Annotated in this window: 55 protein-coding genes, 1 tRNA gene and 1 pseudogene (2 of these 57 running past the window's edge); 35 read left to right on the top strand and 22 right to left on the bottom strand. The window is 67.0% G+C overall.

The genetic code is table 11. From position 1 onward, the window contains the following. A protein-coding gene (locus J2852_RS07335; RefSeq protein WP_246499348.1) for a LysR family transcriptional regulator crosses the window boundary here: on the top strand, nt 1–84 show its end. 771 nt of this gene lie to the left of the window's left edge; the window shows 84 of its 855 coding nt (coding positions 772–855); the start codon falls outside the window, past its left edge; the stop codon is at nt 82–84. A 70-nt stretch (nt 85–154) separates the two neighbouring features. Here J2852_RS07335 and purD read toward each other — a convergent pair whose 3' ends face one another. After that, nucleotides 155–1,444: a phosphoribosylamine--glycine ligase gene (gene purD / locus J2852_RS07340; protein ID WP_209873124.1), complete on the bottom strand. Its 1,290-nt coding sequence runs from the start codon at nt 1,442–1,444 to the stop codon at nt 155–157. Nucleotides 1,445–1,501: 57 nt separating this feature from the next. Between purD and xseA the strand changes: the two genes are divergently transcribed. Both xseA and J2852_RS07350 read left to right on the top strand, forming a co-directional pair. Further along, the gene (gene xseA / locus J2852_RS07345; RefSeq protein ID WP_209873127.1) at nt 1,502–3,121 is read left to right on the top strand and encodes an exodeoxyribonuclease VII large subunit; all 1,620 of its coding nucleotides are present in this window, start codon (nt 1,502–1,504) and stop codon (nt 3,119–3,121) included. Nucleotides 3,122–3,372: 251 nt separating this feature from the next. Then, nucleotides 3,373–4,161, top strand: a complete 789-nt coding sequence (locus tag J2852_RS07350) for a class I SAM-dependent methyltransferase (protein ID WP_209873130.1) — start codon at nt 3,373–3,375, stop codon at nt 4,159–4,161. A 25-nt stretch (nt 4,162–4,186) separates the two neighbouring features. Here J2852_RS07350 and J2852_RS07355 read toward each other — a convergent pair whose 3' ends face one another. Next, complete coding sequence (locus J2852_RS07355) at nt 4,187–4,984, bottom strand: YkgJ family cysteine cluster protein (RefSeq protein ID WP_209873132.1); 798 nt, start codon at nt 4,982–4,984, stop codon at nt 4,187–4,189. A gap of 3 nt (nt 4,985–4,987) precedes the next feature. Further along, complete coding sequence (pyrC, locus tag J2852_RS07360) at nt 4,988–6,043, bottom strand: dihydroorotase (RefSeq protein ID WP_209873135.1); 1,056 nt, start codon at nt 6,041–6,043, stop codon at nt 4,988–4,990. A gap of 169 nt (nt 6,044–6,212) precedes the next feature. Between pyrC and hisS the strand changes: the two genes are divergently transcribed. Beyond that, on the top strand, nt 6,213–7,568 hold the full coding sequence (gene hisS / locus J2852_RS07365) for a histidine--tRNA ligase (RefSeq protein ID WP_209873137.1): 1,356 nt from the start codon (nt 6,213–6,215) through the stop codon (nt 7,566–7,568). 70 nt (nt 7,569–7,638) lie between these two features. Here hisS and bla read toward each other — a convergent pair whose 3' ends face one another. After that, nucleotides 7,639–8,541 (bottom strand): class A beta-lactamase, encoded by a 903-nt coding sequence (gene bla, locus J2852_RS07370; RefSeq protein WP_209873139.1) that lies wholly within the window; start codon nt 8,539–8,541, stop codon nt 7,639–7,641. 142 nt (nt 8,542–8,683) lie between these two features. Here bla and J2852_RS07375 point away from each other — a divergent pair, with 142 nt between their 5' ends. Then, nucleotides 8,684–9,553 (top strand): LysR family transcriptional regulator, encoded by an 870-nt coding sequence (locus J2852_RS07375; RefSeq protein WP_209873142.1) that lies wholly within the window; start codon nt 8,684–8,686, stop codon nt 9,551–9,553. 6 nt (nt 9,554–9,559) lie between these two features. Here the strand turns inward: J2852_RS07375 and J2852_RS07380 are convergent, their stop codons facing one another. Continuing rightward, the gene (locus J2852_RS07380; protein WP_209873144.1) at nt 9,560–10,543 is read right to left on the bottom strand and encodes an acyltransferase family protein; all 984 of its coding nucleotides are present in this window, start codon (nt 10,541–10,543) and stop codon (nt 9,560–9,562) included. A 457-nt stretch (nt 10,544–11,000) separates the two neighbouring features. Here J2852_RS07380 and J2852_RS07385 point away from each other — a divergent pair, with 457 nt between their 5' ends. From J2852_RS07385 to J2852_RS07395, 3 genes and pseudogenes are all read left to right on the top strand, one after another. After that, nucleotides 11,001–14,027 carry a transglycosylase domain-containing protein gene (locus tag J2852_RS07385; RefSeq protein WP_209873147.1) on the top strand — a complete coding sequence of 1,009 codons (3,027 nt, stop codon included), beginning with the start codon at nt 11,001–11,003 and terminating at the stop codon, nt 14,025–14,027. Between the two features lie 103 nt (nt 14,028–14,130). Further along, nucleotides 14,131–14,772, top strand: a complete 642-nt coding sequence (locus tag J2852_RS07390; RefSeq protein ID WP_211112129.1) for a glycoside hydrolase family protein — start codon at nt 14,131–14,133, stop codon at nt 14,770–14,772. Nucleotides 14,773–14,993: 221 nt separating this feature from the next. Continuing rightward, nucleotides 14,994–15,317, top strand: a pseudogene (locus J2852_RS07395) (YkvA family protein); the annotation flags it as partial. Nucleotides 15,318–15,438: 121 nt separating this feature from the next. On the opposite strand, the gene J2852_RS07400 reads toward J2852_RS07395, so the two are convergent. The 3 genes from J2852_RS07400 to J2852_RS07410 all read right to left on the bottom strand — a co-directional run bounded on the left by J2852_RS07400 (nt 15,439) and on the right by J2852_RS07410 (nt 17,683). Then, on the bottom strand, nt 15,439–16,278 hold the full coding sequence (locus J2852_RS07400) for a calcium-binding protein (RefSeq protein ID WP_209873153.1): 840 nt from the start codon (nt 16,276–16,278) through the stop codon (nt 15,439–15,441). A 257-nt stretch (nt 16,279–16,535) separates the two neighbouring features. Continuing rightward, nucleotides 16,536–17,450 (bottom strand): hypothetical protein, encoded by a 915-nt coding sequence (locus J2852_RS07405; RefSeq protein ID WP_209873156.1) that lies wholly within the window; start codon nt 17,448–17,450, stop codon nt 16,536–16,538. A gap of 149 nt (nt 17,451–17,599) precedes the next feature. Continuing rightward, nucleotides 17,600–17,683: transfer RNA gene (locus J2852_RS07410), tRNA-Leu, on the bottom strand. A gap of 203 nt (nt 17,684–17,886) precedes the next feature. Here J2852_RS07410 and J2852_RS07415 point away from each other — a divergent pair. After that, the gene (locus tag J2852_RS07415; RefSeq protein ID WP_209873159.1) at nt 17,887–18,054 is read left to right on the top strand and encodes a hypothetical protein; all 168 of its coding nucleotides are present in this window, start codon (nt 17,887–17,889) and stop codon (nt 18,052–18,054) included. Nucleotides 18,055–18,067: 13 nt separating this feature from the next. Here the strand turns inward: J2852_RS07415 and J2852_RS07420 are convergent, their stop codons facing one another. Both J2852_RS07420 and J2852_RS07425 read right to left on the bottom strand, forming a co-directional pair. Then, the gene (locus J2852_RS07420; RefSeq protein WP_209873162.1) at nt 18,068–18,313 is read right to left on the bottom strand and encodes a hypothetical protein; all 246 of its coding nucleotides are present in this window, start codon (nt 18,311–18,313) and stop codon (nt 18,068–18,070) included. 88 nt (nt 18,314–18,401) lie between these two features. Then, nucleotides 18,402–19,223, bottom strand: coding sequence for a competence/damage-inducible protein A (locus J2852_RS07425; RefSeq protein WP_209873165.1), 822 nt, complete (start codon nt 19,221–19,223; stop codon nt 18,402–18,404). Between the two features lie 99 nt (nt 19,224–19,322). Between J2852_RS07425 and sfsA the strand changes: the two genes are divergently transcribed. From sfsA to radC, 3 genes are all read left to right on the top strand, one after another. After that, entirely contained in the window at nt 19,323–20,051 is a 729-nt protein-coding gene (gene sfsA, locus J2852_RS07430) for a DNA/RNA nuclease SfsA (protein ID WP_209873169.1), read from the top strand. Nucleotides 20,052–20,075: 24 nt separating this feature from the next. After that, the gene (gene map, locus J2852_RS07435) at nt 20,076–20,909 is read left to right on the top strand and encodes a type I methionyl aminopeptidase (RefSeq protein ID WP_209873171.1); all 834 of its coding nucleotides are present in this window, start codon (nt 20,076–20,078) and stop codon (nt 20,907–20,909) included. A gap of 97 nt (nt 20,910–21,006) precedes the next feature. Beyond that, entirely contained in the window at nt 21,007–21,783 is a 777-nt protein-coding gene (gene radC / locus J2852_RS07440) for a RadC family protein (protein ID WP_209873174.1), read from the top strand. A gap of 156 nt (nt 21,784–21,939) precedes the next feature. Here radC and J2852_RS07445 read toward each other — a convergent pair whose 3' ends face one another. Then, nucleotides 21,940–22,584: a peroxiredoxin gene (locus J2852_RS07445; RefSeq protein ID WP_209873177.1), complete on the bottom strand. Its 645-nt coding sequence runs from the start codon at nt 22,582–22,584 to the stop codon at nt 21,940–21,942. A 241-nt stretch (nt 22,585–22,825) separates the two neighbouring features. Between J2852_RS07445 and J2852_RS07450 the strand changes: the two genes are divergently transcribed. Next, the gene (locus J2852_RS07450; protein ID WP_209873180.1) at nt 22,826–23,686 is read left to right on the top strand and encodes an MBL fold metallo-hydrolase; all 861 of its coding nucleotides are present in this window, start codon (nt 22,826–22,828) and stop codon (nt 23,684–23,686) included. A gap of 12 nt (nt 23,687–23,698) precedes the next feature. Here J2852_RS07450 and J2852_RS07455 read toward each other — a convergent pair whose 3' ends face one another. Further along, on the bottom strand, nt 23,699–26,947 hold the full coding sequence (locus J2852_RS07455) for a bifunctional diguanylate cyclase/phosphodiesterase (protein WP_209873183.1): 3,249 nt from the start codon (nt 26,945–26,947) through the stop codon (nt 23,699–23,701). A 263-nt stretch (nt 26,948–27,210) separates the two neighbouring features. On the opposite strand from J2852_RS07455, the gene purB reads away from it, so the two are divergent. Beyond that, on the top strand, nt 27,211–28,506 hold the full coding sequence (gene purB / locus J2852_RS07460; protein ID WP_209873186.1) for an adenylosuccinate lyase: 1,296 nt from the start codon (nt 27,211–27,213) through the stop codon (nt 28,504–28,506). A 159-nt stretch (nt 28,507–28,665) separates the two neighbouring features. Beyond that, on the top strand, nt 28,666–29,655 hold the full coding sequence (locus J2852_RS07465) for a heparin lyase I family protein (RefSeq protein WP_209873189.1): 990 nt from the start codon (nt 28,666–28,668) through the stop codon (nt 29,653–29,655). Between the two features lie 90 nt (nt 29,656–29,745). Here the strand turns inward: J2852_RS07465 and J2852_RS07470 are convergent, their stop codons facing one another. After that, nucleotides 29,746–30,066, bottom strand: a complete 321-nt coding sequence (locus J2852_RS07470; RefSeq protein ID WP_209873192.1) for a DUF1476 domain-containing protein — start codon at nt 30,064–30,066, stop codon at nt 29,746–29,748. Between the two features lie 154 nt (nt 30,067–30,220). Here J2852_RS07470 and J2852_RS07475 point away from each other — a divergent pair, with 154 nt between their 5' ends. From J2852_RS07475 to J2852_RS07495, 5 genes are all read left to right on the top strand, one after another. Beyond that, entirely contained in the window at nt 30,221–30,997 is a 777-nt protein-coding gene (locus J2852_RS07475; RefSeq protein ID WP_209873195.1) for an NRDE family protein, read from the top strand. A gap of 535 nt (nt 30,998–31,532) precedes the next feature. Then, nucleotides 31,533–32,297 (top strand): phosphoribosylaminoimidazolesuccinocarboxamide synthase, encoded by a 765-nt coding sequence (gene purC / locus J2852_RS07480; RefSeq protein WP_209873198.1) that lies wholly within the window; start codon nt 31,533–31,535, stop codon nt 32,295–32,297. A 28-nt stretch (nt 32,298–32,325) separates the two neighbouring features. Continuing rightward, nucleotides 32,326–32,568 carry a phosphoribosylformylglycinamidine synthase subunit PurS gene (gene purS, locus J2852_RS07485; RefSeq protein ID WP_038529315.1) on the top strand — a complete coding sequence of 81 codons (243 nt, stop codon included), beginning with the start codon at nt 32,326–32,328 and terminating at the stop codon, nt 32,566–32,568. 106 nt (nt 32,569–32,674) lie between these two features. Beyond that, nucleotides 32,675–33,292 (top strand): DNA-3-methyladenine glycosylase family protein, encoded by a 618-nt coding sequence (locus J2852_RS07490; RefSeq protein WP_209873201.1) that lies wholly within the window; start codon nt 32,675–32,677, stop codon nt 33,290–33,292. Then, nucleotides 33,289–33,975 carry an MOSC domain-containing protein gene (locus J2852_RS07495; RefSeq protein ID WP_209873204.1) on the top strand — a complete coding sequence of 229 codons (687 nt, stop codon included), beginning with the start codon at nt 33,289–33,291 and terminating at the stop codon, nt 33,973–33,975. Before J2852_RS07490 ends, J2852_RS07495 begins: the two co-directional genes overlap by 4 nt. 9 nt (nt 33,976–33,984) lie before the next feature. Here J2852_RS07495 and J2852_RS07500 read toward each other — a convergent pair whose 3' ends face one another. Further along, nucleotides 33,985–35,160 (bottom strand): MFS transporter, encoded by a 1,176-nt coding sequence (locus J2852_RS07500; RefSeq protein WP_209873207.1) that lies wholly within the window; start codon nt 35,158–35,160, stop codon nt 33,985–33,987. A 97-nt stretch (nt 35,161–35,257) separates the two neighbouring features. Between J2852_RS07500 and J2852_RS07505 the strand changes: the two genes are divergently transcribed. The 10 genes from J2852_RS07505 to J2852_RS07550 all read left to right on the top strand — a co-directional run bounded on the left by J2852_RS07505 (nt 35,258) and on the right by J2852_RS07550 (nt 44,275). Further along, nucleotides 35,258–36,142, top strand: coding sequence for a LysR substrate-binding domain-containing protein (locus J2852_RS07505; protein WP_209873210.1), 885 nt, complete (start codon nt 35,258–35,260; stop codon nt 36,140–36,142). A gap of 190 nt (nt 36,143–36,332) precedes the next feature. Further along, on the top strand, nt 36,333–37,562 hold the full coding sequence (locus tag J2852_RS07510) for an ammonium transporter (RefSeq protein WP_209873213.1): 1,230 nt from the start codon (nt 36,333–36,335) through the stop codon (nt 37,560–37,562). A gap of 99 nt (nt 37,563–37,661) precedes the next feature. Beyond that, complete coding sequence (gene purQ / locus J2852_RS07515) at nt 37,662–38,351, top strand: phosphoribosylformylglycinamidine synthase subunit PurQ (RefSeq protein ID WP_209873216.1); 690 nt, start codon at nt 37,662–37,664, stop codon at nt 38,349–38,351. Further along, complete coding sequence (purL, locus tag J2852_RS07520; protein ID WP_209873219.1) at nt 38,348–40,561, top strand: phosphoribosylformylglycinamidine synthase subunit PurL; 2,214 nt, start codon at nt 38,348–38,350, stop codon at nt 40,559–40,561. The genes purQ and purL overlap by 4 nt, the downstream gene beginning before the upstream one ends. Before the next feature lie 204 nt (nt 40,562–40,765). After that, complete coding sequence (locus J2852_RS07525; protein WP_209873222.1) at nt 40,766–41,041, top strand: hypothetical protein; 276 nt, start codon at nt 40,766–40,768, stop codon at nt 41,039–41,041. Nucleotides 41,042–42,334: 1,293 nt separating this feature from the next. Then, the gene (locus J2852_RS07530; RefSeq protein ID WP_209873225.1) at nt 42,335–42,574 is read left to right on the top strand and encodes a BolA/IbaG family iron-sulfur metabolism protein; all 240 of its coding nucleotides are present in this window, start codon (nt 42,335–42,337) and stop codon (nt 42,572–42,574) included. Between the two features lie 57 nt (nt 42,575–42,631). Continuing rightward, nucleotides 42,632–42,973: a Grx4 family monothiol glutaredoxin gene (gene grxD / locus J2852_RS07535; RefSeq protein ID WP_209873227.1), complete on the top strand. Its 342-nt coding sequence runs from the start codon at nt 42,632–42,634 to the stop codon at nt 42,971–42,973. 131 nt (nt 42,974–43,104) lie between these two features. Beyond that, entirely contained in the window at nt 43,105–43,242 is a 138-nt protein-coding gene (locus tag J2852_RS07540; RefSeq protein ID WP_209873229.1) for a hypothetical protein, read from the top strand. A gap of 11 nt (nt 43,243–43,253) precedes the next feature. Further along, nucleotides 43,254–43,763 (top strand): hypothetical protein, encoded by a 510-nt coding sequence (locus J2852_RS07545; RefSeq protein ID WP_209873232.1) that lies wholly within the window; start codon nt 43,254–43,256, stop codon nt 43,761–43,763. After that, nucleotides 43,760–44,275, top strand: coding sequence for a hypothetical protein (locus J2852_RS07550; RefSeq protein ID WP_209873235.1), 516 nt, complete (start codon nt 43,760–43,762; stop codon nt 44,273–44,275). The genes J2852_RS07545 and J2852_RS07550 overlap by 4 nt, the downstream gene beginning before the upstream one ends. 4 nt (nt 44,276–44,279) lie before the next feature. Here the strand turns inward: J2852_RS07550 and J2852_RS07555 are convergent, their stop codons facing one another. Continuing rightward, the gene (locus J2852_RS07555; protein WP_209873237.1) at nt 44,280–44,678 is read right to left on the bottom strand and encodes a response regulator; all 399 of its coding nucleotides are present in this window, start codon (nt 44,676–44,678) and stop codon (nt 44,280–44,282) included. Beyond that, entirely contained in the window at nt 44,671–45,864 is a 1,194-nt protein-coding gene (locus J2852_RS07560) for a sensor histidine kinase (RefSeq protein WP_209873240.1), read from the bottom strand. Before J2852_RS07560 ends, J2852_RS07555 begins: the two co-directional genes overlap by 8 nt. Before the next feature lie 268 nt (nt 45,865–46,132). Between J2852_RS07560 and rarD the strand changes: the two genes are divergently transcribed. After that, entirely contained in the window at nt 46,133–47,062 is a 930-nt protein-coding gene (gene rarD, locus J2852_RS07565; protein WP_209873243.1) for an EamA family transporter RarD, read from the top strand. Here rarD and J2852_RS07570 read toward each other — a convergent pair. Beyond that, nucleotides 47,059–47,721, bottom strand: a complete 663-nt coding sequence (locus J2852_RS07570; protein WP_343206689.1) for a TetR/AcrR family transcriptional regulator — start codon at nt 47,719–47,721, stop codon at nt 47,059–47,061. The two genes, rarD and J2852_RS07570, sit on opposite strands and share 4 nt — an antisense overlap. 148 nt (nt 47,722–47,869) lie before the next feature. Between J2852_RS07570 and J2852_RS07575 the strand changes: the two genes are divergently transcribed. Then, nucleotides 47,870–48,973: an alkene reductase gene (locus J2852_RS07575; RefSeq protein ID WP_209873246.1), complete on the top strand. Its 1,104-nt coding sequence runs from the start codon at nt 47,870–47,872 to the stop codon at nt 48,971–48,973. Nucleotides 48,974–49,125: 152 nt separating this feature from the next. Here the strand turns inward: J2852_RS07575 and rpsD are convergent, their stop codons facing one another. Beyond that, on the bottom strand, nt 49,126–49,740 hold the full coding sequence (gene rpsD / locus J2852_RS07580; RefSeq protein ID WP_209873249.1) for a 30S ribosomal protein S4: 615 nt from the start codon (nt 49,738–49,740) through the stop codon (nt 49,126–49,128). A 236-nt stretch (nt 49,741–49,976) separates the two neighbouring features. Here rpsD and J2852_RS07585 point away from each other — a divergent pair, with 236 nt between their 5' ends. Then, nucleotides 49,977–51,218, top strand: coding sequence for a PQQ-dependent sugar dehydrogenase (locus tag J2852_RS07585; protein ID WP_209873251.1), 1,242 nt, complete (start codon nt 49,977–49,979; stop codon nt 51,216–51,218). 4 nt (nt 51,219–51,222) lie between these two features. On the opposite strand, the gene cowN is transcribed toward J2852_RS07585, so the two are convergent. The 4 genes from cowN to cimA all read right to left on the bottom strand — a co-directional run bounded on the left by cowN (nt 51,223) and on the right by cimA (nt 54,798). Beyond that, nucleotides 51,223–51,519 carry a N(2)-fixation sustaining protein CowN gene (cowN, locus tag J2852_RS07590; RefSeq protein WP_209873254.1) on the bottom strand — a complete coding sequence of 99 codons (297 nt, stop codon included), beginning with the start codon at nt 51,517–51,519 and terminating at the stop codon, nt 51,223–51,225. 126 nt (nt 51,520–51,645) lie between these two features. Further along, nucleotides 51,646–52,353, bottom strand: a complete 708-nt coding sequence (locus J2852_RS07595) for a PAS domain-containing transcriptional regulator (RefSeq protein ID WP_209873258.1) — start codon at nt 52,351–52,353, stop codon at nt 51,646–51,648. 53 nt (nt 52,354–52,406) lie between these two features. After that, complete coding sequence (locus tag J2852_RS07600) at nt 52,407–53,177, bottom strand: RNA methyltransferase (RefSeq protein WP_209873261.1); 771 nt, start codon at nt 53,175–53,177, stop codon at nt 52,407–52,409. A 16-nt stretch (nt 53,178–53,193) separates the two neighbouring features. Next, nucleotides 53,194–54,798 (bottom strand): citramalate synthase, encoded by a 1,605-nt coding sequence (gene cimA, locus J2852_RS07605; RefSeq protein WP_209873361.1) that lies wholly within the window; start codon nt 54,796–54,798, stop codon nt 53,194–53,196. Nucleotides 54,799–55,101: 303 nt separating this feature from the next. On the opposite strand from cimA, the gene J2852_RS07610 reads away from it, so the two are divergent. Then, on the top strand, nt 55,102–55,518 hold the full coding sequence (locus J2852_RS07610; RefSeq protein ID WP_246499366.1) for a response regulator: 417 nt from the start codon (nt 55,102–55,104) through the stop codon (nt 55,516–55,518). Nucleotide 55,519: 1 nt separating this feature from the next. Next, nucleotides 55,520–55,957 carry the start of a CHASE domain-containing protein gene (locus J2852_RS07615; RefSeq protein ID WP_209873266.1) on the top strand. 1,398 nt of this gene lie beyond the right edge of the window, so the window shows 438 of its 1,836 coding nt (coding positions 1–438); its start codon is at nt 55,520–55,522; the stop codon falls past the right edge of the window.

Consider the following 55,957-nt stretch of genomic DNA (forward strand, 5'->3'; position numbering starts at 1 on the left):
CTGCACACCAGGGTCAAGGACGGACGGCCGCGCGACGCCCTCGCGGCACTCTCGGCCGCCTTCCGGAGCGCGGTCCGAGGCTGACGGCCAGAGCAGATCAAAGGCAAAGATCGAATTCCGGTTCAGAAGGAACCGGAATTCGGTCTAGGAACCGTCAGCGCCCCACCGCGCGCCAGCCGATGTCGCGGCGGCAGAAGCCGTCCGGCCAGTCCAGCGCGTCCACCGCCTGATAAGCCCGCTTCTGCGCCTCGGCCACCGTGGGGGCCAGCGCCGTCACGCCCAGCACACGGCCGCCCGTGGACAGCACCCGGCCATCATCCGAACGCTTCGTCCCGGCGTGGAAGACGGTCACGCCCTCCACCGCGTTGGCAGCATCGAAGCCCTTGATCTCCGTGTTCTTGACGTAGTCGCCGGGGTAGCCCTTGGCGGCCATGACGACGCACAGCGCGGTCTCGTCATGCCAGCGCAGGTCGATGCTCTTCAGCACGCCGTCGGCAGCGGCAACTAGGGCCGCCAGCGCGTCGGACTTCAGGCGCATCATCAGCGTCTGGCATTCCGGGTCGCCGAAGCGGACGTTGAACTCCAGGGTCTTCGGCACGGGCTGGCCGTCCGGCCCCTTCACGATCATCAGGCCGGCGAACAGCACGCCCTTGAAGGGGCGGCCCTCGGCGGCCATGCCCTTGACGGTCGGCTCCACGATCTCGCGCATGACGCGCGCCTCAAGGTCCGGCGTCAGGACGGGCGCCGGGGAGTAGGCGCCCATGCCGCCGGTGTTCGGGCCGGTGTCGCCGTCGCCCACCGCCTTGTGGTCCTGGGCCGAGGCCAGCGGCAGCGCCGATTCGCCGTCGCACAGCGCGAAGAAGCTGACCTCCTCGCCGTCCAGGAACTCCTCCACCACCACCTCGGCACCGGCGGCGCCGAAGCGGCCCTCGACCAGCGCCTCATCGATGGCGGCGAAGGCTTCCTCGACCGTGCGGGCGACGGTCACGCCCTTGCCGGCGGCCAGCCCATCGGCCTTCACCACGATGGGCGCGCCGTTCTTGCGGACGAAGTCCTTGGCGGCCTCCACATCCTTGAAGCGGCCATAGGCGGCGGTCGGCACGCCGTACTTGGCCAGGATGTCCTTCATGAAGCCCTTGGAGCCCTCAAGCTCGGCGGCCGCTGCGCTGGGGCCGAAGGCCTTGATGCCGATAGCGGTCAGCTTGTCCACGAGGCCGAGGACCAGCGGCCCCTCCGGCCCGACCACGACGAAGTCGATGGCGTTGTCACTGGCAAAGCGGACCAGCGCGTCCACATCCTCAGCCCCGATGGGCACGCATTCGGCGACGTCGGCGATCCCGGCGTTGCCGGGCGCGCAGTAGAGCTTGTCGCAGAGAGGCGAGGCTTCGATGGCCCAGCACAGCGCGTGTTCGCGCCCACCCGATCCGACCACCAGGACTTTCATGGCACCCCGTCCTTCCAAGCTTGTTGCCGACACCGCGCCTTGTATCATGGTGCCGCCATGACTCAAGACCTTGATCATTCGCCGCTGATCGCGGCCGAGCCCCGCCCCGGTTCCAACCTGCCCGAATATTCGGTCGGCGACCTCGCCCGGCGCCTGAAGCGCACCATCGAGGAGGAGTTCGGATTCGTCCGGGTGCGCGGCGAGATCTCGCAGCCGAAGCGCCACAGTTCCGGCCACTGCTACCTGCGGCTCAAGGACGACACGGCGGTGATCGAGGCGGTGTGCTGGCGCGGCACCGTGTCGAAGCTGGCCGTCCAGCCGGAGGAAGGGCTGGAGGTCATCGTCACCGGCCGCATGACCACCTACCCCGGCCGCTCGCAGTACCAGCTGGTCATCGAGTCGATGGAACTGGCCGGCGAAGGCGCCCTGCTGAAGATGTTGGAGGAACGCAAGCGGCGCCTCGCGGCGGAGGGCCTGTTCGAGCCGTCCCGCAAGAAGCGCATCCCCTTCCTGCCGGAGGTCATCGGGGTGATCACGTCGCCCACCGGCGCGGTCATCCGGGACATCCTGCACCGGCTGAACGACCGCTTTCCCCGCCGGGTGCTGCTGTGGCCGGTCGCCGTGCAGGGCGAGCGCGCGGCGGCCGAGGTGACGGCGGCCATCGAGGGCTTCAACCGCATTCAACCCGGCGGGCCGATGCCCCGTCCCGACCTGCTGATCGTGGCGCGCGGCGGCGGCTCGCTGGAAGACCTGATGGCCTTCAACGAGGAAAACGTGGTCCGAGCGGCGGCGGCCAGCCGCATTCCGCTGATCTCGGCGGTCGGGCACGAGACCGACACGACGCTGATCGACTTCGCCTCCGACCTGCGGGCGCCCACCCCCACAGCGGCGGCCGAGATGGCGGTGCCGGTGCGGGCCGAACTGATGGCCGGGGTGCTGGATTGCCAGCGCCGGCTGGTCGGCTGCGCCAACCGCATTCTGACCGAGCGGCGGACGCGGGTCGAAGGGCTGGCGCGTGGCCTGGGCGACCCGCGCGCCCTGCTGGAGGGGCACGCGCAACGGCTGGACGACCGGGCGGAACGTCTGGTCCTGGCGGCCGGCGCCCTCATCGAGCGCCGCCGAACCAAAGTCGGCGAGCTTGGCGCCACGCTGCGCCACCCGCGCGAAAAGCTGATGCAGGCGGGCCAGCGCCTCGCCTCCGAAGGTCGGGCGCTGGACGGGGCGCTGCGGCATGCGGTGATGGCGGCGCGCGGGCAGTATGAGCGGGTCGCCGGGCGGCTGTCGCTCGGCCCGGTGCGCATCAAGTTCAGTGAGGGCGGCCGGCGGCTGGAGGATCTGAAGCCCCGGCTGGAGCGCAGCTACGGCAAGACCGTGGAGGACCGGGCGGCAAAGCTGGCCTCGGTCGGGCAACTGCTGGAGAGCTATTCCTACAAAGGCGTCTTGGCGCGCGGCTTCGCCCTGGTGGAGGCCGGCGACGGCAAGCCGCTGACCAGCGCCGCCCAGGCTACGCCGGGGCTGCCGGTCACGCTGGTCTTCGCGGACGGCAAGGCCGCCGCGACGGTGGACGGCGCGCCGAAAACCGAACCCGCTGCGGTTGCGGCGCCACAGCCGGAAAAGCCAAAGCCGGAAAAGCCGAAGAAACTGTACCGGGCGCCGACGCAGGGAAGCTTGTTCTAAGCATCCGGGCTCATCAGCCCGAAGGATCATGGCGGTCGTCTCATCCTATTTCCGGTCGTCCATAGTGATCATGGCCGCCGCCACGTCCGCCTTTTGGCCCTCTATGCTAAAGGCTGCACAACCTTGTAGCTTTCAAGGAACAACGAACACACGTCTCCTAAAGACGGGGCCTCGAATTCTTATCGACAACAGCGCGGGTCTTTCCACCGGAACACTCCATCCCCGATTCACCATCAGCGGCGGGCTCTCCCATGAAACCTCTGCACAACACTCGAAAATACCGGCTCTTTCAAGGTCAGCGGGATCTTGTGCGCGCCTATTGTGCGGTTGCGGATTTGGGCTTGGTCGGGGGCTTTAAACTGACTGGATGGGCGCTTTGGCGGCGCATGTTGCGACGCGTCCTGCGACTGCAGGACCAAATGTTCGACCGAAGACACACCATCCAGACGGAAGGAGATGTCGAACTGAATCACTTGAAAGCCCTGCACGGCGACCCGAAACACAGCGCGGGTTACGAGCCGATGCACGTCGCCCAGTTCCCCCACCTGATGGCGACGATTCCCGAAGACCTCAATGATTTCACCTTCATAGACTTCGGTGCCGGCAAAGGCAGAGCGGTCCTTCTGGCCGCCCGCTATCCGTTCAAAAAGGCAATCGGGGTCGAGTTTTCGGAGGATTTGTGCCACCGCATGCGGGACAACATCGCGTCCTACAGCAACGGCCCTCGTCTATGTCCGGACATCGAGGTCGCCTGTGCCGATGCGACCACCTTCGAATTGCCGCCAACCCCTTGCGTTCTGTTTTTCTTCAACCCGTTCAACAAGCCCATATTGATCCAAGTGGCGCGAAACATCCATACATCCTACTCGGCCAACCCGCGCACAATATACATTGTGTTCCTCAATCCAAAGGAAAGCAACGGAGCCGAAGACGTCTTTGGACAATATCCCGAGATGACAAAAGTCAGCACCAAACTCGAAAGACCACCCTTCAGCATCATTTCACCATGGCGCGGCATCGTTTACCGAATGGGCAAATGACACACTTTGCCTGAAGCAAACGAGATCAGATCACGCGCTGCCGCTCCAACCGCCCCCGCTCAGCCCGGATCATCGCCGTGTAGGTCAGGCCTTCGCGGGCGCGGCGGCTGTCCGGCGGTGGAGCCAGCGCCGGAAACGGGTTTTCCCCGGACAGCCAGCGGTCGAAGGCGGTCGGGTCGCCCAGCGCGTGGTGCAGGCCGAGCGTGAGTTCGGTCGGCTCGACGCTGAGGCCGCGCAGGTCCAGCGCCAGTTCCACGGCGACCAGCACGGCCCCGGCGGCGGGCTTGGGCGGCTGAAGCACCGGGACCGGCTTGTCGCCGGGCCGCAATGTGCCCTTGTTGCGGAACTCCCGCTCGCAGGCGGTGCGCAGAAGCGACAGGTGCGAGCGGCAGGGAATCGGCCGCCGTTCGTAGGCGGTGCACAACCCCGTCTTGCGGTCGAGCATCGCGCAGGCAAGACGCGACGCGCGCCGTTCGGCATGGCCGAGGGAGGCGACGCGCGGGGCATCCTGGTCCAGGCGGCGGCGCAATTCCGCCTGACGGTCGGCGGACCAAGCGGTAACCGCGTCGAAGACGGACAGAAGCTCCGCCGGGCTGGCCGCGATGTGCTGGTGACAGCAGAAGGCGCAGCCGGACTTGCAGCCGAGGCGCTGGCCGCCGGCCGTGGCCTGCGCGGCGAGGTCGTCGATCAGCCCTTGCGCGGCCTCGTGGCCGGCGCGGATGGCGGACAGGACGGTGGCGCGGGTCGGCCGCTCACCCAGCGTGTCGAGCGCGGCCGGGTAAGCCCGCGCGATGACGCCATCCAAGGTGAGCGGCCCAGCCAAGGCTCAGGCCGCCCCGACGAAGGTCCAGTTCAGGGTCTCGCCGCTGCGGAAGGGCAGCACGCCGTCGCCGTCCGCGATCAGCACGATGTCCGGCGCCGTGGAGGGGCTGCGCTCCAGAACGACCTTCTCCTCGGCGACCGGCAGGCCGTAGAAGCGCGGGCCGTTCAGGCTGGCGAAGGCCTCCAGCGTGTCCAGCGCGCCGGCCTGCTCGAAGGCCTCGGCGTAGAGTTCCAGGGCGTTGGCGGCGGTGAAGCAGCCGGCGCAGCCGCATGCACTCTCCTTCGCGGTCAGCGGGTGCGGGGCGGTGTCGGTGCCCAGGAAGAACGGTCCCTCGCCGGAAATGGCGGCTTCGAGAAGGGCTTGGCGGTGCGTCTCGCGCTTGGCGATGGGCAGGCAGTAGAGGTGCGGGCGGATGCCGCCCTGGAAGATGTGGCTGCGGTTGATCAGCAGATGGTGCGCGGTGATGGTGGCGCCGACCCGGCCCGACGCGGCGTGGTCGCGGACGAAGGCCACGGCCTCGGCGGTGGTGGCGTGCTCCAGCACGACGCGCAGCGCCTTATGGCGCTCCAGCAGCGGCGCCAGGGTGCGGTCGATGAAGACGGCCTCGCGGTCGAAGATGTCCACGGCCTGGTCGGTGACCTCGCCGTGGATCAGCAGCGGCATGCCGATCTCCGCCATGCGCTCCAGCACCGGCGTGATCTTGGCGATGTCGGTGACGCCGTGGGCGGAGTTGGTGGTGGCGTTGGCCGGGTAGAGCTTGGCCGCCGCGAACACGCCGTCCTCGAAGCCCTGCGCCAGATCGTCCGGGTCGGTGCCGTCGGTCAGATAGGCGGTCATCAGCGGCGTGAAGGACACGCCCGCCGGAACGGCCGCCAGAATGCGCTCCCGATAGGCGACGGCGTCGGCGGTGGTCGCGACCGGCGGCTTCAGGTTCGGCATGACGATGGCGCGGCCGAACTGGCGCGCGGTGAAGGGCAGAACCGCCTTCAGCATCGCACCGTCGCGCAGGTGCACGTGCCAGTCGTCGGGACGGCGAAGGACAAGGCGTTCGGTCGGCATGGCGGCTCACAGGCAGGAGGACAAGACTGATGGAGTTCTAACGGCTTCCGGCGGGCGGCTCAACGACGGTGGTTGGTGCCGGCGGCCGGGACTTCCCAATTGCGGGATGGCGAAGGCGGGGATAGAACCGGGGCATCCTTTGGAACACCGTGAAGCCGGACCCGCGCCGATGAGCCTGATCACCCCCCGCACCCCGCCCGGAACCATGGAACTGCTGCCGCGCCAGCAGGTGGCCTTCCAGCGGCTTCTCGACACCATCCGCCGGGGCTACGAGCGCTTCGGCTTCGTCCCGGTCGAGACGCCGGTGTTCGAGACGGTGGAGACGCTGCTGACCAAGTCCGGCGGCGAAACGGAAAAGCAGGTCTATTTCGTGCAGTCCACCGGCGCCATCCAGCAGGGGAACAAGCCGGAACTGGCGCTGCGCTTCGACCTGACGGTGCCGCTCGCCCGCTATGTGGCGGAGCACGAGCGCGACCTCGCCTTCCCCTTCCGGCGCTACCAGATCCAGCGCGTCTATCGCGGCGAGCGCGCCCAGCGCGGCCGCTTCCGCGAGTTCTACCAGTGCGACATCGACGTGATCGGCAAGGACAGCCTGTCGGCGCACTATGACGCGGAGATCCCGGCGGTCATCTACCACGTCTTCAGCGAACTGGACTTCGGCGGCTTCACCATCAACGTGAACAACCGCAAGGTCCTGCTGGGCCTGCTGGACGGGCTGGGCATCGACGACGCCGAGAAGCGCATGCTGGTGCTGCGCGAGATCGACAAGCTGGACAAGATCGGCCGCGACAAGGTGCGCGACAGCCTGACCGGGAACCTGGGCGTGCCGGCCGAGGTCGCCGACACGATCCTGGGCCTGATCGACGCCAAGGGCTCCAACGACGAGACGCTGGCCGCGCTGAACGCGCTGGGCATCGAGAACGAGACCTTCGCGCTGGGCGTGGCCGAGCTGACCACGGTGGTGGAGGGGCTGAAGGCCTTCCAGGTGCCCGACGGCGTGGTGCGCATCAACCTCGCCATCGCGCGCGGTCTCGACTACTACACCGGTACGGTCTACGAGACCTTCCTGAACGACCATCCGGGCATCGGCAGCGTGTGCTCCGGCGGGCGCTACGACAATCTGGCGAGCCACTACACCAAGTCGAAGCTGCCGGGTGTGGGCATCTCCATCGGCGTCACACGCCTGTTCTATCAGTTGATGGAAGCCGGCCTCATCAAGGACGGCGGCGCCACGGCCGAGGTGCTGGTGACCCAGATGGACCCGGCCCTGTCGGCGGATTACTTCCGTCTGGCGACGGAACTGCGGGCGGCGGGGATCAACACGGAAATCCAACTCGACGGCGGCAAGATCGCCAAGCAGATGAAGTATGCCGACCGCGCCGGCATCCCGCTGGTCGTGCTGATGGGCTCGGATGAAAAGGTGCGCGGCACCGCGACCCTGAAGCACTTGGTGAAGGGCGAGCAGGTCGAAGTCCCGCTGGCCGAGATCGCCGCCAAGGCGAAGGAGCTTCTGGGGCGGGCGTAACGCTCCTTGCCGCACGGTGACGGATGACGGGCGGCGGCCTTTCGGGGTTGCCGCCCATTTCGTTTCGGCTTTACGCCGCCAGCACGCCCCGCAGCGCCCGGCCGATGTCCGCGATGCCCGCGTTGCGGTCGTCGAAGGAGGCCTTCGTCTCCGTCATGTAGACGCTGATGAACACCGGCTTGCGGTTGGTCGGCCAGATCACCGCGACGTCGTTCGTGGTGCCGTGGTTACCCCCGCCCGTCTTGTCGCCAACGCGCCAATCCTTCGGCAGGCCGGCGCGCAGCTTCGCATCCCCGGTCTTGTTGGACACCATCCACGCCGTGAGCTGGTCACGCGACCGCTGGGACAACCGGTCGCCGAGAATCAGCGACCTCAGGCTTCCCGCCATGGCGGCGGGCGTCGTGGTGTCGCGCGGGTCGCCGGGCGTCGCTTCGTTGAGTTCGGTTTCCCACCGGTCGAGCCGGGTCATGGAATCGCCCAGCGACCGCGCGAAGCCGGTGACCTGGGACGGCCCGCCAAGGCTGTGCAGGATCAGGTTGGCCGCGGTGTTATCGCTGAGGGTCATGGTGGCCTCGCAGAGTTCCGCGAGCGTCATCCCGTCGCCGCCGACGCGGTTCTTCGTGACAGGCGAATGGCTCACGATGTCGCCGGCCTGGAACCGGATGCGCCGGCCCAGATTTTCTTGGCCTTCATCGACCCGCGCGAGCACCGCCCCGCAGGCGAGCAGCTTGACGGTGCTGCACATCGGAAAGCGCTCGTCCGCGCGATGATTCCAGCGCCGTCCCGTTTCCGTGTCGAGTATGGCCACACCCATGCGGGCTCCCAGCCGTTTTTCGGCCTTGGCTATTTGGGCGATCATTTCGTCGACGGCACCGTTGGCGGCCAAGGAAAAGCCTGGACGAACCATCACCCCACCGGCCAGCAGGGTACCGATCATTGCCGAAAAGCCGCGCCGCGTCAGCATCGATTGCATATTCCTCTCCAGAGCCATCCCGGTCTGGTTGTTTGGTTTTGGTTTTTACTTCCAAACAACCTTGCGGCGAGGATAGGCGGGGTTTGACCGGCGTGACAAACCACGATATTTCGGAGGTGCCATAAATTGAATTTGGGCATCCATGGTCAGGCCGCATCTCCCGCTCAACGCCCTTCGCGCCTTCGAGGCGTCGGCGCGGCATCTGAGCTTCACCCGCGCGGCCATCGAGCTGTGCGTCACCCAGGCGGCGGTCAGCCACCAGGTCAAGCTTCTGGAGAGCCGGCTGAACGTCACGCTGTTCAAGCGCCTGCCGCGCGGGCTGATGATCACGCCGGAGGGGGAAGCCCTGTTGCCCGTCCTGCGGGAATCCTTCGACCGCATGGCGGACATGCTGGAACGGTTCGAGGGCGGGCATGTCCGCGAGGTGCTGATGATCGGCGCGGTCGGCACCTTCGCCGTCGGCTGGCTGCTGCCGCGCCTGCCCGACTTTCAGAAGAAGCACCCATTCGTCGATGTCCGGCTTTCGACGAACAACAACCGCGTCGATATGGCGGCGGAAGGTCTGGACTACGCCATCCGGTTCGGGAACGGCGCCTGGCACAGCATCGAGGCCGTGCCGCTGTTCGAGGCGCCTCTGTCCGTCCTGTGCATCCCGCAGATTGCGGACGAACTGCGGGAGCCGGCCGATCTGATGAACCAGACGCTGCTGCGCTCCTACCGGGCGGACGAATGGACGCGGTGGTTCGACGCCGCCGGCGTCCCCTGCCCCGCCCCGCTGCTGAAAGGGATCGTGTTCGACTCCTCGGTCGCCATGATGGAGGCGGCCTTGCAGGGAGCGGGGGTCGCACTGGCGCCCCCGCTCATGTTCTCGCGCCTGCTGGCCAACGGAGAGATCCGGCAGCCCTTCCCGGTGTCCATCTCGCTGGGAGGCTATTGGCTGACGAGTCTGAAATCGCGTTATCCAACCTCCGCCATGAAGGCGTTCCAGGACTGGATCACGTCGGCCGCGTAAGCTCCGTCACGTCTTGCCCACCAGCGCCACCCGCGTCAGCGGGCGCAGGGACGCCAGCGCCTCCAGCACCAGCGGACCGGCGATGCCCGCCGCCAGCGAAACCAGAAACAGCGTCAGGTCATCAGCGCCCAGCCGGTGCAGCACGATCCGCGTGCCCGCCGTGAAGAAGGCGTGGTGCAGGTAGATGGAATAGGAACTGCCGCCGATCCGCCGGAACAGCGCGCTGGACGGCATCACCCGCAGCAGAACCAGCGCCCCGCACATGCCGCACAGGAAGGCCACCGGGCTGTGCCAACCGATGGTGTCGTGCCGGAACAGCGCCGTCTGGTGGATGGCGACGGCCAGCACCAGCCCGGCCACCGCCAGACCGGCGATCTCCGGCCGGCGGAACAGGGCCGGGAAGCGCGTCACCGCCACGCCCAGCAGGAAGTGGGGCAGCAGGATCATCGCCTCGTTCACCGAGAAGGGATTTCCGGGAACCGCCAGCGTCATGCCTCCGGCCAGCGCCAGCGCCAATAGGATGGCGAAGGGAATCGGCCGGGAGATGATCCGGAAGGCGTCCAGCAGCCCGACCACCAGGAAGATCAAGAACAGCGCCTGCAGATACCAGAAGTGCGCGTAGGAGAAGAGGTAGATGCGCCACATCGCCTCCGGCGCGTCGGAGCCGTTGGCGCCTGGCGCCAGACTCTGCGCCATGAAGAACAGGGTGGAGATGGTGACGAAGGGAATCAGCAGCCGGCGCAGCTTCTTGCCGAAGAAGGCCCCCAGACGATCCGCCACCGCCGGGCGGTAGGCATAGACCAGCCCCGAAATGAAGGTGAACAGCGGCATGCGCACCAGTTCGAAGCTGCTGGTCGCGTAGCGGTACCAGGAATCATCCCCGACCTGCATGCCTGACCCCGGCACACCGACCACGTGATAGGCGACCAGCAGAAAGCACGCGAGGCCACGAAGTTCGTCGATGTTGTAGGAGGTTCTTTTCGTCCCCATGCGGACCCAAGCCCCCGGCGGGGCTTCTCCTTTCTTGTTGGCCGGGCCTTCCCGCCGGCCGACGGATGGGTCCCGTATAGGACCGGACAATGCGCATAGGGGCGGGTGCCAACAAGCAGGCGAAAGAGATTTCCACTAAATTTTGCTCGAATGCCCCACACCGAACAGACACCTCTCCGATCTTTCGGAGAAAAGGCTCGCCAAAAGCTGCTCCAGGCAGGACAACTGGTCTTGGCAAGGCCGCGCAATCTTAACCACACCACTGTAAGGCGAATCTGTGGCGGCCGCGCCACGGCCTCTCACGATTTATGAGTAAATCTATTTTGCGGCGGAATCGGCCCTCCGAAAGGGGAAGCATTACACAGGTTGTTAACCATCGTACTCCTACATTTCAGCCGCATCGTCCGGCGCAATTCGCCGGCATTTTAACCAACTCGCGAAGATGGCTGGAGCCGACATGACGCGGTTGTGGTGGCGGCGCGCAATCTGGGGTGTGACGTTCGCGGCAACGCTGGCCGGCGTCGGTCTCGTCGCGCAGGAAGAAATGCGCACGTCGCGGTTGCAGGCCAAGCTGCTGTCGGCGTTCGGCCAGGAACTGACCTTCACCCTGCGCGAAGGGCCGAATCCGGCCGCCCGCTACCCCACCCAGGGACCGTACAACGAGCGTCTCGGCTACATTGGCTTGCCCGGCTATCTGAAGTCGCTGACCGACGACATGTACGCGGTCGAGATGCAGGCGCAGCTGTCGCCGAGGCTGGACTCGTTCATGGCGGGTGGGGGCTTCCCCATCTACCACGAAAAGACGCGGGCCGGCCTGACGCTGCTCGACCGCAACGGCACCACCCTGTTCTCCGCCCGCTACCCCGAACGGGTCTTCACCAAGTTCGAAGACGTGCCGCCGCTGGTCGCCAAGACGCTGCTGTTCATCGAAAACCGAGAACTGCTGAACGACGACGAGCCGCGCCGCAACCCCGCCGTGGAATGGGACCGCTTCGCCGCCGCCGTGGCAATGCTGCCGATTCAGTGGATCAAGCCGGGCCAGCGCTCGCCGGGCGGCTCCACCCTCGCCACGCAGATCGAGAAGTACCGCCATTCGCCGGACGGCCAGACCAGCGGCGCCACGGAAAAGCTGCGCCAGATGGCCTCGGCCAGCGTGCGCGCCTATCTGGACGGCGAGGACACCAGCCTCCATCGCCGCCGCATCCTGATCGACTACCTGAACTCCACGCCGCTCACCGCGCGGCCGGGTTTCGGCGAGGTGAATGGCCTCGGCGACGGGCTGTGGGCGTGGTTCGGCACCGACCTGCCGATCGCCGAAAAGGTCCTGTCGGAAGAGGCGACGGACGCCCGCACCCTGCAATTGAAGGCGCTGGCCTACAAGCAGGTGCTGAGCCTTCTTCTGGCCCAGCGGCGCCCCTCCTACTACCTGATCCAGGACCGGCAGGCGCTGGAGCGGCTGGCGGACAGCCACCTGCGCGTGCTGGCCCAGGCCGGCGTCATCGACGAGCGGCTGCGCGACGCCGCCCTGGCCGTCACGCTGAAGTTCCGCGAGGATCCGCCGCAGGCGCAGACCGCCAATTTCGTGGAGCAGAAGGCCCCCAACGCCATCCGCGCGCGGCTGCTGTCCATGCTGGGCGTGCCGAGCCTCTACCAGCTCGACCGCACCGACCTGACCGTGCAGTCCACCCTGGACGCGCCGACGCAACAGCGGGTGGTCGAGGTGCTGGCGAAGCTGAACGACCCGGCCTTCGCCGCCCAGATGGGCCTGACGGGCGAACGTCTGCTGGACGTCAAGAACAACGACCTGTCGAAGATCATCTATTCCGTCACAATCTACGAACGGGGCGAGGACGCCAACTACCTGCGCATCCAGGCCGACAACCTGGACCAGCCGCTGGACATCAACGAGGGCGCCAAGCTCGACCTGGGGTCCACGGCGAAGCTGCGCACGCTGGCCACCTACCTGGAAATCGTCGCGGAGCTGCACACCCGCTACGCCCACCTGCCCAAGGACTTCCTAGCCGACGTGGAGGAGGAGGCGTCCGACAACCTGACGCGCTGGGCGGCCAGCTGGCTGTCGGCCGCGCCCGACCGCGGCTTGTCCACCATGCTGGACGCCGCCATGGAGCGCCGCTATTCGGCCAGCCCCGGCGAGGCCTTCTTCACCGGCGGCGGCCTGCACAGCTTCGTGAACTTTAACAACAAGGACAACGGCAGCATCCTGACCGTCACGGAATCGCTGCGCAACTCCGTCAACCTGCCCTTCATCCGCATGATGCGCGACATCGTGCAGTTCTACATGGCCGAGGGCGGCGACGACACCACGGACATCCTGCACAACCCCGACCATCCGGCCCGCCAGGCCTATCTGGCGCGCTTCGCGGACAAGGAAGGCAGCGACTTCCTGAACCGCTTCTACACGACCTACCGCAAGCGCACGCCGGACGAGATGCTGTCCATGCTGGCGGCCAAGTCGCGGCCCATGCCGCACCGCCTGTCGGTGATCTTCCGCACCGTGCGCCCGCAGGCCGGGGTGAAGGAGTTCGGCGCCTTCCTGCGCGCCCGCCTGCCGGACAGCAAGCTGGACGACGGCGACATCGCGGCGCTCTACGCCAAATACGGGCCGGACAAGTTCCCGCTGAACGACCTGGGCTATCTGGCGCGCGTCCATCCGCTGGAGCTGTGGCTGGTGGCGCATCTGCAAAAGCACCCCACCGCCAAGCGGCAGGAGGTGCTGGACGCCAGCGTGCGCGAGCGCCAGGAAAGCTACAAGTGGCTGTTCAAGAAGGGGCAGGCCGCGCAGAACACCCGCATCCGCATCGGGCTTGAGGAAGAGGCCTTCCAGCGCATCACCGAACAGTGGCGCAAGCTGGGCTACCCGTTCGAGACGCTGATCCCGTCGCTGGCAACCGCCATCGGCAGCTCCGCCGACCGCCCGGCCGCCCTGGCGGAGCTGGTGGGCATCATCCAGAACGACGGCGTGCGCCAGCCGACCGTCCGCGTGCGGAAGCTGCACTTCGCCTCCGGCACGCCTTACGAAGCCATCGTGGGCCTGGGCGAGATGCAGGGCCGCCGCGTCATGAAGGCCGAGGTCGCCGCCACGCTGCGCAAGGCCCTGATGGACGTCGGGCAGAACGGCACCGCCAAGCGGGTCTGGGGCTCCTTCAAGGACGGTGCGGGCCAGATCATTCCGATCGGCGGCAAGACCGGCACCGGCGACCATCGCCTGGACCGCTACGGCCCCGGCGGGCACCTGATCGAATCCCGCGCGGTGGCCCGGACGGCGACCTTCGCCTTCTACATCGGCGACCGCTTCTTCGGGACGATGACCGCCTTCGTGCACGGGCCGGAGGCCGACCACTACCGCTTCACCAGCGCCCTGCCCGCCCAGCTGCTGAAGAGCATTGCCCCGGCGCTCCAGCCGCTGATCGATCCGGGCAACACGAAGACGGCGGACACGGCCAAGCCGCAGACGGGATTGTGATCGCGACGAACAGAGTCGCATCGGCGGATTGACTTTCGGCGGATTGCTCGTATGGAGTGCGCAAGCGCACCCCTGAACACCCGCCGAAACGTCGGAGACCGCGATGACCAAGCCCGTCTGCCAAGCCGCCATCGATCTGGTGAAGCATTTCGAAGGCCTGTACCTGAACGCCTACCTGTGCCCGGCGGGCGTGCCGACCATCGGTTACGGCCACACCGAGGGCGTGAAGATGGGGCAGACCATCACGGCGCAGCAGGCGGAAGACTTTCTTGCCGGGGATCTGGCGGGCGCGGCCGCCGACGTGGACCGTCTCGTCACCGTCGCGTTAAACGACGACCAGCGCGGCGCGCTCTCCTCCTTCGTCTTCAATCTGGGCGCCGGCAATCTCGCGTCCAGCACGCTTCTGCGGAAGCTGAACGCGGGCGACTATGCCGGAGCCGCCGCTGAATTCGGCAAGTGGGTGAACGCCGGGGGCCGCAAGCTGGACGGGCTGGTGAAGCGCCGCGCCGCCGAAGCCGACCTGTTCGACGGCGACACCGCGCCCCTGCCGCAATTGGTGGACGCGCCGGAGGGGCCCGAACAGACCCGCATCCAGCAGATTCAGACCATCGTCGGCGTCAAGGCCGACGGCGTCTATGGACCGGCCACCAAGGCCGCGGTGGCGTCCTGGCAGAGCGCGCACGGCTTGACCGCGGACGGGGTCGTCGGCCCCAAGACGACGGCCGCCATGGAACTGACGGCCTAAAGCGAATTTGCATTCGCTTTAGATTCATATGGCCTCTGTGCCGGCCGGGCTTCGGCCGCACGTGCGGCCGGGACCGCCGTTGCGGTCCAAAGCGGATCGAAATCCGCTTTGACGCGCCGGTCGGCCGGACGCCGCAACATGCCCCTTTCCCCGCCGGCTCCGTTTGGACCATGCTGCATGGCCATCCGCCGGTCGGCGAGGGAAAGGGATACGGCATGCTGTCGAAACTGAAGGGCTGGGCGCGGGGGCTGAAGCGCGATGTGGTGGCGGTCTGGCTTGCCGCCCGCGATCCGCGCACGCCGTGGTACGCCCGCGCCGCCGCCCTCTGCGTGGCGGCCTACGCCCTGTCGCCCATCGACCTGATCCCGGATTTCGTCCCGGTCCTGGGTTATCTGGACGACATCATCCTCGTGCCTCTGGGCCTGCTGCTGGTCATCCGGCTGATCCCGCCGGAAGTGATGGCCGAGCACCGCGCCACCGTCGCCACCCGCCAGACCGCAAAGCCGGTGAGCTACACCGGCGCGGCCTTCATCGCCGCCCTGTGGGTCGGGGGGATGGCTCTGGGGCTGTGGTGGCTCTGGCCCCAAGCCTGAAGCCGGTGCGGCGATGGGCGCGTTGCACGCGCCGGCATCGCTCCCACAATCCGCACCCTTGCGAACCGGTCCGTCAGGCGAAGGTGATCCAATCCTGCGTCAGAGCACCGGCGGCGAAGCCGTACAGGGTGAGCGACGAACTGCCGTTGAGCGTGATCACCGCCTCCCCCGCAGTGGTCGCGCCGATGCTGTAGGTCTGCCCGGCCGCCAATTCGATCCGGTCTCCTTCCCACGGGTTGAAGTCCAGCACGCGATCCGCCCCATAGCCGGAGCGGAAAATGAAGACGTCGGCCCCCGCGAGCCCCTGAAGGTCGTCGTTGCCGGTCCCGCCGTCCAGGCGATCGTTTCCCCGGTCCCCGACCAGCCCATCGTTGCCGAGGCCGCCGATCAGCGCGTCGTCGCCGGCTCCACCGAACAACACGTCGTTGCCCGCGCCACCGAAGAGAATATCGCCATCGGTGTTTCCGTACAGAAGGTCAGTGCCATCACCGCCATCAATCCAGTCGCTGCCCGGACCACCCAGCACGGCATCGTTGCCCCCATGGCTGTAAAGCACGTCGCCGTAAGCAGAACCGGTGATGTGGTCGGCGCTCTTGAACATGGAACTGTTCGTCAGCACGGTCGCGAACTGATACATGCCGTTGAAGCTCGCGTTCAAGCCGGTGATGGACATGAGCGGACGACCGTCCGGGAAGGTCGCGACAACGGAGTCCATTCTTCCTGAAGCGGAATAATCGGTGATCACCAGCGAACCGAACATGCTGATGTCCATGACCGGACTTCCGCCAAGGGTATAGCGGTAGGACAGCTGCGTCGGGGTGTTCGCGGTCAAGGAATAATTGTCGTAATACAGACCGGCGCTGTTGCCTTCGGCGGACGTGTCGACGCGGGTACCGGCGACCATGGTTGCCATGCTTACTGTCCCTTCAATGTTTTAACCGGCAGTCGCAGCCACACCGGAAGCGCCCTGGCCGAACGCGCCATTCAGCCTCCCCCGCTCGGACCACCGACGCAGAATAGAAACATCGCCCATAGGTTGCATATCGGTCCGCCACCCGCCATGCGGTTACATGCCGCACCACACCGGACCTGGAAGGGCACATGAAAAAAACACCGCGAGGCCCGCCGCGACAAAGCGGCCCTTCGGGATGCCGGTCTAAACTGGCCGACTTACAAGAACACCCAGCCGGCCAGCCCTTCGAAGCGATAGCTGGGCAACTGGTCCAGGACGAAGTCTCGCTCGCTTTCGCTTGCCGTGAAGAAATGCCGGCCGGTCGCTTCATTGTAGAACCGGTACAACTCTTGGCAGCCATCGACCGCATTGTTGGTGTAGCCGTACATACCGACCCCTTCGAACCTGAAGCTCGGAAGGTTCGCGATAATGGAGTCGCGTTCGTTTTCGTCGAAGGTGAAAAAATGCGATTCGGAGACCGTGTTATAGAACCGGTACATTGGCTTTGCCCCCGCCGCATCGGGACCGGTCGGAATTTGAAAGCCCACCCCTTCATAGCGATAGGTCGGCAGGTTCTCACGGATGAACGTCACCTCGTCGACGTTCGGCGTGTAAAAATGCGTTTCGGTTTTTAAGTTATAAAAGCGGTAGACATCGGTCTGCTGCGATTCCGGAACAAAAACATCCGTATCAGCGAAATCAGACATGTCACTGAAAGTTACTGCGGCATAATATTTAGGGAAAGATATAAAATCATTTCCATCAGGACTTTCGGGCCGCAAATCCTTGATACTGTATCCAACAACTCCAACACCAGGAGCGATTACACTTTTGATCTCGTATGCGCTTCGCGGCCCACTGTATTGCAGGATGCTGGTGGTGAGTATCAAGTCATCGCCGGGCCCTCCCAAGATGTAGCTGCCAGAGAGCGTATCGTTGCCAGGCCCGCCGATCAGATAATCTCTCAAGCCGTAAAGACGATCGGCCCCTTCGCCGCCGAACAGCACATCCATGTCGGAATCCAGGTTTTCCAACCTATCGTCCCCACCCAGACCATAAATGATCGTCGTCCCAAGCCCGTCCGCGCCGAGAAAATCGTTGTGCTGGGTTCCGTACACTCGTTTTTGCGGCATAGAAGACCTCATCCGCACGGCAATAATAATAGGAGGTCGAGAATATCGCCACCAAAACGGGTGTGCACGAAAAATCCACACGATATGGGTGCCGCAAACCTTTACAGGTCGCGTCCGCTCAAACCGGCGCATCGTCGCGCCGATCACGATGGTGCGGGCGGCGGGGTTCGAACCCGCATGCCGTAGGCGAGGGATTTTAAGTCCCTTGCGTCTGCCAATTCCGCCACGCCCGCGCATCGTCAGCGGATCGGCACACCGGCCGGCCAAGGCCGCCCGCTGGAGTTGCATATTCAGGTATGCAGCACGCCGTTCCGCAGGATTGACTTAGACAATCGGGGGCCATCGGGTCAAGGGCCTGCACGGCTGGGAAGAAAACACCATATGCCCAGGCTCAACTTGAACGATTGGCAACTCGAACGGTTTGGGAGACGCAAGGATGGAGTCGTTCAACTGGCTGGGATTGGTCAGCCTGCTGATGGTCGCGGTTCTGGTCGTGCCGGCGGCACTGTCGCGCAACCGGCGCACATGGCTGCCCTACGCGGCGGCCTGGCTCGCCGTGATCGTGGCTCTGGTCTGGGCCTATCAGGCCTTCGGGCCGTTCTGACGGGCGCCCTGCATCAAGGACGGGTGTCCTCGTTCAGAGTCATCACCCCGATGCCCATTGCCACGCTGCCGAAGGTGACCATCAGGCCCACATAGAGCATCACCGCCGCCACGATGCCGTGCTCACTCGTCCACATCAGCGTGGCAAGATTGGCGACATCGAACAGCAGGAGCCCCGTGCCCAGCACCACCGCCCCGGCCACGCCGGACAGCAGGTGCTTCAGCAGAAACAGGACCGCGGCTTTCTCGAAGGGTTTCATGGCACGGCGCTTCACATCGTCACTCCCTCATCCTCAACATAGCTTTGTTCAGTATCGCGACAATATGCCACACCCCCCGATTTGCGGCCTAGCCCTTGGTCCCCACCGTGACGTTGGGCGTACCGCCCAGGCGGCGGACGACGCCCACCAACTCCTCCGTCGCGGCCTCGACGCGAAGCTCGTCGGTGCCGCGCAGGACGAGGCTGACACCGAAGTAGCCGTTGCGGAAATAGGGGTAGCTGCCGATCTCCAGCTCCGCGTAGCGGTCCTGGAGCGCGCCCAGCTCCTCGGCGATGCGCCCCTCGGCCAGTTCGCAGGCCACGGTGCGGGCGTGCAGCTGCGGGCCGCCCTGGAGGCGCGGAAGGACACCATCCATCATCGCCTGCATGATGTTCGGCACGCCGGCCATGACGAAGACGTTGCCGATCTGGAAGCCCGGCGCCTGGCTGATCGGGTTGTCGATCAGGGTGGCACCCGCCGGGACGTTGGCCATGCGCAGCCGCGCCTCGTTCAACTGGCCCGGCTGGTAGTGCCGCTCCAGCCGCGCGACGGCCTCCGGGTTGCGTTCCAGCGCCACGCCGAACGCCTTGGCGACGCAGGCCGAGGTGATGTCGTCGTGGGTCGGGCCGATGCCGCCGGTGGTGAAGACGTAGGTATAGCGGGACCGAAGCGCGTTCAGCGCCGCGATGATCTCCTCCTCCACGTCCGGGACGACGCGCGCCTCGCGCAGACGGATGCCGATGCCGCCCAGCTTTTCCGCGATGTGCGGCAGGTTGGCGTCCTTGGTGCGGCCGGACAGGATCTCGTTGCCGATGATCAGGATGGCGGCAGTGGGATTGGGGGCGGCGGGATTGGAGACGGCGGGATTGGAGACGGCGGGATTGGGAGCGGCGGGGCTGGAGGCGGTCATGCGGAGTGGGCTCCGTTCTCGATCTGTGGGGGAGCGACGTGACAAAACGATGGGCGGACTTGCCGGAAGGCGGGCCGGACCTTTAACTTAGCCCCTAAGATGCGTTTCTCTACCCCCCTCCTTCAAGGGCGCCTTATCCGGCGGTACAAGCGCTTTCTCGCCGATGTGGATCTCGGCGGCGAGGTCGTGACCGTGCACGTGCCCAATTCCGGCAGCATGCTTGGCCTGGACGCGCCGGGATCGGCCGTCTGGCTGTCGCGCTCGGACAACCCGAAGCGCAAGCTCGCCCACACGCTGGAACTGGTCGAAGCGGACGGTGGCCCCAACGGAAAAAGCCTGGTCGGCGTCAACACCTCGCACCCCAACGGGCTGGTCGCGGCGGCCATCGCGGCCGGGACGATCCCGGAACTGGCCGGCTACGCCCGACTGCGGCGCGAGGTGAAGTACGGCAAGAACTCCCGCATCGACGTGCTGCTGGAGGACGACGGGCGCCCGCCGGTCTATGTGGAGGTGAAGAACGTCCACCTGCGCCGGCCGGACCTGGACGACGGGCTGGCGGCGGAATTCCCCGACTGCGTCACGGCGCGCGGGGCCAAGCACCTGGACGAAATGTCGGACATGGTGCGCCAGGGGGCCCGCGCGGTCATGGTCTACCTTGTGCAACGGACCGATTGCGCCTACTTCCGAGTGGCCTCGGACATCGATCCCACCTACGCCGCCGGGCTGCGCCGTGCGCGCGAATCGGGGGTGGAGGCGGTGTGTTGGTCTTGCGCGATCACGCCCGAGGCGATTGAATTGGACCGGCCGCTGCCGCTGCGCCTGGATTGACCATAGGACTTATAGGGGCTTCTCTTGGATCATAACGACCTCGATTCCCATCGCATCCGGATTCACGGGCCGGAGGACTTCGAGGGCATGCGCCGGGCCGGACGGCTGGCCGCCGCCACGCTCGATTTCATCACCCCCTACGTTCAGCCGGGCATCACCACCGGCGAGCTGGACCGGCTGCTGGAACAGTACATCCGCGACCACGGCGCGGTGCCGGCGCCGCTGGGCTACCGGGGCTTCCCGCGCGCCAACTGCATCTCGGTCAATCACGTCGTCTGCCACGGGATTCCCGGCGACAAGCGGCTGATGAACGGCGACATCCTGAACATCGACGTGACGCCGATCCTGGACGGCTGGTACGGCGATTCCAGCCGCATGTACCTGTGCGGCGACGTCAGCGTGAAGGCGCGCAAGCTGGTGGACGTCACCTACGAGGCGCTGATGATCGGCATCAAGGCCGTGAAGCCGGGCGCAACGCTGGGCGACATCGGCCACGCCATCCAGACCTACGCGGAAAGCCACCGCTTCTCGGTCGTGCGCGATTTCTGCGGGCACGGCCTCGGCCGCGTCTTCCACGAGCCGCCGTCGGTGCTCCACTTCGGCAATCCTGGCACGGGTGCGGTGCTGAAGGAAGGCATGATCTTCACCATCGAGCCGATGATCAACGCCGGCCGCCACGACGTGAAGATCCTGGGCGACGGTTGGACCGCCGTGACCAAGGACAAGTCCCTGTCGGCGCAGTTCGAACACGCCATCGGCGTGACCAAGGACGGCTGCGAGATCTTCACCCTCTCCCCCGCCGGCTTCACCAAGCCGCCCTACCCGGTCCCGGCCGAGGAAACCGCGGTGGTGGCGTAAGCGCCGCTCCCGCGATTCCCAGCAGGCGATTTTCTAAAGGATGATTTTCTAGCGGAAGAGGTATAGTCCGGCGCACACCTTTGCATGGCGGCGCCGGATGGCTGGAAGAAAAACCAAAAAGGGCATGGGGGACGTGGCCGTCGCGCCGGACCTGCCGGGTCTGAACACTCCCCCCGCCTCCACGGACGAGCCCCACTACAAGGGCCACCGGGAACGGCTGCGCAAGCGTTTCTTGGAAGGCGGGGCCGAGGCGCTCCAGGATTACGAGCTTCTGGAGATGATCTTGTTCGCGGCCGACCCGCGCCGCGACGTGAAGCCGCTCGCCAAGGCGCTGATCAAGGCATTCGGCGACCTGTGGGGCGTCGTTAACGCGCCGCCGGAACGCCTGCGCGGCTTCAAGGTGGAGGGGGCGTCCATGGCCTCCGACAACGCTGTCGCCATGGTGCGGGTGGTCGGCGCGGCGGCGCTGCGTGGCATGCGCCAGCAGGTGATCGACCGGCCGGTGCTGGCCTCCTGGCAGGCCCTGCTGGAATACTGCACCGCCGCCATGGCGCACGAACCGACCGAGCAGTTCCGCCTGCTGTTCCTGGACCGCAAGAACAAGCTGATTGCCGACGAGGTGCAGCAGACCGGCACGGTGGACCACACCCCCGTCTACCCGCGCGAGGTCGTGAAGCGCGCGCTGGAGTTGTCGGCGACCGCCATCATCCTAGTGCACAACCACCCCTCGGGCGACCCGACGCCGAGCCGCGCCGACATCGAGATGACCAAGGAAATCGTGCGCGCCGCCCATGCCGTCGGCGTCGTGATCCACGATCACATCATCATCGGCAAGGGCAAGCACACGAGCTTCAAGGCGCAACGGCTTCTGTAGAGCCGTTTTCCGCCGCTGCACCTCCACTCATCCGCTGCACCTCCATTCAGCACCTCCATTCATCGTCATGCCTGTGCTTGACACGGGCATCCACGCCGGATTGGGAAGGTCTATCCGTCGCCGTGGATGCCCGGGACATGGCGAACGGGGCCGTCCTCAGTGGACCGAACTCCCCGGCTGGTGCACGACGCGCAGGTACGGCTTCACCGTCGTCCAGCCTTCCGGGAAGCGGTCCTTGGCCTCCTCGTCGGTGACCGATGGCACGATGATAACATCCTCGCCCTGGTGCCAGTTGACGGGGGTAGCGACCTTGTACTGTTCGGTCAGCTGGATGGAGTCGATGACCCGCAGGAGCTCCTCGAAGTTACGGCCGGTGCTGGCCGGATAGGTGATCGTCAGGCGGACCTTCTTGTTCGGGTCGATCACGAAGACAGACCGCACGGTCGTGGTGTCGCTGGCGTTCGGGTGGATCATCCCATAGAGGTCCGAGACATGCCGGTCGGCGTCGGCCAGCAACGGGAAGTTCAGTGCATAGCCCTGGGTTTCCGCGATGTCCTCGGCCCAGCGGCGGTGATCGTCGAGCGGATCGACCGACAGGCCGATGACCTTCACGTTGCGCTGCTGGAATTGAAGCTTCAGCCGCGACACCTCGCCCAGTTCCGTCGTGCAGACCGGCGTGAAGTCCTTGGGATGGGAAAACAGCACGACCCAACTGTCGCCGGCCCATTCGTAGAAGTTGATCTTGCCCTCGGTGGAGTCCTGCGTGAAATCAGGAGCCGTATCGCCCAGTCGCAAGTTCATGGCATTCCTCCCTGAGGAAGCGCCGGCGCGTCACCGTTCTCTTCGGCAAGGCGCCGGATCGGTGATTTCGATGGTAACGATTATAGGCACCGCTTCCGCTCCGCCAGCCTCGCGAAAAGGAGGAGCGGCCTGACGCGGACGGCTTATGGACCGATGGCGGACACCCTATTCCCAAAATTCTTCGGTAGATTTCGCCCTTGAGATTTCGCCCTTGCCGCCACGGGACGCCGGAGATGCCGCGATGCGCGCGACCGTCCAAGCCTTCTTCCACCCGCCGAGTTCGACCATCTCCTACGTCGTCTACGACCGGCCCGGCGGAGCGGCGGCCATCGTCGATTCCGTGCTCGACTTCGACGGCGCGTCCGGGCGGCTCGGCACCGCGTCGGCCGACGCGCTCGCCGGCTTCGTCGCGGAACAAGGGTTGACCGTCGCCTGGATCCTGGAAACGCACATCCACGCCGACCACCTCTCCGCCGCCCATCGCTTGCAGGACCGGCTGGGTGGCCGCATCGGGATCGGGGCGCGGGTCGCCGAGGTGCAGACGCATTTTGGCAAGGTGTTCAACGCCCCTCTGGGTCCGCGCCGGAACGGCGCATGCTTCGACCGGCTGTTCGAGGACGGCGAGGCGTTCACGGTCGGTGACTTGGACGGCGAGGCGCTGCACACGCCCGGTCACACACCGGACTCCGTCAGCTATCGGATCGGCGACGCCCTGTTCGTCGGCGACACGCTGTTCATGCCGGACGGCGGCACCGCGCGTTGCGACTTTCCCGGCGGCGACGCCCGGCAGATGTATTGCTCGCTGCGGCGTCTGCTCGCCCTGCCGGAGGAGACGCGCGTCTTCGTCTGCCATGATTACGCGCCGGGCGGACGCTCCCACGCCTGGGAAACCACGGTCGGGGAGCAGCGCCGGGCCAACATCCACGTCCGCGACGGGGTCGACGTGGAGTCCTACGTCGCCATGCGCGCGGCGCGCGACCGCACCCTGTCCATGCCGGCCCTGATCATCCCGGCCGTGCAGGTCAATGTCGCCGCCGGCCGCCTCCCCGCCCCCGAAGCCAACGGCGCCGTTTACCTGAAGATGCCGGTGAACGTGCTGTAGGGGCGGAGACCGTCAACCGACTGGCTCGGGCACCGCCGCATGGCTGGCGACGAAGGCGGCGAAGTCGTCGTAGGGCATGGGACGGCCGAGCAGGTAGCCCTGGATCTGGTCGCAGCCCAGCCGTGCGAGGCAGCCCAGCTGTTCCTCCGTCTCCACGCCCTCGGCCAGCGTGTGCATGCGCAAGGACCGGGCCATGCTGATGATCGCCTCGGCGATGGCGCCACCGTCGGGGCCGTCGTCCAGGCTCTGCACGAAGGAACGATCGATCTTGAGCTTGTCCACGCGGAACCGCTTCAGATAGCTGAGGCTGGAATAGCCGGTGCCGAAATCGTCGATGGCCAGCGCCACGCCCATCGCGCGCAGGCGGGCGAAGGTCCCAGCGACGGAGTCGGAATCGTCCATCAGGACGCTTTCCGTCACCTCCAGCTCCAGGCATTGCGGCGGCACGTTGTAGGCGGACAGCCAGAAGGACACCCGCTCGGCAAGGCCCGGACGGCGCATCTGCACGGCCGACAGATTGATGGCGAACAGCAGCGGCCCGTGCCGCGCGATCAGGTCGGCGGCGCGCCGGCACGCCTCACCCAGCACCCAGTCGCCGAGCGGCAGGATCAAGCCCGTCTCCTCGGCCACCGGGATGAACTGGCCGGGCATGATCAGCTGCCCGTCCGGCCGGCGCCAGCGCACCAGCGCCTCCGCCCCGACGAGGCGGCGGCCGTCCACCGCGAACTGCGGCTGGAAGTGCAGCTCCATCTCGTTGTTGGCGAGCGCGTGGCGCAGGTTGCTTTCCAGCCACATGCGCTCCGACGCGCGGCAGTTCAGCTCCGGCGTGAAGAACTGATAGGTGGCGCGGCCCGCTTCCTTGGCGGCGTACATCGCCATGTCGGCGTTCTTCAGCAGCGCGTCGATGTCCTGCCCATCGTCCGGGAAGACGGCGATGCCGATGGAGGGGGTGACCCGAAGCTCGTGCCCATCCTCGACCAGGAAGGGTTCCGACAGGGCGCGCAGCACCTTGCGGGCGACCGTGCAGGCGGCGTCGGCGCTGTCCATGTCGTTGATCATGATGACGAACTCGTCACCGCCCTGGCGGCTGACGGTGTCGCTGGCCCGGACGGCCTCGGTCAGCCGGACGCCGACCCCGCGCAGCAGCTTGTCGCCGACCGCGTGGCCCAGGCTGTCGTTGATGGTCTTGAAGCGGTCGAGATCGACGAACAGCAGCCCGATCTTCTTGCCGTGCCGTTCGGCGGCGAGCAGCGCGCGTCCCAGCCGGTCGCGCAGCAGGAAGCGGTTCGGCAGGTCGGTCAGGAAGTCGTACTGGGCCAGATGCCGGATGCGCTCCTCCTGGGCGCGCGTCTCGGTGATGTCGGAGAAGGCGGCGATGTAGTTGACCACGTCGCCCGCCTCGTTGCGCACCACCTTGATGCTGAGCCACTCCGGGTAGATCTCGCCGGACTTGCGCTTGTTCCAGATCTCGCCGGACCAGTGGCCGGCCTCGCGCAGTTGCACCCACATGTCGGCGTAGAAGGACTCCTCCTGCCGGCCGGAGCCGAGCAGGGCCGGGGTCTCGCCGATGACCTCCTCGCGGCTGTAGCCGGTGATGCGGCAGAAGGCGTCGTTCACCGCGACGATGCGGTTCTTCTCGTTGGTGACGACCATGCCCTCGGCGGCGTTGTCGAACACCTTGGCCGACAGGCGCAGCTGCCATTCGGCCCGCTTGCGCTCCGAGATGTCGTGGGCGATGGCGCAGGTGTAGGCGTCGCCCTCGTAGGCGACGCGGCTGGCCGTCACCTCCAGGTTCAGGCTCCGGCCGTCGCGGGTGCGGTAGACCGTCTCGTACCGCTCGGCCGCCCCATCCCCTTCGGGCCGGAAATCCTCCAGCAGGTCGGCGTGGCTTCCGACCAGCTCCTCCAGCGGGGCGCCCAGCGCCGCGCAGCCGAAGGGGTTGACGTAGGCGATGCGCAGTTCGGCGTCGGCCAGGACCACGATTTCCGACACATGGTCCACGAAGAAGTTGGCGAGGTACAGCTGCCGGGCGCGCTCGCGCAGCATCCTGTCGCTCTGCCGCATGCTGGTCTTGTAGGTGCCGACGATGCGGCGGATCCAGCCGGTGACCAGCCAGGAGATCGCCACCGACGCGGCCAGCGCCATGGCCAAAATCACCACGGTGGTCAGGATGCGGTCCGACACGCCGCGCTTCACCTCGGCCCGGCGGATGTCCAGCACCTTGCCGATGTCGTCGGAATACATGCCGACGATCAGGATCCAGCCCCAGACGTCCGGGGCCGACACATAGGCGATCTTGGGCGTCAGCCGTCCGGTTTCCGGATGCAGCCATTCATAGCGCAGCTCGCCCCCGCCCTGCCGGCCAAGCTCCAGGATGCGCGACACCAGCGTCCGCTCCGTCTCCCACGGCAGTTTTTCGGCCAGCCGCCCTTCCGACGCCGGGGATGAGTGCGACAGCACGATGCGGCCGTCCTGGCTCAGAATCGAGATGTAGCCGCTTTCCCCGAAGCGGAAGGCGCGCATCCGTTCCAGCGCTTCCTGCTGCACCCGCTCTTCGAAAGCATCGACATACTCGCCGGCGCCGATCAGCCAGTCGAACGGTTCGAAGCGGCGGACGTAGGCGAGTTTCTCCGACATCTTTCCGGAGTTGTCCGGCGCGTACCAGCGATAGCGGGTGAAGCCCTGCCCGTCCGGTTCCTGCGCGGCGCGGATCAGGTCGCGCATGATCGGCGTGCCCGCGTCGTCCCGGTTGTCGAGCAGCGAGCTGCCCTCCCGCGTCGGGTCGATGGGCAGCAGCACGCACAGGCCGGCCATGTCGTCGATGAAGTAGTAGCCGCGCCCCTCGAAAAAGCGCAGCGGCCGCAGCGTTTCCTTGATCGACTCCTTGATCGCCGGTTCCGGCAGGTAACCCTTTGCCCGCTCGTAGATGGATTGGGCGGTGCTGTGGGCCTCGTCCACCTTGGCGCGCAGCTGTTCCTTCAACAGCGGCTCGATCCGCGAGCGCATAAAAGCGAGATAGGAGCGGGTGTTCTCAAGCTCCTGCCGCAGCGTGCGGCTCTGCTCCTCGGCGTAGCGCGCCTCGGTCTGGCGCAGGTCCGCTTCGAAGTCCTTCAGGTGCTGACCGATGAAGTACGCCCCCAGCCCAAGCACGAGCACCGCGACCAGCGTCATCGACGCCAGGAACTGCAACCGGTACAGGCGTGCCTCGTCGGATGAGCGAGACAACGGCTCGCGCACCAACTCGGCGATCGGATCGGACAACGACGGCCCTCCTGAAACCCGCGCCGGATTGCCACGTCCGGCGCCCCTGGCGGCCACCGCGGCGGGCTGCGCCGGGAATGCCCCATACTCTCTTCGAAACCGAACTTTAGTATTAGCACTTTTTGAAGTGCAGAACAGCGAAATCCCCAGGATATCGGAAGGGGCTTTGCAGCAGGAACGCGCGCGGCTATGGTCCCGCGCGCGCAAAGCCCCCCATGCATGCCCTTCAAACGCACGCACAGTCCTGTCTTCGGAGAGAGCCGATGATCCCCCGCTACACCCGCCCCGAAATGGCCCGCATCTGGGAGCCGGAGAACCGGTTCCGCATCTGGTTCGAGATCGAGGCGCACGCCTGCGACGCGCAGGCCCAGCTGGGCGTCATCCCGAAGGAGGCGGCCGCCGCCGTGTGGGAGCGCGGCAAGTGGGAGATCGACCGCATCGACGAGATCGAGCGGGAAACCCGCCACGACGTCATCGCCTTCCTGACCAACCTCGCCGAATACGTCGGTCCCGAGGCGCGCTTCGTTCACCAGGGCATGACCTCGTCGGACGTGCTGGACACCTGCCTCGCCGTGCAGATGACCCAGGCCGCCGACCTGCTGCTCGACGACATGGACAAGCTGCTGGCCGCGCTGAAGCGCCGCGCCTATGAGCACAAGAACACGGTCACCATCGGCCGCAGCCATGGCATCCACGCCGAGCCGACGACCTTCGGCTTGAAGCTGGCGAACCACTACGCCGCCTTCGCCCGCGGGCGCGAGCGTCTGGTCCAGGCGCGCCAGGACATCGCCACCTGCGCCATCTCGGGCGCGGTCGGCACCTTCGCCAACATCGACCCGCGCGTCGAGGAATACGTCGCCGAGAAGATGGGCCTGACGCCGGAGCCGGTGTCCACCCAGGTCATCCCGCGCGACCGCCACGCCTTCTACTTCTCCGTCCTCGGCGTCATCGCATCGAGCATCGAGAACCTGTCCGTAGAGATCCGCCACCTCCAGCGCACCGAGGTGCGCGAAGCGGAGGAGTTCTTCCATCCAGGCCAGAAGGGCTCGTCGGCCATGCCGCACAAGCGCAACCCGGTCCTGTCGGAAAACCTCACCGGCCTCGCCCGCCTCGTCCGCTCGGCCGTCGTGCCGGCGCTGGAGAACGTGGCACTGTGGCACGAGCGCGACATCTCCCACTCCTCGGTCGAGCGCATGATCGGCCCGGACGCCACCGTCACGCTGGACTTCGCGCTGATGCGCCTGACCGGCATGATGGAAAAGCTGGTCGTCTATCCGGAGCGCATGAAGAAGAACCTGGACGACCTCGGCGGCCTCGTCTTCTCGCAGCGCGTCCTGCTGGCCCTGACCCAGGCGGGCATGAGCCGCGAGGACTCCTACAAGGCCGTCCAGCGCAACGCCATGCAGGTGTGGGAGCACGGCGGCAACTTCCTGGAGCTGCTGGCCGCCGACACCGAGGTCGCCAAGCACATCTCCCGCGATGAGCTGGAGCCCATGTTCAACATGGCCTACCACACCAAGCACGTGGACACGATCTTCAAGCGCGTGTTCGGCGCCTAAGTTGCTAGACTAGACGGTCCAGTATAGGGCTTAAAACGGGCTGTGATCCAGCAATGGTCACAGCCCGTTTGTTTTGAGTAAACCTTATCGCAAGCTTCCGAGAACACCCTGTCCCACGGGAGCGCCGCTGCTGCGGCGTCGGGACATGGGGGACTGATCGTGAAGCGTACCGATTCGGCGGCGCTGCTGCTGATGCTCGCCATAGCCATCATGGACATGGGGGCCGTATCGCCCGCCGCAGCGGCCGAGCGTCTTCCCATCCGGCAGGATTTCGAGAGCGGGCGCCTGGACGACGGGGCGCTGGCGCCCTGCTACCGCCGCGAAAACGTCCTCGCCAACACGGCGGACGCGGCGCGCGACGGCGCGCGGGCGGCAAGGCTGGAGGTGTTTCCCCAGGGACAGGCGCCGATGCCCGCGCAGGCCATCGAGATGGGCGCCGCCCGCCCCTCGCCGTCCTGCACCGACCCGGCGGCGCCGGACACCGCCTACGAGGACGACGGCACCGAACGCGCCGAGTTGTGGGAACCGTCGAAAACCCGCATCGCCTTTGGCACCGAGGCTTGGTACGGCTTCAGCATGCGCGTGGACGGCACGGTGCCGGCCGACGACAACCGCCGTCTGGTCATCGGCCAATGGAAGCAGTCCGGCGGCAAGAGTCCCTTCGTGGCGCAACGCTTCGGCAATCGGAACTTCCACATCACCTTCCAGCAGGACGCCCGAAACGGCAACGAGTGCCGCGTGCTGCTGGCCTACCAGAACGAACCGGCGCCCCAGGCCGACAGCGTCGATCTGACGACCGGCGAGCCCTGCCAGACCGACGTGGTGGTGGAGCGCTACAGCCTCCTGCCCTCACCCTTTGGAGCCTGGACGGACCTGGTCTATCACCTGAAGGGCTCGACCGGGACGGACGGCGTTCTGGAGGTCTGGGCGGACGGCGCGCTGGTGGCGCGGGCCACGGGCCGAATCGGCTACGCCAGCGCCGGCAAGCAGTATTTCAAGTTCGGTCCCTACCGCGACAACGCGCCCTACACCACCTCCGCCACCATCGATTCCTTCGCGCGCGGCGGCAGTTTCAGCGAGGTCGCCTCCGGCCTGAACCGCGGCGCCGAGGGCGAGATCGCCGCCAGGGACGTGCCAGCGCGGTATTGAGGCGCGGGCACTGTTGCCCCCCAGTTCACACGAATGAAAAAGGCCCGACGCGTCCCCGCGCCGGGCCTTTCGACCATCCCGATAGGATGCTTACTCCTGATGCACCTGCTGGCGGGCGACGTCCAGCAGATGGGCAAGCTCCTTCTCGACGCGGTGGTCGGAAATGTCGATGCCCCTGGCGTGCAGGTCGGCGGCCAGACGGTCGCGGATGTCGTGCGGACCGGACGCGCCGACGTCGGCGTCGATGATCTGGCGGGCGTAGGCGTCCGCGTCGGCCCCGGTCAGGCCCAGCAGATCGGCGGCCCACAGGCCGGCCAACCGGTTGCGGCGGGCCCGAATCCTGAAGAGCAGGTCCTGGTCGTGCTGGAACTTGTTCTCGAAAGCCCGCTCGCGCTCGTCAAAGGTCGTCATGGGGACCTAGGCTCCTTGGATTGGTTTTGCGCTCCCAGATACAAGACTATATAGCCGGTGCGCCGGGCGTCGTCACCGCCCCGGCGCACCGTCCATTCGGCGAATCCGGCGTGCGGCGACATACCCAAGAGGGAAGCGGAAGGCAAGATTCCCGATGTGCAGCGTGATCCTCCTGCGACGACCGGACGCAACATGGCCCCTGATCGTGGCCGCCAACCGGGACGAAATGGCCGGCCGCCCGTGGCAGCCGCCGGGGCGCCACTGGCCCGACCGGCCGAACGTGGTCGCCGGGCTGGACGAGCTGGCCGGCGGCTCGTGGATGGGCCTCAACGACGAGGGCGTGCTGGCCGCCGCGCTGAACCGTCCGGGCACGCTGGGGCCGGAGGCCGGCAAGCGCTCGCGCGGGGAACTGGTGCTGGAGGCGCTGGACCACGCCGACGCGGCCGACGCCGTGCTGGCGCTGGGGCAGCTCGACACGCGGGCCTACCGGCCCTTCAACCTCGTGGTCGCCGACAACCGCGACGCCTACGTGATCGTCCATCGCGGCACCTCCGCCCGCAACCGGCCGGAGGTGATTCCCGTGCCAGTGGGGGTGCACATGCTGACCGCCTTCGACCTGGACGACACCGAGGACCCGCGCATCGCGCAGTATCTGCCGCTGTTCCGTCACGCGACACCTCCCGATCTGGACAAGGCCACTCCCGACCGGCCGGACTGGGGCGGCTGGCCTGAACTGCTGGGGAGCCGCATCTGGGACGGCGAGCGCGGGGAGCGCGGCGCCATGAACTTCCGCCTGCCCACCGGCTTCGGCACGGTGTCGAGCGCCCTGATCGCCCTGCCGGCGGTGGAGCGGCCCGAACTGAACCCGATCTGGCATTTCGCGGGCGGCCCGCCGCACGAAGTCGGGTATGAGCCCGTGGATCTGGACTAAACGGCCGGTAATTTCGGAGCGACCACCCTTCAACTCGTCATCCCCGCGAAGGCGGGGATCCAGAAGCTCCGCGACTAAGCTCCTGTTCGGCCTGGATTCCCGCCTTCGCGCACGGCTGTCCGGGGAACGGGGTTAAGGCTTTGATGCGGCTGCCATGTTTTGGCGCGAGTCTCTGAAAACGGCACTCGTGTTTCACAGAGCCCGCCACTCCCCACCTCGTCATTCCCGCGAAGGCGGGAATCCAGTCCGTTCAAGCACTTATCCAGCAAACTTCTGGATCCCCGCCTGCGCGGGGATGACGAAGTGGGGAGGCGTGGGCTTCGAGGGCAATGTTTCACCGGACAGCCGTGCGCCTTCGCGGGAATGACGGTGAAAGGTCGTTTGCGGAGAGGAAAGGGTTATTGGGACAAAAGCGATAGCCTTGGAGCGCTCTCCCCCCGCTCATTGTGTTCCAAGGGCCAGCTTGCTATATCACTCGTGCATATCCCTGGACCGGCGGTCCCCGCCGGCCCACAGTTTTTTGGACGATCTCGCAATGACACGACGCCGGCGCATCTACGAAGGCAAGGCGAAGGTACTCTTCGAAGGTCCGGAGCCGGGCACCCTGGTGCAGTACTTCAAGGACGACGCGACCGCCTTCAACAACCAGAAAAAGGGCATCATCACCGGCAAGGGGGTGCTGAACAACCGCATCTCCGAGTACCTGATGAGCCGCCTGTCCGAGATCGGCGTTCCGACGCACTTCGTGCGCCGCCTGAACATGCGCGAACAGCTGGTTCGCGAGGTCGAGATCATCCCCATCGAACTGGTCGTGCGCAACGTCGCCGCCGGCTCGCTGTCCAAGCGCTTCGGCATTCCCGAGGGAACGCCGCTGCCGCGCTCGATCATCGAGTACTATTACAAGTCGGACGAGCTGAACAATCCGATGGTCACGGAGGAGCACATCACGGCCTTCGGCTGGGCGGCTCCGCAGGATCTCGACGACATGGTCGCGCTGTCCTTGCGCGTGAACGACTATCTGTCGGGCCTGTTCCTGGGCATCGGGCTGAAGCTGGTGGACTTCAAGCTGGAGTTCGGCCGGCTGTGGGAGAACGAGGAGATGCGCATCGTCCTCGCCGACGAGATCAGCCCCGACAACTGCCGCCTGTGGGACATCAAGACCAACGAGAAGCTGGACAAGGACCGCTTCCGCCAGGATCTCGGCAAGGTCGAAGAGGCCTATCAAGAGGTTGCCCGGCGTCTCGGCATCCTGCCGGAAGGCGGGCCGGTGGACGTCAAGGGTCCCAAAACCGTCCAATAAGCATCACATCAAGCGAGCGGATATTCCGATGAAGGCGAAGGTTCACGTCACCCTCAAGCGCGGCGTTCTCGACCCCCAGGGCAAGGCCATCGCGCACGCGCTGCACACGCTGGGCTTCGACGGCGTCGAGGACGTCCGCGCCGGCAAGGTCATCGAGCTTCAGCTCAAGAGCACCGACGAAGCCGCCGCCCGCAAGGAGGTGGAGGCCATGTGCACCAAGCTGCTCGCCAACACCGTGATCGAGGACTACGCGATCGAGCTGGTGGCGTAAGACGCCACGGGTTCAACTCCGCTGGCAACTCTGCTAGTCGCGAATTGGGGGATGTGCCAAGCTGGCGCATCCCCCATTTTCGTTGGGCCCCTATTTTCGTTGGGTCATGTCCGTCGAACACCTCACCACCCTCGACCCCATCTTCGCCGAGTCCCTGCGCGTCGGCGGGCCGCTGATCCGTGACTTCACCCGTCCCGGCGGCTTTCCCGGCCTGCTGCGCATCGTCATGGAGCAGCAGCTTTCCACCAAGGTCGCCGTCGCCCTGTGGGAAAAGCTGCAAGCGATGGTCGGGACGGTGACCCCCGACAGCATCCTCGCCCTGTCCGAAGACGACCTCCGCGCCTGCGGCTTCTCCCGGCAGAAGATCGGCTACGCGCGCGGCCTCGCCGATGCCGTCGCCAGCGGCCGGATCGACATCGACGCCGTCCACCGCATGGACGACGAGGAGGCCATCGCCGCGCTGGTCGAGTTGAAGGGCATCGGGCGCTGGACCGCCGAGATCTATCTGATGACCGCGCTCGACCGGCCGGACATCTGGCCGGTGGGCGACCTCGCCATTCAACTGGGCGTCCAACGCCTGAAAGGCTGGGCGGAGAAACCGACCCAGGCCCAGCTCATGGCCGTCGCCGAACCCTGGCGCCCGCACCGCAGCCTCGCCGCCAAGCTGGTGTGGCACCATTACGTCGCCCTTCAGGACCAAGCCGCGAAGAAGAAGAAAGCATGACCGAAACCACCATCCGCACCGTGCTCGTGGGCAAGGCCGCTCCCTTCGGCCCGCCGGGGCGGACCAGCGCCATCGCCAAGACCCCCGTGGACGGCCCCCGCAAGGTCGGTCCGGAAGGCTTCCTTGAGGACGAGCAGGCCGACCGCCGCGTGCATGGCGGGCCGGAAAAGGCGATCCACCACTACCCGCTCGACCACCACCCGGCGTGGCGGGACGATCTGGGCGGCGACGTGCCTTTCCTCGGCCAACCCGGCGCCTTCGGCGAGAACCTGTCCACGCTTGGCCTGACCGAGGCGGACGTCTGCGTCGGCGACGTGTTCCGGGCCGGCAGCGCCGTGTTGCAGGTGACCCAGGGCCGCCAGCCCTGCTGGAAGCTGAACCACCGCTTCGGCGTACCGGACATGGCCAAGCGCGTCCAGACCACCGGGCGCACCGGCTGGTACTATCGCGTTCTGGAACCCGGCGAGATCGGCGCGGGCGATACGCTGTCCCTCATTGAGCGCCCCCATTCGGACTGGTCGCTCACCCGCCTGCTGCACGTCCTCTACGTGGACACGCTGAACCGCGAGGCTCTGGCGCAGATGGCCGCCCTGCCCGTCCTGGCGCAGGCGTGGCGCACGCTCGCCGAACGCCGCCTGGAACGCGGCGCCGTCGAGGACTGGAACGGGCGCCTGAAGGGATAAGCGGATCCCTCAGCGCGGGCACACCCACCGGAGCGCGGCCGCCGCCACGAGCGCGACGGCCCCCAGTCCGGCGGACAGCCACAGGGCGGACGCCTCGCCGAACCGCTCGATGATGACCGCGTAGGCCAGCGGCGCCAGCGCGGACGCGTAAAAGCTCGGCGTCACCAGACGGCCGACCGTGCCGCCGTAGTTCCGGGGATCGAACAGCACCAGCGGCAGCGTGCCGCGCACGATGGTCAGCAGCCCATTGCCCGCCCCGAACAGCAGGGCGAAGAGAAGCCCCGCGACAATCGCCTCGCCGCTCGCCAGCCCGATCAGGAAGCTTGGCGCCAGCAGGCCGGCGGCGAGCAGGGCGAGGGCGGTTGGGTGCAGCCGCCCGCCGAACAGCACCTCGCACAGGCGGGCGGCGGACTGGCCGACGCCGCGCAGGCCGGCGATCCACACGGCGGCGGTCTGCGCCGCGCCCAGCCCGGCGAGAATGCCGATCATGTGCGCCGACATGCCGGAATTCAGCGCCCCGGTCGCCGCGACGATCAGCGCGTAGAGGATCGGCAGCGCCCTTTGCCCGCGCGGCGCCTCACCCCCGCCATCCACTGGCTTGACCTCCGGGGAGGGGGGACGCTCGTACCGCTCGGCGGGAATGGCGGCGTGCAACGGAAGGGTCATCAGGGCGAAGACCGCGTAGCCGCACAGCGCGCCGCGCCAGCCGAACGCCTCGATCAGGGCCTGCCCGACCGGCCACAGCGTCGTGGAGGCGAGCCCGCCCAGCAGCGTGATCTGCGAGATCGGCTTGCGCGCCTGCGGCCCGCCGAGCCGCGCCAGCGCCGCGAAGGCCGCGTCGTACAGCGTCATCCGCATGGCGAGGCCCAGCACGACCCACGCCGCGTAATAGCCGACGATCTCCTGTGACGCCGCCAGCCCCAGGCACCCGGCGGCCGACAGCAGCGATCCGATCACCATGACCGGCCGCCCGCCCCAGCGGTCGATGCCCCGCCCGATCGCGGAGGAGGTCGCCCCCATCACCAGCAGCGCCACCGTGAAGCCGCCATAGGCGGCGGCGAGGCTCAGCCCCAGATCGGCCGCCATGACGTTGCCGAAGATGGCGATCAGGTAATAGGAAATCCCCCAGCACACGAGCTGCGACAGGCCCAGGAGCAGGACCAGCTTTCGCGTGATGTGCGTCATGCGTCGATTCCCCAGGCGTTGTTCCGGCAACCATAGGGGGCGGCCCGGCGGCGGCAAAACGAGTTGTCTTCCTCCGTCTGTTGAGAAAAACTCAACTATGTCCTCGCGCCTTCCACCGCTGAACGCCCTGCGGGCCTTCGTCGCCGCTGCCCGCCATTCCAGCTTCCGCCTCGCCGCGGAGGAGCTGCACGTCACGCCCGGCGCGGTCAGCCGGCAAATCCGCGCGCTGGAAGACTTCCTCGGCCTCGCCCTCTTCGACCGGCGCCAGCGGCGGGTGCGGCTGACCGACGTGGGTGCCCGCTACTTCACGCGCATGGCCGACCTGTTCGCGGAAATCCAGAACGCCACCGACAGCCTGACGGAGGGAAGCGGCCGGCGGACCGTCCATCTGGACTGCATCCCCACCTTCGCCATGCACTGGCTGCTGCCCCGCCTGCCCCTGTTCCAGCGCAGCGCGCCGGAGCTTGAGGTGTCGCTGTTCACCGCTCCGGACGCCATCGACCTGACGCGGCGCTTTGATTACGCGATCCGGCGCGACCCCGCCCATTTCGCCGGGCTGAAGCCCCTTCCCCTGATGCCGGAACACTGCGCCCCGGTGTGCAGCCCGTCCCTGCTGGAGTCGGCGTCCCTGCGCGAACCGGCCGATCTGTACGACCAGACCATCATCACCATCCGCGTCCGCCCCGACCTGTGGTCGACCTGGTGCACCGCCGAGGGTTTGGAGCTCCAAGGCTTCCGGAACCGGATGGAGGTGGACCACACCTACTTCGCCATCCAGGCGGCGGAGGACGGCCTGGGCGTCGCCGTCGTCCCGCTGCTGTTCGTCGAACGCCAGCTCGCCACCGGCCGTCTTGCGAAGCCGCTCGGCCCCCGCAGCGTGGTGTCCGGCCATTACTACCTGCTGGAAAGCCGCCAGCGCGGGCGCACCGAGGCGCCGCGATTCCGCGACTGGCTGATCGAACAGGCCTCCACCACCGACTGACGGCACCACTGGCATACCCTTTGCAGCCGAACGGACAGGCCCAAACCCGGCCTGCCCGCCCTTTGCGCTGCGCGCGTCCCATTGTCCGCGCAGCTTGCTTTCAAAAAAGGCGATTCAAAGCTTGCACAAGTTTGCCTAATCCATTATCAGTCTGCCTGATTTTTAGGCAATTGCTGAAGGTTTAGGCGAAATGGGCGCTGCGAAGACCGGCGGTGACGTCTTCTTTGTCCTCATCGGCGCCGTGATGGTGCTGGCCATGCACTGCGGCTTCGCGCTGCTGGAAGTCGGGACGGTCCGGGAGAAGAATCAGGTGAACGCGCTGGTGAAGATCCTCTCGGACTTCGCCATGTCGACCATCGCCTATTTCTTCGTGGGCTATTCGGTGGCCTACGGCGTGGACTTCTTCGCCGACGCCAAGACGCTGGTCGGCAAGGGCGCTGAAGGCTTCGCGGCCTACGGCTACGACCTCGTGAAGTTCTTCTTTCTGGCGACCTTCGCCGCCGCCGTGCCGGCCATCGTGTCCGGCGGCATCGCCGAGCGCGCCCGGTTCTGGCCGCAGGCCTGCGCCACGCTGCTTCTGATCGCCCTCTTCTACCCGGCGCTGGAAGGCATGGTGTGGGGCACGCGGCTGGGCCTTCAGGACTGGATGACCGCCACCTTCGGCGCGCCCTTCCATGACTTCGCCGGCTCCGTCGTCGTGCACGCCTTCGGCGGCTGGGTGGCGCTGGGCGCCGTTCTGTTGCTGGGCAACCGGCGCGGCCGCTACCGGGCCAACGGCTCGCTGGTCGCCATCCCGCCGTCGAACATCCCCTTCCTGGCGCTGGGCGCCTGGGTGCTGGCGGTGGGCTGGTTCGGCTTCAACGTCATGAGCGCGCAGTCGCTGGAGGGCGTGTCGGGCCTTGTCGCCATCAACTCCCTGATGGCCATGGTCGGCGGCATCGTCACCTCGCTGGTGATCAGCCGCAACGATCCGGGCTTCGTGCACAACGGCGCGCTGGCCGGTCTGGTCGCGGTCTGCGCCGGTTCGGACGTGATGCACCCGCTGGGCGCGCTGGTCACCGGCGGCCTCGCCGGCCTGCTGTTCGTCTGGGCCTTCAACAAGTGCCAGATCGACTGGAAGATCGACGACGTGCTGGGCGTCTGGCCGCTGCACGGCCTGTGCGGCCTGACCGGCGGCCTGCTGGCCGGCGTGTTCGGGCAGGAGCCGCTGGGCGGCCTCGGCGGCGTGTCCATGGCGGCGCAGGCGGTCGGCACGCTGGGCGGCGCGGCCTTCGGCCTGCTCTCCGGCCTTGTCGTTTACGGCGCCCTGAAGAAGACCGTCGGCATCCGCCTGGACGCCGAGGAGGAGCATCGCGGCGCCGACCTCGCCCTGCACCAGATCAGCGCCTACCCGGAAGCGGACGCTCCGGCGCTCCGATAAGGGCCGAAGAGGCCCGCAATCCCTTGCTTTGCCGGGGCCGGGCCATTAGTGTCCGGCCTCGAACCGATTCCCGTCACGACGCCGGATTTTCCACGCCCCATGAAGGCCGCCGTCATCGTTTTCCCCGGCTCCAACCGCGAACGCGACGCCGTCGCCGCGCTGGAGGCCGCCAGCGGAACCAAGCCGCATCTGGTCTGGCACCGCGACACCGAACTGCCCAAGGTCGATCTGATCCTCGTGCCGGGCGGCTTCTCCTATGGCGATTACCTGCGCTCCGGCGCCATGGCGGCGCATTCGCCGATCATGCGCGAGGTGAAGGCGCGGGCCGATCAAGGCGTTCGGGTGCTCGGCATCTGTAACGGCTTCCAGATCATCACGGAGGCGGGGCTGCTGCCCGGCGCCCTGATGCGGAACGCCGCGCTGAAGTTCGTGTGCCGCACCGTGCATCTGCGGGTGGAGAACACCGACAGCCCCTTCACGGCCAAGTACCGCAAGGGGCAGATCGTCCGCTATCCGGTGGCGCACGGCGACGGCAACTACTGGGCCGACGCTGAGTCGGTGAAGCGCCTGGACGGTGAAGGCCAGATTGCCTTCCGCTACGTCAGCGACGACGGCCGCGACGACCCGCTGTGGAACCCGAACGGGTCGGCGGGCAACATCGCCGGCATCTTCAACGCGAAAAAGAACGTGCTCGGCCTGATGCCGCACCCGGAAGACGCGGTGTCCGCCTTCCACGGCAACACCGACGGCAAGCCCATGTTCGACGGTCTGGTGGAGGCCTTGTCGTGACCGCCCAACAGCCTGAAGCTACCCTCGAACTCGCCCGCGAGTTCGGCCTGTCCGCCGAGGAATACGAGAACGCCCTGAAGATCCTGGGTCGCAAGCCGACCTTCACGGAGCTGGGCATCATCTCGGTCATGTGGTCGGAGCACTGCTCCTACAAGTCCTCCAAGGTGTGGCTGACCACCCTGCCGACCGACGGCCCGCAGGTCATCTGCGGCCCCGGCGAGAACGCGGGCGTGGTGGACATCGGCGATGGCGACACCGTCATCTTCAAGATGGAGAGCCACAACCACCCGTCCTACATCGAGCCTTACCAGGGTGCGGCCACCGGCGTCGGCGGCATCCTGCGCGACGTGTTCACCATGGGCGCCCGGCCCATCGCGAACATGAACGCGCTGCGCTTCGGCTCGCCCGACCACCCGAAGACCCGCCATCTGGTGTCGGGCGTGGTGTCGGGCATCGGCGGCTACGGCAACTGCGTCGGCGTGCCGACCGTGGGCGGCGAGACCAACTTCCACCCGGCCTACAATGGCAACATCCTGGTCAACGCCATGACCGTGGGCGTCGCCAAGGCCGACAAGATCTTCTATTCGGCCGCCGCCGGCGTCGGCAACCCGGTGGTCTATGTCGGCTCCAAGACGGGCCGCGACGGCATCCACGGCGCCACCATGGCGTCCGCCGAGTTCACCGAGGATTCGGAGGAGAAGCGCCCGACCGTGCAGGTCGGCGACCCCTTCACCGAAAAGCTGCTGATCGAAGCCTGCCTGGAGCTGATGGCAACCGACGCCATCGTCGCCATTCAGGACATGGGTGCGGCGGGCCTCACCTCCTCGTCGGTCGAGATGGCCGGCAAGGGTGGCCTCGGCATCGAGCTGGTGCTCGACAACCTGCCGATGCGCGAAGAGGGCATGACGCCTTACGAGATCATGCTCTCCGAAAGCCAGGAGCGCATGCTGATCATCCTGAAGCCCGGCCGCGAGGAGGTCGCCCGCGCGATCTTCGACAAGTGGGAACTGGACTTCGCGATCATCGGCACGCTGACCGAGACCGGCAACCTCGTCATCAAGATGCACGGCGAGACCTGGTGCGACATGCCCATCGCGCCGGTCTCCAACGCCGCCCCGGTGTACGAGCGCCCGTGGGAGCCGACCCCGCCGCAGCCCGCGCTTGAGGATTCGGTCCGCGAGCTGCCGGCGCAGCCGCTGGGCGACATCCTGGAAAAGCTGGTCTCCTGCCCCGATCAGGCGTCCAAGCGCTGGATCTGGGAGCAATACGACAGCCTCGTCAACGGCGACACCCGCTTCATGTCGGGTCAGGCCGACGCGGCGGTCGTCCGCCTGCCGGGCCAGACCAAGGCGGTGGCGATCACCACCGACTGCACGCCGCGCTACTGCCTCGCCGACCCGGTGCGGGGCGGCGCGCAGGCCGTGGCCGAGGCGTGGCGCAATCTGTCGGCGGTCGGCGCCCTGCCGCTGGCCATCACCGACAACATGAACTTCGGCAACCCCGAGAAGCCGCGGATCATGGGCCAGTTCGTCGGGGCCATCCAGGGCATCGGCGAGGCGTGCCGCGCGCTGGACTTCCCGGTCGTGTCGGGCAACGTGTCGCTCTACAACGAGACCAACGGCGAGGCTATCCTGCCGACCCCCGCCATCGGCGGCGTCGGCATCATGCCCGACGCCATGATGGCCGTTGGCATCGCCTTCAAGAACGAGGGCGACACGATCCTCCTCGTCGGTGAAACGAAGGGCCACCTGGGTCAGTCGCTTTACCTGCGCGAGATCCTCGGCCGCGAGGACGGCCCGCCGCCGCCGGTCGACCTGACGGTGGAGCGCCGCAACGGCGACTTCGTCCGCCAGATCATCCGCGACGGTCTGGTGGTGTCCAGCCACGACATCCAGGACGGCGGCCTGCTGGTCACCGTGGCCGAGATGGCCATGGCCGGCGGCATCGGCGCCAACCTCGCCGGCCTCGACGGCGCGGATGCCGGCATCCTGTTCGGCGAGGACCAGGCGCGCTACGTGCTGGCCGTCCGTCCGGAGAACGCCGCGACGGTGCAGGAGCGGGCCAAGGCGGCCGGCGTCCCGGTCACCGTTCTCGGCAAGACCAACGGCACCGCCCTGACCGGCCGTGGCCCCGAGGCGATCTCCATCGACCGCCTCCGCAAGGCCAACGAGGCTTGGCTCCCCGGCTACATGGCCGCCGGCGTCGAGTGAAGTGCTGCGGTGGGCCCCCATCCCAACCTTCCCCCACCTGACGGCGGGGGAAGGAGCTTTAGTCCCCTCCCCCGTGCGCAGCATGGGGGAGGGTTAGGGTGGGGGCCCAACGAAACGGCTTTCCTTCTTGGTTGACGAAAAAAGGGCCGGGCGGCTGATGGTCGCCCGGCCTTTTTTATTTCGGGGATTTGAAGGGTTCCTGAAATGAACAAAAAGCGCTTCGGGCTTTATGTGGCGTTGGCAACGGGACTTGCCGCGTTACTCCTGTCCGTTCCGACAGCGCTCCTCATTTCATGGCTTCTTTTTCATGGCCCCAACCGTTGGGCAGCCATCATTCCATGGCTCCCTATCTTGGGTGCAGGCTTTTTGATGAAGGCCTTTCTGGACAAGGGGCGCTGGGTTCTGGCCTGTCTCGTATGGCTCTTCCCAATCGCCTTATCCATCAAGGCATTTTATGATTTCCTCCAGTCCCCTCTCTGAGCCACCTGCGCTCAATTCAAAGCCATTGCGTGAATCCCCTCTCCGTTCTGGAGGGCTTTGGAATACAATCTTTCATCGTCATTCCCGCGAAGGCGCACGGCTGTCCGGGGAACGGGATTAAGGCTTTGATGCGTATGGCTTGTTTTTAAGCGAGTCTCTCAAAATGGCGCCTGTGTTTCACGGAGCCTGCAACTCCTCAATTCGTCATTCCCGCGAAGGCGGGAATCCAGGCTGAACAAGCACTTAAGTGCGGAGTTTCTGGATCCCCGCTTTCGCGGGGATGACGGTGAGGAAATAGAACGCTCCGAGCGGAAATGCTTCACCGGACAGCCGTGCGACGCGACGGGAAGATTACCCGCCCCTCGTCCCCCCTCTCGCTCCTCCACCGGCCACTTGGTACGGCTGAACGGATTCGGACTCCTCCACGTCCCCCTCTGGCACGTCCCCCTCCGGCGCCGCATCGCCGCCGTCCTGTCGAGGGGAGTCGTTTACGGATATGTATCCGTATCGTCCGTCAATGAAGCCGCATGAGTAAGCCTGCTCCACGATGCCGCTGATTCTCTGCGCTTCCGCCTGATCCTTGCAGCGCGCCATTACAAGGACATCGGTTTTACCCGGAGGCCCCTCCAGCGAAACAACCCACTCTCCGTTTCCTTCCGTGATTCGCGCGGAATGACGTTCGGACATGCTTGCCGATCCTTTCTGCGGGGAAGATCATTTCGACTTCCCCAGCCAAATCACGAGATCAAATCACACGCTGAACAAGCAACCGCACCGGAACAAGGCGCATCTGCGCGGCTCATTCTGATCCCGAAGTTCCACCGCGAAACCATGTGCGAAGCGGGCGCTGTTCTTGCCTCACCCCCAAGCATCCGCTACCATCATTCCATCACCATCCGAACCATGCCCGCACACCGTGCAACACTTTCAAGACGTTGTTGCATGATGTTGCACGCCCTGCACTCCGCGCATACCGCATCCAATCATTCCTACACGAAACGTGCACAACGCACGTCCGCGAACAAACACGCACAACCCGCTGACCCGTCAGCGAAATTCCGAGAAATCGCCCATTGTGCAGAGTCGCCACACTGCACAATCCGCACAACGATGCACAATCGACGGTATGCGCCAGCCGCATGGCCGAAACACCGGGCCAACCTGCCCCGCGTGGACCGGCCGCCACCGTCCGTAGGCCCCACCAACGCTTCCCCGGTGACAAACCCAGGCGCAACGCCTAATTATGTTGGCAACGCCCATATGGGCAGGGCAAGACGGAACAGGATTACGGCCATGGCGATGGAAGCCGCGGTGATCGAAAAGCTGATCAAGGAAGGCATTCCGGACGCGGTGGTGGAGATCGCCGACCTGCGCGGCGACGGCGACCATTACGCCGCGATGGTCACCTCCGCCACCTTCAAGGGGAAGTCCCGCGTGCAGCAGCACCAGATGGTCTACGCGGCCCTCCAGGGGAAGATGGGCGGCGAGCTGCATGCGCTGGCGCTGACCACGGCCGTGCCGGAAGGGGCCTGAGGCCTCAGGGAAAGACGGCTCACGAAGTCGGGCATCATCGGGAAAGGTTGAGAGACAATGGTTGACCAGAACGTCGTCGAACGGATCGAGCAGGACATCAAGAACAACGATGTCGTGCTGTACATGAAGGGCACGCCCGTCTTCCCGCAGTGCGGCTTTTCCGCCGCCGTCGTCCAGGTGCTGAGCCACACGGGCGTGAAGTTCAAGGGCGTCAACATCCTGGACGATCCGGGCCTGCGCCAGGGCCTGAAGGAATACTCGAACTGGCCGACCTTCCCGCAGCTCTACGTGAAGGGCGAGCTGGTCGGCGGCTGCGACATCGTGCGCGAGATGTACGAGTCGGGCGAGCTTCAGACCCTCCTGAAGGACAAGGGCATCGCCACCGGCGCCAACGCCTGATCCTTCCACGATTTCGACCTGGAAAGGGCTCCGCCAAGGCGGGGCCCTTTTCGTTTGTGGAACCGGCCTCCGCCGCACCCTGTTGCCATTGCACGATCTGTGTGTACGGCCTGTGTGTAGGGGGTGTCGTCATGGCGATGGGACGGACGGGCCCGCGCAAGCTGGGCGTCTATGAAGGGGCCGGGACGGTGCGCGCGCAGTCGCGGACGGTCCTGATGGTGGTCGCGGCGATCTTCGCCGGGGCGGTGCTGCTGGTGCTTCTGCACTGAGGGAGGCGGCCATGGCTCGGAAAACGATTGTCGCCCTTTACGACCGGCGCGCCGAGGCCGAAGCGGTTCGCCAGCAGTTGCTGGACGCCGGCTTCGACGACCTGAACATCGAGGTGGTGGCGGATGGCGGCTTCGGCGGGTCCAACGACTACCACGGCGGGCTGTTCGTGCTGCTGTCCGGCTGGGGCGTGCCCGCCGAGGAGGCGCACGAATACGCCGAGGGGGTCCGTCAGGGCGGCGCCCTGGTGACGGTGTCGCTGCTGCGGATGTCGGCGATCCAGCGCGCGCTGTCGGTTCTGGAGCCCGCCGGCACGCGGTCCACGCGCCTGGAAGAAGCCGCCGCCGCGATGCGCGACGTCAACGCCGCTCCGGCCCCCGCCCAAGCCCCCGCCCAAGCTCCTATGCGGGCTCACGCCCCGCCGCCGCAAGCGGCGCCGACCGAAGGCCAGCGGGTGGGCGTCTACCCCATCCCCGACTCCAACGAGGGGCTTGGACCGACGGGCCGGAGGCGCGAATCATGATCGGCCGGGCACTGATCGCGGGGGCGCTTCTGGCGATGGCGACGCTGCCCGCACACGCGCAGGGCACGGGGCAGGACCCGGCCCGCAAGGACGCCTGCCGCGACGAGGTTTCACGCTTCTCCGACAGCTTCCTCGGCAATCAGGCGCTGCCGGGCGGACGCCAGGGCGCCCGCATCGAAGGCGAACGGCGCGACAAGCTGCGCGGGTTGCTGGACGAGGCCCGCGCCGCCGCCGGACGCGGCGATGCCGAAGGCTGCCTGTCCCGCCTGCGCGAGGCCCGCGCCATGGTTCGTGAGGGTGGGGTCGGCGGCGGTGGCGGCGGGTCGCTGGGAACCGGAAACAGCGGCGGTGGCGGAACCACGGGCTCATCCGGCTTGCCCGGCGGAGCCTCCGGCCCCGGCGGAACCGGAAGCAGCGGCGGCGCCCGAGGCGGCGGTGCGATGGGTGGCGGCGCGACCGGTGGCGGGGCCGGCGGAGGTGGCGGAGCCGGCGGCGGAGGCGGAGGCGGCTGACCCGTCAGGCCGCCAGCGAAGGCGAACCAACGGCGCGGGTGACGGTGGCGAGCAGGTCTTCGGGACGCACCGGCTTTTGCAGGCAGGCGTGCGGCGCGAGCGGGCGGGTGCGCTCCAACGTCGGCGGGTCGAGCGTGCCCGAAATGAAGACGATGCCGGTGCCGTGCCGGGCGCGCAGTTCGCCGGCCGTCGCGATGCCATCCATCCCGCCGGGAATGCGGATGTCCACCAGCGCGAGGTAGGGTGGCGCCACCGAAGCCATGGACAGGGCGGCCTCCCCGGTCGGGGCGATGCCGATCACCTCGTAGCCCGCATCCTCCAGCAGTTCGCGGGTGTAGAGGGCGACGAGCGCCTCGTCCTCCACGATCAGAATCCGCTTGGGCGTGTCACACTGATCAGTCATTGGGCACCGTGAAAATCAGGTGATGGCGCACGCCCCGCTCGGCCGGCGGGTGCGTCAGAATGCCTTGGACCTGAAGCGCCAGCGCCTCGACCAGCTTCAGACCGAGGCTGCGCGGGCGGCTGGGTCCCCCGGCGCCAGCCGGGCGGGCCATGCCCTTGCCGTCGTCCGCGATCTCCAGCGAGATCTGATCGGCGTCGCGGCGCACCTTGAGAAATATGGTGCCGCGCCCCTCGGGAAAGGCGTGCTTCAGGCTGTTGGAGACCAGTTCGTTGACGATCAGGCCCAGCGGGACGCCGATCTGAAGCGTGACCTGCGCCGGCTCGCAGTCGAGCGCGAGGGTGACGCCACCCTCCTTGTCGTCGCCGATCAGGGTCCGGCAGAGCGCCTCCAGATAGCCGCCCAGGTCGAAGTGCGAGATGTCCTGGGAGTTCTGGAGCAGGCCGTAAGCCAGCCCGATGGCGTGGACTCGGTGCTGCACCTCCTCCAGCGCGCCACGGGCGGCGCTGTCGCCGATGCGGTTGGCCTGCAGGCCGAGCAGGCTGGTGACGACGTACAGGTTGTTCTTCACCCGGTGCTGCAGTTCCCGCAGCAGGATCTCCCGTTCGGCCAGCGCCGCCTTCAGCGACTCCTCGCTGCGCCGGCGGTGGATCACCGTGGCGATCAGGTTGGCGAAGTTCTGCAGGAAGGTGACCTCGGGGGTCGAGAAGGGGCGGCGTTCCGGCGTCACCACCTCCAGCACCCCGAACACGCCGGTATCCAGCAGGATCGGCGCGTTGACCAGCGCGGCGACGGCGTATTCGCGGAACAGGTCGGTCGGGTTGAAGCGCGGGTCGGCGGCAAGGTCGCCGCTGACCACCGGCTGGCGCGTCAGCATGGCAAGGCCTGGCGCGTGATCGCGGTTGGCCGGGGCGCGGACGGAGCCGACCACGCCCGGACGCCAGCCGACGCCGGCCCGGATCAGGAAGTCGCCCTCGGCCGCCCGGTACTCCAGCACTTTGGCGTAGGGAACGCCGAGACCCTTGGCGACCTGCGAGCAGGCCTCGTGCAGCAGCGCGTCCAGGTCGGTTTCGCGCAGAGCGTACTGACCGAACTCCGCCACCGCCTGGAGATGCCGCAAGGTCGGCGATGCCGCCTCCATCGCTCCTCCGTCCGTCACCACTGCATTCTCGGCCAAGTCAACGCTCATTCCTGCAATTCCACACTGCGGCGCGACACACCCGGGAATGTCTAAAAATAGCGGTCCCGAACAAAGCACGCCAGAAAAGTCGTTTAACATCTTGGACATATGAGGCCACAACAGCCAGGGTCAAAGCCCCCTGACTTTCGGCCAGGGTCGGCTTCACCGAAAGCTCATTCCGGCAAAACCCCTTATGCTTTATGGCATTCCGGGCGCGCAGCCCGGGCATGAGCGGCGGCGCATCGCCGCCGGCCCGTACGATATGGTAAACGGACGAATGACCAAGCCCTCCCCCACCGCCGCGCACAACCCTGCAACCCTGGGCTTTGCCTCGGCTCTGGGGGCCTTTCTGATCTGGGGCTTGGTGGCTCCGGTCTATTTCAAGCAACTCGGCGACATCGGGGCGGTGGAGATCGTCGCGCACCGGGTGGTCTGGACCGTGCTGCTGGTCGGCGGGCTGGTGCTGGCGATGAAAGGTCCGGCCGCCATCCTGCGCGGCGTCGGGGGCTGGCGGGGTTTCGGCGTCTTCGCGGTGACGACGGCGCTGATCTCCACCAACTGGACCGTGTTCATCTGGGCCGTCACACACGGCCGCATGGTCGAATCGAGCCTCGGCTACTACATCAACCCGATGGTCAACGTCGTGCTGGGCATGGTCTTCCTGCACGAGCGCCTGTCGCGCCGGCAGCTTGGCGCGGTGCTGATCGCCGGGGCCGGTGTGCTGAGCCTCGTCCTGTCCTACGGGTCGGTGCCCTGGGTGGCGCTGACGCTGGCCCTGACCTTTGGCGTCTACGCCTTGGTCCGCAAGAAGGCCGCCATCGACCCGATCATCGGGCTGGTGGTGGAGACCGCCCTGCTGGTGCCGCTGGCTCTGGCCTATCTGCTGTGGCTGAACACGACCGGCGGCGGTAGCTTCGGCGTTCATGGGATCCGCACCGACCTGCTGATCATGCTGTCCGGACCGATCACGGCGGTGCCGCTCGTGCTGTTCATGATGGGCGCAGCCCGGCTGAAGCTGTCCACCATCGGGCTGTTGCAGTACATCGGCCCGACCGGGCAGCTGATGCTGGGCGTGCTGGTCTATGGCGAAGCCTTCACGTCGGCCCACGGCATCGCCTTCGGCTGCATCTGGCTGGCGCTGCTGCTCTATTCCGCCGACGCCTTCACCACCCATCGCGCCGCCCGCGCGGCAGCCGCCGCCGATTAACCGCGCGGCGTGAGGCCGTGGGCGATGGTGTGGGCCAGCGTCCGGACGACCTCGCAGACCCGTTCCGGATTGCGGCCGAACACCACCTGATCGAGGAAGCCGAGGCCGAAGCTGAGCGTCGCGATGCCGGCGGCGACGTTGGCAAGGTCCGCGTCCGGCGCGATGGCACCCCGGTCGCGGAAGGCCTCCAGCCGATTCAGCAGGCAGGGGATGCGGCTCTCCGACAGGGTGCGGGCCATCTCGTCGGCGATGGCCGGATCGACCAGCGCCCGGTCCAGCATCACCTTGGTGAAATCGCGGCACTTCCAGGTGTGGGCCAGCTGGTGGTGCAGGAAACTGGCGAGGTCGGCTTCCAGGTCGTCGCCCGGCGGCGGCAGCGCGCAGGCCCCGCCCTCCTCCCGGCCGTAACGCTCGACCACGGCCAGCAGCAGACCGCCTTTGCCGGAGAAATAGCGCTGGATCAGCTGCTCGTTCACGCCCGCCCGACCGGCGATGTCGCGCGTCGTCGCCGCGTCGAAGCCGCGCTCGGCGAACACCATCTTCGCGGCGTCCAGCAGGGCGCCCTTGGTTGCCTCACGGTCGCGCTTGCGGGCGGGCGCATCCGCGCCAGCGCAACAGTCTTCGCCCTTGGGTGAGGTCTCGTCCACGGTCCTGGCCACGATCCTGATCCTTCAACCGCCGCCGGTCACCATGGCGACTGATTGATAATAGGTATGCACGCGCATACTTGACAAGAGCGCTTGAGGAAGCAAGTATGTATCCACATACATACTGGACCCCATCGCACTGGACGGGAACCAACGCACCATGAGCAACGCCGATCTCTTCACGCCCCTCCGCCTCGGCGCGATCGAGCTGCCGAACCGTGTCATCATGGCGCCGATGACCCGCAGCCGCGCCGGCGAAGGCAACGTCGTCACCCCGCTGACCGCCGAATATTACGCCCAGCGCGCCTCGGCCGGCCTGATCATCACCGAGGCCACGCAGGTGTCCGACACCGCCCAGGGCTATCCCAACACACCGGGCATCCACACCGACGCGCAGACACTGGCGTGGCGCGCGGTGGCCGAGGCGGTGCACGCCGAGGGTGGCCGGATCGCTGCACAGCTCTGGCACGTCGGCCGCATCTCGCACCCAGTCTTCCAGCCGGGCGGCGCCCTGCCCGTTGCCCCGTCGGCCATCGCCGCCCAGGGTGAGCTGTACACCGGCGACGGCATGAAGCCCTTCCCCACCCCGCGCGCCCTGGAAACCAATGAGATTCCGGGTCTGGTCAAGGCCTTCGCCGACGCGGCCAAGCGCGCCGTCTTCGACGCCGGTCTGGACGGTGTGGAGATCCACGGAGCCAACGGCTACCTGATCGACCAGTTCCTGCGCGACCGCTCCAACAAGCGCACCGACCGTTACGGCGGCAGCGTCGAGAACCGCGCGCGCTTCCTGCTGGAAATCGTCGATGCGGTGACCACCGCCGTGGGCGCCAACCGCGTCGGCGTGCGCCTGTCGCCGACCGGCACCTTCAACGACATGGCCGACAGCGACCCGCTGGCGCTCTACAGCCACGTCGTGCAGGCGCTGAACCCGTTCGGTCTGGCTTTCCTGCACGTGATCGAGGGCCAGCCCGGCCACCACATGGCCCCGCCGGAAGGCGCGCCGCACGTGGCCGCCGAACTGCGCCGGCTCTACAAGGGCCCGTTCATCATCAACGGCGGCTACACCAAGGAGCAGGCCGAGGCGGCCATCACCGCCGGCGCGGCTGACGCGGTCAGCTTCGGCGAGCCCTTCATCTCCAACCCGGACCTGCCGGAGCGCTTCCGCGCCGGCGCAGAACTGACGCCGCCGGACCGGTCCACCTACTACGGCGGCGACGCCAAGGGCTACACCGACTATCCGGCGCTGGAGACGGTGGACGCCTGATACCCCTCCCCCGGCGGGGGATGCCCCCGATCCCCCGCACCCCAAGGCCGGGAGCCGCAAGGCTCTCGGCCTTTTTCTTCGCCTGTTTCCGGGCAAAGAAAAAGGCCGCGCCCAGGGGCGCGGCCTTCTCTCGTGTCGGCTGGGCCGAACGGTCAGCGCGAGTAGAACTCGACGACCAGGTTCGGTTCCATCTGGACCGGGTACGGAACGTCGGCCAGCAGCGGGGCGCGGACGAAGCGGCCCTTCAGAGCGCCGGAGTCGACTTCCAGATAGTCCGGGATGTCGCGCTCACCCGAGGCGGAGGCCTCCAGGATCAGCGCCATCTGCTTGGACTTGGACTTCACCTCGATGGTGTCGCCGTCCTTGATCTGCGCCGACGGGATGTTCAGGCGACGGCCGTTCACCAGGATGTGGCCGTGGTTGATGATCTGGCGCGCGGCGAACGGGGTCGGCGCGAACTTCATGCGGTAGACGACCGCGTCCAGACGGCGCTCCAGCAGACCGATCAGGTTCTCGCCGGTGTCGCCCTTGCGGCGCACGGCCTCAGCATAGATGCGGCGGAACTGCTTCTCGCCGATGTTGCCGTAGTAGCCCTTCAGCTTCTGCTTGGCCATCAGCTGCAGGCCGTAGTCGGACGGCTTCTTGCGGCGCTGACCGTGCTGGCCGGGGCCATACTCGCGCTTGTTGATCGGGCTCTTGGCGCGGCCCCAGAGGTTGACGCCGAGGCGGCGGTCGATCTTGTACTTGGACTCTTGACGCTTGCTCATCTCATTCCTCGATGGAACACGAGTTGGTTTTGTCCCGGTAGTTCCGCGAGACTTGCCGCGGACGGGGCGAGATAACGCTAGGCACGCCCGCCTTCCCAGGATTGAAGCCGCGCACTATACGGATCCGCCGACGGATGTCAAACACCGACTGACCCAAAGGCGCTAAGCCCCTGGGCAGAAGGAATGAGCGATCCATTTCGACCGGTGCGAAGCAACCGGAGGAGGGAAAGCCGCCGATGACGCGCCGGCTTTTGGCACTGTTTCTTGTCCTGCTGGCGGCACCGGCCCTGGCGCAGAAGCCGGCGCAGAATGTCGGCGACACCGTGCGGATGAAGATTGAGGAATTGCCGCCGCCCGACGCCACCCCGGCCGTGTCGAACAAGCATGCCCGCGTCGAGCGGCCGGCCAAGCAGCCGTTGCGCGTGCCGCCGGGCTACAAGCCGACGCTGTTCCGCGACCATGTCGAGAACGCCCGCAACCTGCTGGCCCTGCCGGACGGCGGCGTTCTGGTGGCGCAGCAGAAGCCGGGCACTCTGACCCTGCTGCGCGACCTGGACGGCAACGGCGAGGCGGAAGAGGAATGGGTGTGGGCCGCCGGCTTCGACAAGCCCTACGGCCTCGCCTTTCATGAGGGCTTCGTCCTGGTCGCCGACGTGGAGGGGGTGTGGCGGCTGCCCTGGCGCGAGGGAGCGACGGCGGCGCAGGGCGAGCGGCGGCTGATCACCCCGCCCGGCGCGCTGGGGTCGGGGGACGGGCACGACACCCGCTCGCTCGCCGTCGCGCCGGATGGGCGGCACCTGTATGTGGGCATCGGTTCGGCCGAGAACATCGCGGAGGAGGAGCCCCCGCGCGCCACCATCCAGGAATTCCCCATGGACGGTGGCGAGGGCCGCAGCTTCGCTACAGGACTGCGCAATCCGGTGGGAATGGCGTTCCGGCCGGGAACGAACGACCTCTACGCCGTGGTCAACGAGCGCGACGGGATGGGCGATGGGCTGGTGCCGGATTTCCTGACGCGCGTCGAACGGGACAGCTTTCACGGCTGGCCCTACGCCTACCTGGGGCCGCACCCGCAGCCCGACTTTGCGGACAGGCGGCCGGACCTCGTGGAGAAGGCCGTCACGCCGGATGTTCTGTTCGAGGCGCACTCGGCGCCGCTCGGCATGGTCTTTACCGACGGGATGGACGGGCCGGAGCGGTTTAGGAAAGGCGCCCTCGTCGCCCTGCACGGATCAAGCAGCCGGTCGGAGCCGGTGGGCTACACGGTCGTCTTTGTGCCGTTCGACGGCAAGAAGCCGGCCGGCGGCTACGAGGTCTTCGCCAGCGGCTTCCGCGTGGCGGGCGAGGACGCCCGCCCGACCGTGTGGGGCCGTCCCGCCGGGCTGGCGGTCGCGCGGGACGGCAGCCTGCTGATCGCCGACAGCCTGGGGTCGGTCTGGCGGGTGAGCTATGTGGGCACCCGCAAACGGCGCGGCTGAGCGATCAGCAGCACTCGTCTTCCAGCTTGCGCAGCATCGCGAGGCCCTTTTCGTCCTCATGCTCCTCGAACAGGTCGGCGATGTAATAAACGTTGGCGCACAGCAGGCAGAGGCCATCGGCCTGACGCTTCAGCGGGTTCTCGGCGACCGCCAGCTTCTCCTTGAAGCGCTCCCAGAAGGCGTTGGTCTTGGCCGGATCGTCGATGTGCATCCGCAGCCGTTCGATCACGAGGCGCGAATTGCCCTCGCAATCGATGCCCTTGAAGGAGACGTAGCGGTCGGGGGTGTTGGTGGCGTCCACGGGGAGGCTCCCACTGTCGGGTCAGATAACCACTTATGAATTATGGCTATTCCCAGCATCAAGCCTGAGGACACGAATCGCCGCTTCGCGGCATGAACGGTTTGGGTGGTGCGCGAACGGTTCCCGTCAGAGCGCGAACAACTTTTTCAACGCGTCGATGCGCGCCCGGCCGACGGGAACGCGGGGCGATCCGGGGGCGGCCATGACGAGGGCCGCTCGGCCGTCGCTGCGGTCGATGGCCTGGGCGTGGCGCAGGTTGACGATGTAGCCGCGATGCGCCCGCACGAACTGCCGCCCGTCGAGCCGCGCTTCCAGCTCCGACAGGGACAGCGAGCAGAAGAACGCCCCGTCCGCCGTGTGCACCGTCGTGTAATGGCCGTTCGCCTGGACATAGACGGCGTCGGCCGGGTCCAGCAGAACCACGCCCTGGCGGGTGGTGATGGGCAGCTTCACCAGCGGCGTCGCCGGTTCGGCCCTGGCCTCCGGCGGCGCCGGTTCGGGCAGGACGCCCGGCTTGCCGACCTCGAACAGCATCAGGGCGGTGACGCCGCCGGTCTCCCGCGGCAGGGCCGTCGCCTTCACCACCATCACCCGGCCGGGCAACGCCACCATCATCGAGGTGGCCGAGGCCGGTGCGTCCGGGTCGCGGGTGGCGGCCAGCAGCAGTTCGACTTTGGCCCGGCTGCTGGGCGGGTGCAGGTCGTGCAGACTGGCACCCACCAGCGGACGGGACCGGCCGACCATGCGCTCGGCGGTCGCGTTGACCGACAGGACGCGCCGGTCGGCGTCGAGCAGAACGAGGCCCACGTCCATATTCTGGAGGGTGTATTCCATGGAGCCAGTATAGGCCCGGATCCCCCCCGCCTTGAAAGGGTTATGCTTCGCCCTTACGGCTCGCCCTTGCGGCGTCCCGTCAGCGCGGCGATGACGCCGTGAAAGGTGCGGACCTCCTGCTCGGTCATCTGCATGCGCTCCAGCGCGTTGCGCAGGGTGCGGACCATGGAGGGGCGCTTTTCCGGCGAGGTGAAGAAACCGGTGCGGTCGAGATCCCCTTCCAGATGCTCGAAGAAGTTCAGCAGCTCCGCCTTCGTCGCCGGGCGGGTCTGGCCGGTGTGCAGGACGCGATCGGGCGGGATCTCGCCGGTCTGGAACCACTCGTAGCCGATCAGCAGCACCGCCTGCGCGAGGTTCAGCGAGGAAAAGGCCGGGTTCAGCGGCACGGTGATCAGCTTCTCGGCCAGCGTCAGGTCGTCGTTGACGAGGCCGGTGCGCTCCGGCCCGAACATCACGCCGGTCTTGTGCCCGGCGGTGTCGTGGGCGCGCAGTTCCTCCGCCGCGACGCGCGGGGTGACGAACTGCTGGATCATGCCGCGCGTGCGCACCGTGGTCGCGAAGACCACGTTCAGGTCGGCGACCGCCTCGGCCGTCGTCTCGTAGAGCTTCGCGCCGTCGAGCACGAGGTCGGCGCCGGACGCCGAGGCTACGGCCTTCTCGTTCGGCCAGCCGTCGCGCGGCTTCACGAGCCGAAGCTCGGTCAGGCCGCAGTTCAGCATGGCGCGCGCGCAGGCGCCGATGTTCTCGCCCAGCTGCGGCTGGACGAGGATGATGGTCGGGCCGCCGAGGATGGACGGCCGAGTGGGGTCTTTGCCGGAGGTCATCGGTTCACAAGCAATTTCAGGTGCGCGGGGTCGCGCCTTCCTTGAACAGCTTAAAGGTATAGCTGTCCACCAAAGCTTCCATCGAGGCCTCGATGATGTTGGTGGACACGCCCAGCGTGGACCACTCGCCGCCGTCGCCGTTCTCCGATCGGATCAGCACGCGCGGCATGGCGCCCGTGCCGGCCTTCGCCGCCAGGATGCGCACGCGGTAGTCCGACAGCTTCACGCCGGCCAGCAGCGGGTAGACCGGCTCCAGCGCCTTTCGCATGGCGGTGTCGAGCGCGTTGACCGGGCCGTTGCCGGACGCGACCTCGTGATACTCCTTGCCGCCGATGACGACGCGGACCACAGCTTCGGACTCCACAACCAGCTCACCCTTGGCGTTGTAGCGGCGCTCGTCGGTGACGTGGAAGCGCTTCAGGGTGAAGTAGGTCGGCACCTCGCCCAGCTCGCGGCGGACCAGCAGTTCGAAGCTGGCCTCGGCCGTGTCGTAGGCGTAGCCCTCCGTGTCGCGCTGCTTCACGAGGTCGAGGAGGCGCGGCAGGCGGTCATCCTTCGGGTCCACCTCCATGCCGATCTCGCGCAGGCGCGCAATGACGTTGGAACGGCCGGCCTGGTCGGACATGACGATCTGGCGGCGGTTGCCGACCGCCTCCGGCTCCACATGCTCGTAGGAGGACGGGTCCTTCTCCACCGCCGAGACGTGCAGCCCGCCCTTGTGGGCGAAGGCGCTGGCGCCGACATAGGGGGCGTGGCGGTTGGGCGCGCGGTTCAGCCGCTCGTCGAATTTCCGGCTGATCTCGGTCAGCAGAGGCAGATCCTCGCGCTTGATGCCGACGTCGTAGCCCATCTTCAGCATCAGCGACGGAATCAGCGAGACGAGGTTGGCGTTGCCGCAGCGCTCGCCCAGGCCGTTGATCGTCCCCTGCACCATGCGCACGCCCGCGCGCACCGCCGCCAGGGAGTTGGCGACCGCGTTCTCCGTGTCGTTGTGGCAGTGGATGCCCAGGCGGTCGCCGGGGATGCCGTGCTCCTCGACCACTTGGCGGACGATGGCCTCGATCTCGTGCGGCAGCGTGCCGCCGTTGGTGTCGCACAGCACGACCCAGCGGGCGCCGGCCTCGTAGGCGGCCTTGATGCAGGAGGCGGCGTAGGCGGGATTGCGCTTGTACCCGTCGAAGAAATGCTCGGCGTCGAACAGCGCCTCGCCCTTGGCGGCATGCAGCGCGGCGATGCTGTCGCGGATCAGCTCCAGGTTTTCCTCGCGCGGGATGTTCAGCGCGATGTCCACGTGGAAGTCCCAGGTCTTGCCGACCATGCAGACGGCCTTGCTCTTCGACTGCATCAGGGCGACGAGCTGCGGGTCGTTGGCCGCGCTGCGCCCCGGACGGCGGGTCATGCCGAAAGCGGTAAAGATGGAGCGTTTCAGCGGCGGCGCCTCGGCGAAGAACTGATCGTCCGTGGGATTGGCACCCGGCCAGCCGCCTTCCACATAATCGATTCCAATGCGGTCGAGATCCTGGGCGATGGCGATCTTGTCGGCGACCGAGAAGTCCACATCCTGGGTCTGCGCGCCGTCGCGCAGCGTGGTGTCGTACAGATAGATGCGTTCGCCCGTCATTGCCGCCGCCCAGAAGAAGAGAGTCATCCATCGGTGGTCATAGGACCCCGAGAAGGGCCGGAAGAATGAACGATGATGTCGTGCGGCTCAATGTTTTTGATACAGTGGAACGCGAGTGTGGGCTTTCGTCGCGCCCGTCCCGAAGACGCAGAAGAGGTAATAGGACAATTAGACTGACCAATACGCCCGCCCCTCATGCTAAGCACCGCACGCCCCGAGGCGCGTTGCCGGGGCTTATTTGCCGTTTTGGCTGTTGATCTTCCCGATCACCGGCCGGTCCGCAGGATGGATTTCTGAACCGTGATGCACGAGAGCGAACGGGCACGGGACAAGCTCGTCATGGTGATCGACGACGAGCGGACCGTGCTCCAGGCACTCAACCTGTTGCTGGAGATGTGGGGCTACCGCGTCGTCGTCGCCGAGAGCGAGGTCGAAGCGGTGGAGCGCCTGTCCGCGCTCGACGAAAAGCCGCACGCCATCCTGGCCGACTACCGCCTGCGTGAAGGACGCACCGGCGTCCAGGCGATCGAGCGCATCCGCGCCATGGTCGGCGCGCTGGTGCCCGGCGTCATCATCACCGGCGACACGTCCATCGACGGCCTGCGGGATGCCCGCGCCAACGGGCTGACCATCCTGCAAAAGCCCGTGCTGCCGCCGCACCTCCAGACGGTGCTCGGCAAGGCCGTCCGAGAAGCATCCTCCGGGCAGGCAGCGACCTGAGATGAGCGCGCCCGTCCCGGCAGCCCGGACGACGCGGGCACGGCTGTTCCGCTCCTGGGAAAGCTGGGTCGTGCTCGGCCTCAGCCTGTTCCTGACGGGCATGGCCTGGTGGCTGCTGACCGATCAGGTGGAACGGCTGGCCGACGCCCGATTCCGGGCGCGAGCGCGCGACCTGACCAGCGACATCGTGACGAGGCTGGACAGCTACGAGCAGATGCTGCGCGGCGGGGCGGCGCTGGTGGACGCGGCGGGCGGGCAGGTCAGCCGGTCGGAATGGCGGACCTACGTCGCCGGCCTGCATGTGGAGGACCGCTATCCCGGCATCCAGGGCATCGGCTACGCCAAGCGCGTGAACGCCGCCGACCTGGAAATGCACGAGGCCGCCGTGCGGGGCGAGGGCTTCCATGGTTACCGCGTGACCCCGGACGGCCCGCGCCCC

This window comes from Azospirillum soli, assembly GCF_017876165.1.
Lineage (GTDB): Bacteria > Pseudomonadota > Alphaproteobacteria > Azospirillales > Azospirillaceae > Azospirillum > Azospirillum soli.

Coding starts and splice junctions, on each gene's coding strand:
- purD (WP_209873124.1), bottom strand. CDS start 1,444: ATGAAAGTCCTGGTGGTCGGATCGGGTGGGCGCGAACACGCGCTGTGC.
- xseA (WP_209873127.1), top strand. CDS start 1,502: ATGACTCAAGACCTTGATCATTCGCCGCTGATCGCGGCCGAGCCCCGC.
- J2852_RS07350 (WP_209873130.1), top strand. CDS start 3,373: ATGAAACCTCTGCACAACACTCGAAAATACCGGCTCTTTCAAGGTCAG.
- pyrC (WP_209873135.1), bottom strand. CDS start 6,043: ATGCCGACCGAACGCCTTGTCCTTCGCCGTCCCGACGACTGGCACGTG.
- hisS (WP_209873137.1), top strand. CDS start 6,213: ATGAGCCTGATCACCCCCCGCACCCCGCCCGGAACCATGGAACTGCTG.
- bla (WP_209873139.1), bottom strand. CDS start 8,541: ATGCAATCGATGCTGACGCGGCGCGGCTTTTCGGCAATGATCGGTACC.
- J2852_RS07375 (WP_209873142.1), top strand. CDS start 8,684: ATGGTCAGGCCGCATCTCCCGCTCAACGCCCTTCGCGCCTTCGAGGCG.
- J2852_RS07380 (WP_209873144.1), bottom strand. CDS start 10,543: ATGGGGACGAAAAGAACCTCCTACAACATCGACGAACTTCGTGGCCTC.
- J2852_RS07385 (WP_209873147.1), top strand. CDS start 11,001: ATGACGCGGTTGTGGTGGCGGCGCGCAATCTGGGGTGTGACGTTCGCG.
- J2852_RS07390 (WP_211112129.1), top strand. CDS start 14,131: ATGACCAAGCCCGTCTGCCAAGCCGCCATCGATCTGGTGAAGCATTTC.
- J2852_RS07400 (WP_209873153.1), bottom strand. CDS start 16,278: ATGGCAACCATGGTCGCCGGTACCCGCGTCGACACGTCCGCCGAAGGC.
- J2852_RS07405 (WP_209873156.1), bottom strand. CDS start 17,450: ATGCCGCAAAAACGAGTGTACGGAACCCAGCACAACGATTTTCTCGGC.
- J2852_RS07415 (WP_209873159.1), top strand. CDS start 17,887: ATGGAGTCGTTCAACTGGCTGGGATTGGTCAGCCTGCTGATGGTCGCG.
- J2852_RS07420 (WP_209873162.1), bottom strand. CDS start 18,313: ATGAAACCCTTCGAGAAAGCCGCGGTCCTGTTTCTGCTGAAGCACCTG.
- J2852_RS07425 (WP_209873165.1), bottom strand. CDS start 19,223: ATGACCGCCTCCAGCCCCGCCGCTCCCAATCCCGCCGTCTCCAATCCC.
- sfsA (WP_209873169.1), top strand. CDS start 19,323: ATGCGTTTCTCTACCCCCCTCCTTCAAGGGCGCCTTATCCGGCGGTAC.
- radC (WP_209873174.1), top strand. CDS start 21,007: ATGGCTGGAAGAAAAACCAAAAAGGGCATGGGGGACGTGGCCGTCGCG.
- J2852_RS07445 (WP_209873177.1), bottom strand. CDS start 22,584: ATGAACTTGCGACTGGGCGATACGGCTCCTGATTTCACGCAGGACTCC.
- J2852_RS07450 (WP_209873180.1), top strand. CDS start 22,826: ATGCGCGCGACCGTCCAAGCCTTCTTCCACCCGCCGAGTTCGACCATC.
- purB (WP_209873186.1), top strand. CDS start 27,211: ATGATCCCCCGCTACACCCGCCCCGAAATGGCCCGCATCTGGGAGCCG.
- J2852_RS07470 (WP_209873192.1), bottom strand. CDS start 30,066: ATGACGACCTTTGACGAGCGCGAGCGGGCTTTCGAGAACAAGTTCCAG.
- J2852_RS07475 (WP_209873195.1), top strand. CDS start 30,221: ATGTGCAGCGTGATCCTCCTGCGACGACCGGACGCAACATGGCCCCTG.
- purC (WP_209873198.1), top strand. CDS start 31,533: ATGACACGACGCCGGCGCATCTACGAAGGCAAGGCGAAGGTACTCTTC.
- purS (WP_038529315.1), top strand. CDS start 32,326: ATGAAGGCGAAGGTTCACGTCACCCTCAAGCGCGGCGTTCTCGACCCC.
- J2852_RS07490 (WP_209873201.1), top strand. CDS start 32,675: ATGTCCGTCGAACACCTCACCACCCTCGACCCCATCTTCGCCGAGTCC.
- J2852_RS07495 (WP_209873204.1), top strand. CDS start 33,289: ATGACCGAAACCACCATCCGCACCGTGCTCGTGGGCAAGGCCGCTCCC.
- J2852_RS07500 (WP_209873207.1), bottom strand. CDS start 35,160: ATGACGCACATCACGCGAAAGCTGGTCCTGCTCCTGGGCCTGTCGCAG.
- J2852_RS07505 (WP_209873210.1), top strand. CDS start 35,258: ATGTCCTCGCGCCTTCCACCGCTGAACGCCCTGCGGGCCTTCGTCGCC.
- J2852_RS07510 (WP_209873213.1), top strand. CDS start 36,333: ATGGGCGCTGCGAAGACCGGCGGTGACGTCTTCTTTGTCCTCATCGGC.
- purQ (WP_209873216.1), top strand. CDS start 37,662: ATGAAGGCCGCCGTCATCGTTTTCCCCGGCTCCAACCGCGAACGCGAC.
- J2852_RS07525 (WP_209873222.1), top strand. CDS start 40,766: ATGAACAAAAAGCGCTTCGGGCTTTATGTGGCGTTGGCAACGGGACTT.
- J2852_RS07530 (WP_209873225.1), top strand. CDS start 42,335: ATGGCGATGGAAGCCGCGGTGATCGAAAAGCTGATCAAGGAAGGCATT.
- grxD (WP_209873227.1), top strand. CDS start 42,632: ATGGTTGACCAGAACGTCGTCGAACGGATCGAGCAGGACATCAAGAAC.
- J2852_RS07540 (WP_209873229.1), top strand. CDS start 43,105: ATGGCGATGGGACGGACGGGCCCGCGCAAGCTGGGCGTCTATGAAGGG.
- J2852_RS07545 (WP_209873232.1), top strand. CDS start 43,254: ATGGCTCGGAAAACGATTGTCGCCCTTTACGACCGGCGCGCCGAGGCC.
- J2852_RS07550 (WP_209873235.1), top strand. CDS start 43,760: ATGATCGGCCGGGCACTGATCGCGGGGGCGCTTCTGGCGATGGCGACG.
- J2852_RS07555 (WP_209873237.1), bottom strand. CDS start 44,678: ATGACTGATCAGTGTGACACGCCCAAGCGGATTCTGATCGTGGAGGAC.
- J2852_RS07560 (WP_209873240.1), bottom strand. CDS start 45,864: ATGAGCGTTGACTTGGCCGAGAATGCAGTGGTGACGGACGGAGGAGCG.
- rarD (WP_209873243.1), top strand. CDS start 46,133: ATGACCAAGCCCTCCCCCACCGCCGCGCACAACCCTGCAACCCTGGGC.
- J2852_RS07575 (WP_209873246.1), top strand. CDS start 47,870: ATGAGCAACGCCGATCTCTTCACGCCCCTCCGCCTCGGCGCGATCGAG.
- rpsD (WP_209873249.1), bottom strand. CDS start 49,740: ATGAGCAAGCGTCAAGAGTCCAAGTACAAGATCGACCGCCGCCTCGGC.
- J2852_RS07585 (WP_209873251.1), top strand. CDS start 49,977: ATGACGCGCCGGCTTTTGGCACTGTTTCTTGTCCTGCTGGCGGCACCG.
- J2852_RS07595 (WP_209873258.1), bottom strand. CDS start 52,353: ATGGAATACACCCTCCAGAATATGGACGTGGGCCTCGTTCTGCTCGAC.
- J2852_RS07600 (WP_209873261.1), bottom strand. CDS start 53,177: ATGACCTCCGGCAAAGACCCCACTCGGCCGTCCATCCTCGGCGGCCCG.
- cimA (WP_209873361.1), bottom strand. CDS start 54,798: ATGACGGGCGAACGCATCTATCTGTACGACACCACGCTGCGCGACGGC.
- J2852_RS07610 (WP_246499366.1), top strand. CDS start 55,102: ATGCACGAGAGCGAACGGGCACGGGACAAGCTCGTCATGGTGATCGAC.